We start from the raw sequence: 57,671 nt of genomic DNA, 5'->3' as shown, positions 1-57,671 counted from the left end.
GATGGCGCGCTGGTGTCGCCCGCCTATGTGACGGCGCTGCACAACGGCGTGCTGGTGCAGAACCACGTCGCGCTCACGGGTGAATCGCTGCATGCGGGCCGGCCGGCGTACCGCAAGCACGGCGCGGCGCCGATCAAGCTGCAGGATCATGGCGACGCGGTGAGCTTTCGCAATATCTGGGTGCGTCCGCTATAAATGCGGTGACCGGGCCGCGATCGCACCCAGCGCGGTGCGCACCCGCTCGGCGACCGATCCGCTCAGCACCACGTAGTCGATACCAGCTGCGTCGAGCGTCGACAGATACCACTGATGTTGGCGCGCGCGAAACGCCGCGTCGCGCCGCGTTCCATCCTGTACGAACGGGAAATCGGGCGCGCAGACGAAGGTAAACGCGTAACTGCGCTGCGCCAGTACCTCTACTGCCGGATCGACCCTGCCATAACCGTCCTGGCTGTAGAACACCGTCGTCAGCGCGCTGCCGTCGCACACCAGCCAGCGGCGCGCCTGTTGCGCCAGCGCGGTTTCCAGCGCGACCTGCGTTTCGGCGATGATGCGCATGTCGTCGAAAACGAACCGGCCAGCTCTATCCTCCCAATGCTGGCGCCCGAATTCCGGTACGCGAATCGTATCCAGCGCCGCCGCCAGCGCCTGCACCAGCGTGGTCTTGCCGGTCGATTCGCCACCCAGGATGCAGATGCGGTCGACGAAATCGGCATACACACGTGGATCGAGGAAGCCGCGCCACGCGTGCGGATCGCTGCGCACCCGGGTTCCGGAGACCGGCACCGCCATGCGCGCCCGGTCGACGCAGACGTGCGTCACCGCGGTATCGCGGCCCAAATGCCTCGACTGACAGGCGGCCAAGGCCGCCGCGAAGCCGTCGCCGTACGCTTCGCTGGTGAACACCGCATCGACCACCACGCCGGCCAACTCCCGGCACAGCCACGCAGTGAATTCGCGGTGTACAGCGTCGGATGCGTCGTTGGGCGGCACCTCCATCAACGGTTCGACGCCACGCCGCGCACATTCGGCGATCAGGCGTGCGTCGTCGATCACCAGGCGCCGCGCCTGCGGGTACAGCTCTGCAAGCCAGCGTTCACGCAGCGGCGGTGCGCAGCCCTCGAACTCCGGTTTGGTATAGCTGATGATGAGCAGCTCGTCGCAGGCGTCGAGCGCCGCCTCGATCAGGACCATATGACCGCGATGCAAGGGGCAGAACTTGCCGACGACGAGTCCCTGGCGGAAGCGTTTCATACGAGCGCCCCGGCCAGGTCCGACGTGTATTGCAGCACCTTGTCGTCGGCGACGATCGCGACGATGTCCAGTGCCCGGCTGTCGAACAGCGGCGCCAGCGCCGCGCGTGCAGCGGGGGCGCACGCCAAGCAATCCTGCGCCAGCCCCAGTACCAGCCTGGCGTCTTCGCTCTGGTGCAGGGTGAAGTGCGAGAGCGGCAGCGGCCGCAAGGCGCGGGTGACGTCGATATTGTTCCACCACTGGCCACGCCCGAAGTAGCGCACCGGACGGCGTCCCGACAGCCCGGCGAGCACCGGACCGGACTCGCCGAATGCAAGGGCGGCATGATCGCCGGTGCGGTAGCGCAGCAGCGGCAGGCAGAAGTTGAAGCCGCCGGTGACCGTGATCTCTCCGCGCTCGCCCGGCGCCACCGGACGCCCGTCGCGATCGAGGATCTCGACGTACAGGCGCGGCTGCAGCAGCAGGTGCCCGCCGGCCGCTTCGTCATGCACCCCGACCGGGCCGACCTCGTTCAGCGAATAGATGTCCAGCACCGGGCAGTCGAAACGCTGTTCGAGCAGCCGGCGCAGGCCGGCATGCAGCGTCATCGACACCGAGATGATGGCGCGCGGGGCAACGGTGCACGGCAGCGCCGCGTATTCGCGCAGCGAGATCGGGTCGCCGGCGACGATCTCAGGGGCCATCGCGTCCAGGTAGCGCGCGCGGTCGTCCGGATGGCGCCAGTCGTTCGGATGCAGGTTGATCTTGGCCAGGCCCACTTCATCCATGGTCGGCAGCACCGAGACGTAGGTAAAGCAGTGCTGCTGGAAGCCGAGCAGCACCACGCCGACCTGGCCCGCGCCATGGGTCTGTACCACGCCCGCCCGCCGCAGCGCGCGCTTGTGGAATGCAGCGTAGCGCGCCGCCACCAGCGGATGCGAGGCGACCACCATCGGATGGCCGGTGGTGCCGGTGGTCAGGAACTGCAGCAGCCGCCCGGCCTCCACGTGGTCGGGCACGAAGCGCGCGATATCGGCCGCGAAGTCGGCGCGCGAGACCGGCGCCAGGTCGTCCAGCCGGCGTGGCGGCGAACCGAGCGCGCGGTAGAACGGCACCGTGGCGAAGGCATCGGCCACGAACGGCATCACCCACCCTGGCAGCTGTCCCGGTGTCCAGCCCACGCCGGCATGCGCGATCTCGTCCTCGAAGGCGCGCGCCAGCGCGATTTCATGCGCCAGCAGCCGGTTGCCGCTGTGGTTGCGGTAGATCGGCGCATGCGGATGGTCGCGCATGAAGTCGAGCATGCGCGCGCCTGCCGCACTCAGAGTCGGAAAACGCGCGCGGTGCAGCGTGTCGTCGCTTGGGCAGGCCGCCATCAGTCGCGCGTCCACTTGTCCGCAGCTTCCTCGGCCGCCTTGCGCGCCAGCGCTTCGCGCACCTCGCGCGCGCGCTTTTCCGCCTCGCGGCTGGCAGCGAGCAGCTTGCGCCGCGCGGCGCCGCTGACTGACGCCAGACGGTCGCCGGCCTGCTCCGGCGTCTCGCCGGCCGGACGGTAGCCGAAGTGGGCGAGCACCACGCGCACCAGTTCCTCGCCCGGGCCGGCGTCGGTGACGAAGCGGTGCGCCGGCGTGCCTTCGGCGAGCGGCGCCGGTACGCTGTCGAACAGTGCGCACAGTTCGGCCTGGCCCAGGCCTTGGGCGATGAACCACTCATCCGCCACCAGCCAGGCGACGATCATTGCCAGCGCCAAGCGGTTGCGCGCCAGTCGTCCGTCGCTGCCCTGCAGCACATCCAGCCACGCCGCCCCGGCCGCGTGGCCGTGCAGCCGCAACACGTCGCCCACCAGCGCCGGCACCGAAACCGTGCCGACGCCGCCAATGCGTGGCTCGTCCAGGCATTCGGCCGGAGTGTCGAGCAGGCGGCGGGTGATTGCTTCCAGTGCGGGGCCGGTCTTGTTCACCGCGTCCCCTTCGCGCCGCCGGGAGCGTAGTGGCGCCGGCTGAAAGCCTGCGCGAAGGCCACCAGCCCGGGCATGTCGGGCACGGCCAGCACATCCCAGCCCTGCTCGTCCCAAGCGCGCCTCAAAGTCGCGGCAATCTGTCCAAGGTAGTCCTGCGCGTCCCCATCCCAGTCCGCCGGCAAGTTAAGCGCCATGGTGCCGCCGGCGGCGCCAGCCGCCAGGGCGCGCGCGGCGACGTCCCAGCCGCTGTTGCCGCGTTCATCCTTGTCGAACATGGTCGTGATGCCGTCGTCCGAGATCATCAGGATATGGGTCGAGCGCGCCCGTGGCCCTGCGGCGTAGGTCTCGCGCAGGCGATGGATCGGGAAGCAGGTGCCGCCACCGATATATCCGGTCAGCACCCGCATCACATCGTCGGCGTCGCGCGTGAAACCGGCGGTCGTCATGATATCGCCCTTGCCGCTCCACAGCGTCACCTGCACCGCCGCGCCGGCACGCAGCGCCGACAGCGCGACGATGGCGCCGGCCAGCGCCAGGTACGAGGTGCTGTGCTGCGGATTCGGCATCGAGCCGGAGCTGTCCACGTACAGGTCGAGGTCGACCGGGAGCGGCGCGCGTTCGTGGCCCTGTTCCTGACTGAAGACGCGGCGCACCAGGGTCAGGCCCGGGATCGGACGCGGGCTGACGGACACGCTGTGCAGCCAGTCGATCTCGTCGAGCGGGTCGCCCAGGCTCCATGGCTCGACGCCCTCGAACTCGGGCTCCGCCGCGCGCGGGTCGGGCCGCGTGGGGAACGGCACCAGGTGCGGCTGGGCGCGCTCGCGGTAGTAGCGCATCGCGATCTGGTGCGGGGTCAGCTTGACGCCGCCCGCTTTCAGGATTTCGCCGTATTCGTAGGGCTCGCGCGCCTGTCCCGCCGCACGATTGCCGGGCGCAGTCGGCGTGCGATCGGCATCCATGGCGCCGGTCACGCGTGGATCGTGCACCGGATGCAATGCGTCGTCCAGTTCGTCGTCTTCGAGTTCCTGCATGCCACTGGGCAGATAGTCCGACGCCGCGTCCTTGGTATCGTGCCACTGGCGCGCCTGCGCCAGGGCATCCTGCCGCTCTTTTTCCTGGTCCGCCACCAGGTAAGGCAACAGCAAGGCGGCAAAGCGCGCGGCGCCGATCATCGGTTCATTGGCGTAGACGCGCACCACCTGCGCGCCGAGCCAGGCGTCGCCGTCGAGTGCATCGTCGCACTGCCCGCCTCCCAGGCTGCCCTGATCGAGCTGCCACAGGTGCTCGTAGGTACGCAGGTAGAGTGTCCATACCCGGCTTGGCCGGGCCTTGCCCTCCTTATCGTCCTTGTCGTCCTTGTCATCGTGGTGCTGCGCCAGCACACGGTAGATCGCGTCCATGCGCAGCTTGCATTGACGCTGCAGGCGGTCGTTGATGCACAAGTCGGTGTACAGGTTGGCCACCATCGGCGCCGCGGCGGCCATCGTGCCCAGCACGCGGCGGATGCGCGCCAGCATGCGCAGGTGGTCGAGCGCACTGCCGGGAGCCTGCACGTGGTGGCCGATTTCATGGGCGAGGATTTCGACCGCATAGTCCTGCAGTCCGCAGGCGCCGATCGCCTGCAGGTCGACCACCACGCGCTGGTCGGCGAAGCGGATCATGGCGAAGCTGCCGGCCAGTCCCGCCTTTTTCGCTTCCCGCGTGGTGCTGCACAGCTCAGGCTCGTGCAGGCGCGTGTAATGGCTCCAGCAATCCAGTGCCGCCGGCCACGCCGCATGCCAACGCTCGCGCAGCGCGTCCACCTCATCATTGCGGGATGCGCGCCCGAACATCATTGGCGCGCCACCAGCACGATGGCATGGGTGTAGGGTGAAGTGATCGCGAGCGTGCTGGCGGTCATGCACAGCGCGAGGCGCTCGGCCGGAATGTCGAGCGTCACGGCTTGCGCTCCGACCATCAGTTGCCCGTCGCGCACCGCGTACGTCCCGGCGCCCGACGCCTCGGCTGCCGTATCGAAATGCCCAGCCTGGGCCGGCAGCAGCATGGCGCCGTGGGCGTCCGCATGCAGCCAGAATTCGGTTTCGCCGGAGCGGACCACGAAACAGGGGTTGTCACCGAGCGTCGCCCGGATCGAGGGCGGCGCGGCGAAGGCGCCGCCGAATCCCGCGAACGCGCCGATCGTGCGCACACTGGCCGCATCGGTATCGCCCGCCGCGCGCCACCACGGATCGCCCATCAAGGCCGCACGCACCTGTTGCCACGGCGTCCCGTCGGTCACACGCATTGCCGCCAGCGCCAGCGTTTCGGGCAGGTCGTCGGCGGCCGCGATCGCACCCAGGCGATAGTGCGCAGCGCCGGCACGCCACGCCAGTACCTGGCCCAGCGAGCGCAAATCTGCGACGCTCGCCACCTGGGATGCGAGCGCGCTCATCTCCTGCGACCAGCGCGCCGTACTCGCACCGGGCAATGCCGCCAGGTGCAGCGCCGCATTGCTCAACAGGCCGAGCACCTGCGCCGGGTCGCGCGCCACCAGCGCCGCGTAGCTTGGTGCAACCTCAGTCCAGGCCTGCGCCAGCGCCTCCGCCCGCACTCCGCCATCGATCGTGCGTTCGCCAACCAGGTCCAGGCCCATGCGCATGGCGGTCGATGCCACTTCGGATGCACGTTCCGGCGCCGCAGCAGCAACGCTGCGCACCACGGGATCGGCGAATTCGGTAAGGAAGCGGCCAAGGGCCTGCTGGTCGAACCCGGGATAGGTCCGCCGCGCCTGCGCCGCCGATGCATTGAATTCAGCACGGCGCGCAGACAGCACGGCGGCAAACGCTTCGCAAACCATGTCAGCGCGACCGCAGCCAGGCTAGGTAATTGGTGTAGCGCTGGTGCAGGTACTTCAGCTTGAGCAGGTCGTCGTACAGGTGGCCGTACAGCTTCTTGCCCTTGACCCGCTCCGCGACCAGCTTCTCGATACGCACGATCCGCGTGCGGGTTTCGCGTTCCGACAGGCCGTCCAACCCGCGCGCGAACTCCGCCGCCATCGCCCCCACCTCGTCGTCGCGCTCCAGATTCAGGCGCACGAATTCGTCGCTGGCCGCATCGAACAGGTGGCGCAGCCAGCTGATACGGTCGGTACGGTAGGCGGCATGTTCCGGCAGCGCAAAGAACGGCGCGTCGAGATCCGGCTGCAGCTTGTCGCGCAGGACGAACGGCAATATCTGGCGCACGTCGTCGAGTTCGACCTCGCCGTTGCCGCGGAACCAGGCCAGCGCCTTGGCGAACACCAGCAGCGTCGACAGGTTGCGCACCGAGAGCCCGTTGACGCTCTGGCAGCCCAGGTCCTTGAGCCGGTCGCGCCCGGTGTCGGCGGCGGTGACCTGGTTCCAGGCCACGCCCGACAGGCGCGCCGTATCCTTGTTCAGGTACTCGAACTGGCCGCCGGCGAGTTCGCACAGCTCGAACTGGCTGGCGAAGAATTCGACGCGCCGGCGCACCTGCTCGGGCACCGCGACCGCGCGAATGGCCGCGCCCATGCGGTCGACTTCTTCCTCGGTAAAGATCAGTTCCTGCGGCACGAGTTCTTCCGGACGGACGCCTTCTTCGATGCGCAGCAGCAGGTCGCCCAGGAAGCGCGAATTGAACGGCAAGGCCTGCACGATGACGTCGATGCGGTCGCGCAGGGCCTCGATCACCTGGTAGGTGCCGCCGCCCTGCTCGTCATTCGCGGTCAGGTACCAGGCTGACTCCGGGCACTCGAATACCTGGTCCAGCACCTCGGCATAGTTGTCGCCCATGACCGTCAGCAGCGCGCTCTGGGTGCGGGTCGGGATGCGGTTGTATTCGTCGATGATCTTGACCCGCATCGACAGCCAGGCGCGCCAGGCGATGCGGATCCCGTCCATGCTCTGGGCGCTGACCAGGTCGGCTGGCAGCGGATTGCCGAGCAGGTCGGCCACCGTCATCTGCGGGTGCCCGTGCTGCATGGCGCGCCGCACGTCGCGCACCGCGGCGCCGGACAACACGCCCATCAGGATCGCGCTGGCGGTCTTGCCGCGTCCCGGGCCGCCGATGAACAGGCACTTGCGGCGCGTGGCAAAGGTCAGCAGCGGCAGCAGGATGAAGCTCGAATAGCTCTGCGCCGACGGCAGCGTGAGCTGGCGCCTGGTGTCGCCCACCTGGTAGGTGCGCGGAGCACCGTCGTTGTATTCGATGTCGTAGTGCGGGCTGATGATCGCCTTGTTGACGATCCAAAAATACGCCTGGCGCAGCTTTTCGTCGAGGCCCGCGTCGACCGCGCCGGGTGCGGCGCCGTCCGGGAACGGGCCGTTGTACAGGTCGGCCACATCGAATTCGCGCGCGCTGTTGGCCGTATGCGGATTGGTCGGGGCGCGTGAAACCTTCTGGAAGAAGTCGAATTTCATGGGTGTCCAGGGCATGAGCGGGCAAGCGATACTCTACCGCCAAGCCACCGCACAGTAAATAGTGGCGGGTGACGGCTGGTGTCAGGTCGCCGGATCAGCAGGTCGACGCCATGCGTACTGCATCAAGTTGTTCGATAGAGACGGTTTTCTTCTTAAATCGAGGAATTATCATAAAATCTGCGCCACCCATATTGTTGAGCAACTAGCTCCATAGTACAACCGGTCAGTCACCTTCACGGCAGCGACGGCATGAACGCAAAAGCGGCAAGAAAATATCTGTTCGCAGCCCTGGTCTGCGCCGGCGCGGTGGCTGCCTATCGCACCTTCGGCTGGAGCGGCATGGAGCCGGTCAACAGCCTCGGGCTGGATTTGTCCAGTCCCGATGCGCTGGTCCTGAGCCACAGCATTTCCTCATTGCCGCGCGACCTCTTGAGCATCCCGCTCGCGCGCGACGTGCTGCGCGAAGACATCGTGTTCTATTACGAGCAGAACGAAGACCGCCTGGGCCTGAAAGGCGCGTTGCGCCGCATCGCCTACGAGCACGAGCTGACCTGGGGCGACGAACTGATTCGCATGGTCCTCGACCAGCCGGCCGAGATGGCGCTGTGGCGCGACGGCGACGGCACGCTCAAACACTTCGCGATCGCGGTCACACGCACGCGCCTGGCGCGCCTGCTCGAAGAGAGCGCCAAGGTTGCGCTCAAGGACACGCAGATGCGCCTGGCCGGCGAACTGCGGTTCGGCTCCAGCACGGCGCCGGTATATGCGCTCGACTACGTCCACGGCCGCACGCTGCTGTTCGTGGCGCATGGCGAGCGCATGGTGATCCTGTCGCATCCGGGCATGCTGTACGGCGGCGACAAGGACGACCGCCTGGACAAGCGCGCACGCGACGTGGTGGTCAAACTGCTGGCACCGGACGCACGCGCCAACGGCGTGCTGCGCGAGGGATTCCAGCTCGGCGCCGGCATTCCTGCCGGGCATAGCGTCGCGATTAAGGCCGACTTCCTGTCGTTCGGCTACCAGCCGTTCTTCGGCGCGCTGCAGGCATTGCGCTTCGATTTCAGCCGCAACGGATGGCAATCGCAGGTGCTGCTCGACGGCGCTGCGCTGAAGCAAGGCGGCTACGACAGCCGGCCCTTGTGGGACACGCTGCCGTATGGCGCCAGCGCCTGTTTCAGCGTGCCGGCAGACTGGGCCGCGATGCAGCCGGTGCTCGAGCGCCTGGGCGCCGACGCCGCGGTGGACACGCTGGCGTCGCAGTTCGCCGGCCCGGCCGCCGCCTGCTGGTATGGCGCTTCGCACCTGTACACGCCGGTGTTCGTGGCGCGCCGCGCGCCGGCCAATCCCAACGCCGCCGGCAACCGCGACGCCGCGCTGGCCGGCCTGTTTAACGCGATGGTCGGCCCGAGCGACAGCGCAGATGAAACGGCCGCCGGCAAACGCTGGCAGCGCGCCCGCTCCACGCCCGCCGGCGCGCTGACGCCGACGCTCGCCACCAGCGGAGACGCCGTGGTGTTCTCGGCCGATCCGGCACTGGTCGACAGCGTGCTGGCGGTACACCAGAAGCGGGCAGCTGCCGCGTCGGACCGGCTGCCGGCGCCGGCGCGCACGATCGGCATCGTCAATCCGGCCGCGCTGGCGCAGCTGATGCGCAAGGAAGCGTCCGACGTACTGCCATCGGGCAGCGAGCCGGTGCTGCGCGCCGCTTTCGACACTCATATGGCGCCGCGCCTCGACGCATTGGCGCGCTATCCGGCCTACCGCATGGTGCTCGGTCCCCTGCCCGCCTCCGGCAAGGCCTGGACCCGGCTCGAGTGGCAAGCGATCCGATGAGCGCGCGGCGCGACTGCGTGCGCCTGCTCGGCGCACTGGCCTGCGCCTGTGCGCTGGCACCGGCATCGGCCTTGACGCGGATTCCCGATACGCAGACGCGCCTGTCGCCGGCCCAGGGCCGCGCCTTCCGCGCCTGGATGGTGCGCATCGTGCGCGTGCAGGTCGAGCGCGGTCCGTCGCCGCGCTGGCAGCACCGCGACTGCGCCGGGCTGGTGCGCTTCGCGGTCACCGAAGCATTGACCCCGCACGACGCGCGCTGGCTGCGTGCCAACGGCATCGCCACCAACCGCCAGCTGCCGCCGGAACTCGACCTGACGCCGGAACAGGCCAGGCTGCGCAACCGCTGGCTGCAGACCGGCGGCACGGTCGGCCACTTCGTCACCGCGCTGGCGCTGGTGCAGCACAACAGCCGGCAGGTCGGCCGCGACGTCAACGCCGCCCAGCCGGGCGACCTGCTGTTCTACGACCACGGCGACGCCCAGCACCTGATGGTGTGGATGGGCGCGCACATCGCTTACCACACCGGAACCGTCACGCCGGCCGACAACGGCCTGCGCAGCGTCGGCGTCCGGCAACTCATGAACTGGAAGGACACACGGTGGCATCCCTCGGCCGACAACCCGAACTTCGCCGGAGTTTACCGGCTTGCTTTCCTGGCCTAGCGCAGCTGCTGTGCGCCGTGCTGCTGTTCGCCCTGGCGCTGCCAGGTGGCGCCGACACGCGCGAGCGGCCGCCCAGCAACTACCAGCCATTCAAGGGCGCGCCGTTCTTTCTGCTGTCGGATGCCAGCTACGGCAGCGCCGATATGGCGAAGGTGCGCCTGGAAGTGCCCGAGCGCGACGCCGCGCGGGCCAGCCTGGAACAGTATTCGGGCGCCGACATCGTGGTCTACCGGGTACCGCAGCCGCTCGAATTCCTCAAGAAGCAGCGCAACCTGCACCGCATCGAGGTGACCGGCAACTACCGCGGCGAAGGCCTGGCCAATACCCTCCGCCACTTGTGGGACACCTGGTGGAAGGAGTCGCGCCTGGTGTGGCGCAAGCTGTTCTCGGCGCCAGCGCGGCGCGCCGTGACCGAGGCGCAGCCGGGCCTGGCCACCAATGACGCGATCCATCGGCCCACCGTCTACGCCAACCATCCGCAGTACAAGCCGCTGCAGGGCTTCGAGATGGTCGACAGCTTCCGCTATCCGATCTGGCATGCCAGGTCGATTGAACCGCCGCCGGGCGTCAAGCTGGAAGGCTCGAGCAGCGAATTCATCGAGTCCGGCGGAGGCGGCAACCTGATGATCCCGATCGGCAAGCGCAAACCCGGGCTGTACCTGATCGAAGCGATGATCGGCGAGCACCGCGCCACCACGCTGGTGTTCGTGTCGGACACGGTGGCGGTGACCAAGATCTCGTCGGGCCAGCTGCTGGCCTGGACCGCGCGGCGCGACAACGGCGCCGCGGTACCGGGAACGCTGGTCGCCTGGAGCGACGGCGCCGGCATTCTGCAATCCGGCCGCACCGGCAGCGATGGTGTCGCCGTGCTCGAACGCGCCAGCCCGGAACACACCTATGTGCTGGGCGAAGACGCGAGCGGCGGCGTGTTCGTGTCCGAAAATTTTTATTACGACAGCGAGATCTACAACACCAAGATCTATGCCGTCACCGATCGCCCGCTGTACCGCCCCGGCGATGAGGTCAACATCAAGATTCTGGCGCGCCATTTCGTGTCCGCGCGGGTCTCGCAACCGGCGCTGGCCGGGCCGGTCGGGCTGACCCTGATCGACCCGAACGGCACGCCGGTGCTGACGCAAGCGCTGCAGCTGTCGTCCGAGACCGGCGCCGAGACGCGCCTGCGCCTGCCCGAGGCGGCCAGCGCCGGCGGCTACGAACTGCGCCTGCGCTACCAGGACGACACCTATGGCGCGGCGTTTCGCGTCGCCGAGTACATCAAGCCGCACTTCGAGATCGACGTGCGCCCTGCCCGCGCCGACTTCAAGACCGGCGACGTCGTCACCGGCAGCATCGCGCTGCGCTACCCGGACGGCAAGCCGGTCAAGCGCGCCCAGGTCTCGCTCAGCCTGCGCAGCCAGAAGAACACCATGGTCGAGGGCGAGCTGCGCTACAGCGGCATGTTCCCGATCGAGCTCAAGACCCAGGAGCTGCGCAGCGACGACCAGGGCAATGTGCACTTCACGCTGCCGGCGGCGAGCGACCCGTCGCGCTACATCCTCACCGTGCTGGCCACCGACGGCGCGGCCTACCGTGTCAAGACCACACGCGAGCTGCTGGTGGAACGCGCTGTGACCAGCTTCCAGCTCAAGGCCAAGCGCAACTTCTCCGAACCAGGCCAGCGCGTGCGCTTCGACCTGGCGGCCCAGGGTCCGGTCACGCAGCGGCCGGAGCGCTGGGAGCTGATGCGCCTGGAAACCCAGACCAAGACCTCCGGGGCATTCGATCCGGCGGCCACCCACTGGGAGCTGGACTTCCCCGGTGCCGGCTCGTATCAACTGAGCCTGCGCGACGCGCGCGGCAACCTGCTGGCGGCTGCCAGCCACTGGGTGGCGGGCGACGGCGTGCAGGCGGCGCCGGGCAGCATCGAGATCGTGCTCGACCGCGCGCGCTACGCGCCCGGCGAGATCGCCGAAGCGCTGGTGACCTTCTCGGAGCCGGTGGAGCAGGCATTGCTGACCCTCGAACGCGACAAGGTCGAGCAGCATGGCCTGGCCGCCGGCGACGCGCCCTGGTACCAGGCGCGCCGCATCGCGCCGCGCCAGTGGCGCGTGCGCATGCCGGTGCGCGCCGAGCACGGGCCGAACATGACGTTCTCGGTGGCCTACGTGCGCAAGGGCGAATTCGTGTTCGAGAACGCCGGCATCGAAGTCGTCACACCGCGTATCGCGCTGCAGTTCAGCAGCGACAAGCCGGTGTACCAGCCGGGCGAGACGGTGACGCTCGACGTGCTGGCGCAACTGGAGGGTAAACCAGTGGAGACCCAGCTGACGCTGGGCGTGGTCGACGAGATGATCTACGTGCTGCAGCCCGAGATCGCGCCCGACATCGGCGACTTCTTCCATCACCTGCGCCGCAACAACGTGCGCACCACCGCCAGCCTGGCCTTCATCAGCTATGACATGGCGCAGGGGCGCGGCGGCGAAGCGCCGGCGCGCCACAACTACAACGAGCGCGGCGTCAAGGTGCTGGAACGCCCGCGCCGCGCCGAGATCGATACCGCGTTCTGGGCGCCGACGCTCAGGACCGACGCCAGCGGCCGCGCGCGCGTGACGTTCGTGATGCCCGACGCTCTCACCCGCTGGCGCATCACCGGGCGCGCCATGGACGCCCAGGGTCGCGTCGGCCAGCGCACCGCCTACGTGCGCTCGGACAAGGCCTTTTATACCAAGTGGACCGCGCCCGACTGGATGCGCGCCGGCGACGCACCGCGCGCCTCGATCGCGGTGTTCAACCAGACCGGAAGCGAACAGCCACTGGAGGTCACGCTGGCGGCAGGCGCGCAGCGCAGCAAGAAAACGCTGCAGGCGCGGCCCGGGGTCAACTATGCCGAATTCGCGTTGTCGGCCGGCGCCGCTCCGCTGCGGCTCGAAATCCGCCACAAAGGCCAACTGGTCGATGCCCTCGACGCTCCGATGCAGACCTTGCCGGTCGCCTGGAGCGGCCTGCGGACGCAGACGGTGGCACTGAATGGTCTCGACACGGCGCTGGCGCTGCCGCCCGACGCGCGCAACATCAGGCTGACATTCACCTCCGGCGCCGCCAGTCATTTCGCCCGCATTGCGGATGACCTGATCGCCTATCCCTATGGTTGCGTGGAGCAGACCGCGAGCCGCCTGATTCCGCTGACGATGGCGCTGCAGGGCGTCGGCGCCGCCCCCGGCGTGCGCGATCGGCTGCTGGCCACGCTGCAGTCGCAGCGCCTGCGCCTGGTGTCGATGGCCGGACCGCAGGCGGTGTTCGGATGGTGGGGCAACGGCAGCCGCAACGATCCGCTGATGACGGCCTACGCCTATTACGCCGACTGGCTGGCGGCGCGCACGCTCGGCATTGAGCTGCCGCCCGAGCACTGGAACAATGTGACGCGGGTGTACCAGGAACACGGCCTGGGTGCGCCCGTACTCGAACGCGCGCTGGTGCTGTGGCTGGCGCGCGAGATGGACCTGCCGACCCGCACGCTGGCCGCCGGCCTGGTAGAAAACTACGCCGGCGCCAAGCTGGCGGCGCTACCCAAGCGCGCCGCGCACGATTCGCTGGTGCTGGGCGCCACGCCGGATTCCGGCACGGATGCGATGGGACTCGGCCTGCTGGCGGTGGTCGCCGCCGACAACAGCGTCGAACTGCCGCCCTCGCTGCAGGAGCAGGTCGACGCCGCCTGGAAAGCGCTGCAGGGAATGCGCGCTCCTGCCGCGCGCGCCTTGCTGATGCTGGGCGGCCAGCAGCCGGCCGGCGGCGCCGACGCGCTGCTGCAGGACGCCAGCGCCGACCTGCCGACGATCGACCGAGCGTTGACCCTGATCTGGGTCCAGAAAAAACTCGGCGGCGCGCCGGCGGCGCAGCGGCCCGACCTGGCACCGGCCGGCGCCTGGCGGGGGGATGATGGCCGTTCCGGCATGCCGGTCTGGCACTGGACCGACCCGAAGGCGCTGCCGGCACGCCTCCAACTGACGCAGGCCGCGCCTGCCGGTACGGTCGCCATGCTGCAGTTCGACAGCCGGGCGCCGCAAACCGGCGACCTGCCGGTGCAGGTGCAGCGCCGCATCCTGCGCCTGAAAGCCTCCGGCAGCGGCTACAGCCTGCAGCCATTGAAAGGCAATGAAGCGCTGCGCACCGATGAACTCTACCTGGACGAGGTCACCTTGAAGCCGGCAGCCGGCACGCGTGCTCGTTTCGGTCTGGTCGAAGTGGCGCTGCCGCCGGGCGCCTCGGTCGAAGCCACCACCTGGGGCATCGACCTGAAACACGACGGCAAGAGCACCCCGCTCGAACGCGCGCGCCACGTGGAACGGCGCGACGGCTACGCGGTGCCGGTCGATGTGCTGGAAGGCGAGATCAAGGTGCGCCACCTGCTGCGCTTCGCCCAGAAGGGCCGCTACCGGGTGCCGCCGGCGCGCTTCCATCGCATGTATCAGCCTGACCGGATCGCCACCGAGCAACCGCAGCGGGCCATCGCCACGCTGCAGGTGGAATGATGCGCCTCGCGCTCCTGTTTGCTGCGCTGCTGGCCGGCACCAATCATGGCGGCGCGGCGACCCTCGATGTCGCCTGGCTGGACGGCGGCAACGTACGCAGCGTCCAGCTGCAGCAGGAGACTGTGGCCGGCGGACCGGCCGTGCGCGCCGACACGCAGGTTCCGCTGGGCAGCCTGTGGAAGCTGTTCGTCTACGTGTACGCATCCGATACCGGCGTCGCCATGCCGGATTACCACTGCACCGGCCGGGTGCCGGACGAAGCGTACTGCTGCGACCCGGGCCAGCGCATCGACGCCGACGCCGCCCTGGCGCAATCGTGCGGTCTGCTGTTCCAGCCGGCGCGCCTGATGCTGGCGCGCGGCGCATGGCAAGCGTACTGGCGCCGCCTGCTTGGTGGCGAGTTGCACGGCGAGCTGGCATGGCTGTCCGCACCCGAGCGGCTGGTGCCCGGCCAGCAGGTGCGGCTGGGCACTCTGCTGCGCGTGCTGGGCAGGATACCGCCGGCCAGCCGCGAACATGCTGAAGCCGCCCTGCTGCGCACCGTGCTCGATACACGCGGCGCCGGCAGCGTGCGCTGGTTCGGCAACCGGTTGCGAGTGAAAACCTTCACTTGGCACCGCGCCGATCGTCCGCAGCAGCGCCTGGGCGGCGCAGCCGGCTGGCTGGCCGACGGCACGCCGGTCTGGTTCGGCGGCGACGATTCGAGCAGCGGCATTTTCAAACGCTGGGCGCCGCAGCTGGCCGCCAGCCTGCCGCCGGCGCGCGGCGCTGGCAGTGATCCCGATGCCGGTTGCGTGGTGGTGGATTTCTTCACCCGCTATCCGATCGCGCGCGTCGACGGGCCGGATGGCCCCGCCCGTAGCGGCACGCTGCGAGGCCGTCATGTGGTGCGCTTCGAGAACGGCCAGCGCCTGGCCTTCTTCGGCAGCGGCGACATGACGCTGCTGCGCGACGCCGGCGGACGGCTGCGTATTCAGGGCCGCTTCGGCGTGAATGAATACGTGGCGCGGGTGCTGGACCGCGAGGCCGATGCCACCCAGCAGGAGGCAGCCAGGGCGCTGGCGATCGCGGCGCGCACCTACCTCCAGCAGAATGCGCGGCCGGTAGCAGCCTGCCAGCAGATCGCCGACAGCAGCGCCACCCAGCGTGTCAGCCCGAATCCGGCATCGAGCGCCGCGCTGGCGGTGGCACGCTGGACCGATGCGCTGGTGATCGAAGGCGCGCAGGTGCGCTACCACCGCGACCAGCCGGGCCCCGACGTGCTGGCCTGGACCGAGGCACGCGCACAGGCGCGCAGCGGCCTGGTGTTCGACGCCATCCTGGCCCACGCCTACCCGCGCGGCAGCTTGACCATTCTCGGCGCAGGCGGCCAGCGCTGCAGCCGCCTGCACGACAACGAAGCCTGGCTGGCGCGCATGCTGCCGCGCTGGGAGCGCGTCCTGCTGCGCGAACCGGGCTACGAACGGCCGGCGCAACTGCCCAGCGTGTGCGCGCTCGGCAGCGGCGCGCCCTACTCGGAACAATCGCGCGGGCGAGTGTTCATGCGGCCGCTGGCGACGCGCGAAGACCGCATCACGCTGGCCCACGAATACATCCATATCGCCCTGCGGCGCCATCCGCGTGGTCAGGACGAAGCCTACGTCGAGAGCCTGGCGCGCCGGATTGCCGACCAGGGCGCGGGGAGTCTGTGATGCGGCGCGCGTCCATCATTACATCGATGCTCCTGCTCTGCGCGGCGTCGGCATACGCACAGGATGCGACGCTCGACACGCCGGTCGGCGGCTGGAAGCGCGCTGGGCTGGTGGACAAATCCGACGAGCTGGCGGTGAACTATCCGTATTCGCTGGTCGACCGCGGCGCGCAGAAATCGCGCACCATGATTCGCGGCCGGCTCAAGAGCGCCAGCACGCAGCGCCCGTTCCACACCTTGGTCGTCAACGGCAATCCGACGCCGCTGTACACCGACGACGAGGGCCGCTTCGCGCGCGCCTACAGTTTCGGCAGCGGTTCGAACAGTGTCGAAGTGCGCACGCCCGACGGCAAGGCGGCGCGCCGGGTGCAGTTCTACGAGGCCGACCGCACGCGCCCGCAGCCGACCCTGCGCGTGATCGCGGCATGGGACGACAACCAGGCCGAGATCGACCTGCACATCGTGACGCCCGACGGCGGCCACGCGTTCTGGCAGCAGCCGTTCCTGGCCAATGGCGGCGGGCTCGATGCCGACAGCGTCGATGGACCCGGTCCCGAGATGTTCACGATGACCTCGCAGCTGCGCGGCACCTACCAGGTATGGATCAACTATTGGGGGAATTTTGGCAACGACGGCTACCACTTCGACGAATCGACGCGCCAGCGCCCGGTCATTACGAGCCGCATCACCCTGGTCTTCAACGAGAACACGCCGCGCGAGCGGCGCGAAGACCTGGTGGTGCCGCTGCGTAGCATCGGCCAGCTCACGCTGGTCAAATCGTTCGTGTACTGATGCCATGAAATTCGCAGCGCTACCTCTCTGGATTGCCGCCTGCGCACTGGCCGGCACCGCACAGGCGCAAGTCAGGATCGACGCGCCAAAAGGCGGCTGGCGCTCGTCCGCGGGCGAACAGGCGACGTACACCCAGCCGGTCGATTACCCCGCCTCGTCGGTCAGCCTGCCGCCGGGCCAGAGCGAAGGCGCGCAGATCCGCGGCCGCATCGCGGGCGCACCGAAGGGCCGCCCGGCGACGCTGATCGTCAACGGCGCGGCGATGCCGCTCGAGCTGCAGGAGGATGGATCGTTCGGCCGCCCCTATGGCTTCGGCAGCGGCGCCAACAACGTCGAGGTGCGCTCGCCTGACGGCCGGTCTGTCGCCCGCAGCCAGTTCTACGACAGCTACAAGGGCAAGACCCAGGCCAGGCTGCGGCTGGTGCTGTCATGGGACACCCCGGGCACCGACCTCGATCTGCACGTCATTGGACCGGACGGCGCGCACGCCTGGTATGGCGACCGCGTGATGCCCAACGGTGGCGCCCTCGACGTCGACGTCACCACCGGCTATGGTCCGGAGATTTTCTCCAGCGCCGCCCCGGCGCCCGGGAACTATCACGTGTACGTCAACTATTTCGGCAGCGGAGAAGACCAGTCGATCCTCACGGTGGCGCAGGTCACCATCATCGCGCATGAAAATACGTCACGCGAAAAGAAGCAGACTTTCCGGGTGCCGATGCGCGCGGCCGGCGAGCTTACGCTGATCAAGAGTTTCGTGTTCCGCTGACGCTGGACGCTTGCCGGCATCGCGCTATTCCGGCCGGAGTCCGTAGCGTCACATCGCCAGGGCGTCTCGATCGCTTCATGTTGGTTAGTTGCTTTTCGCGCATGCCGCGCTGGTGGGCGGCAGTGCACCAGCACCGTTGGCCCACCTGACTGGGCGCTGCGCGCCATCCGTTCAGCGCGATTCGACGCTGGCTACCGCCCCGCGCCGGCCGTTGCGGTCGAACGCCGCAACGCGGATGGTGCCGCGCTCCAGGATCGGCCCACTCACCTGCCGGCTGGCCGCAGTCGGCTCGCTGCCGTCGGATGTATAGCGCAGCATCATCCCCGGCAGCACGTGGTTGGCCAGCACCTTGCCGTCGTCGATCACCAGCCCTGGCGGCGCGATGCGGTAGGCGACCTTCGAGCCGTCCAGGTCGAGGCGCGGCAGCACGCGCTGGCCCAGGGCGTTGACGAAGCCCGACCACGCCGTGCGGTGCAGCGCCGCGGACTTGGCGCTGTCCTCCGCGGTGGCCCAGACCGGATCCGCGGCCCAGGCGCGTTCGGCCAGCGCCACCAGGCGCGGCATCACCAGGTAGTCCAGGCGCGCCGGGTCGCGCGCGGTTTCCGCGAACAGGTTGGCCTGGATGCCGCGTACGCGGCGCTTGCCGTAGTCGGTGATGCGGTCCTTGCCGACGCGCGCCGCCGGCGGATCGTCGCGCATCAGGTCGAACGGGACGAAGTCGTACACCGTGTCCAGGCCGACGTAGGCGCCCCAGTTGACGCCGTGCTCCTCGGGATTGGCGTTGCGCGCCATGTCGAAGTACATGCGGGTGACCGGCGTCAGCACGATGTCGTAGCCGCCGTTGGCCAGGCGGTAGGCCAGGTCTTCGGCGCCGACCGTGTTGTTCCAGACGTAGGCGGTGAAGCCGCTGCGGGTGAAGCGCGGGTTCGGAATCAGCTTCGACGCGCCGTCGAGCGTGGTCTTGCGCGCCGCCAGCTCTTCCCAGCCGGCGGTGGCCAGGCCGTGCTTGCGCACGATGGCGTCGACCCGTTCGTAGAAATAATCCCACAGGTCGGCGCTGGTTTCCAGGCCGTGCTTGCGCATCATCGCATGGCTGGCGGGCGACTTTTCCCAGGCGCCGTTGGCCAGTTCGTCGCCGCCCATGTGGATGGTCTTCAAAGGCACGCCCGCTTCGCGGTGCAGCGCGGCGATCTCTTTCACCACGTGGTCGATGAAGGTGTAGCTCGATTCCAGGCCCGGGTTGATCACGTTGTCGTTGAACAGCTGGGCCGACACGTACACCGACTTGTCGTCGAAGTCGTTCAGCAGGTAGCGTGCGGCGTCGCGGCTGCCGGCTGCTTTCAGGCGGTGGTAGCGCGACTCCATCGCCTGCACCGCGGCGCGCGCATGGCCCGGCATCTCGATTTCGGGGATCACCTCGATGTGGCGCGCCTGCGCGTAGCGCACGATGTCCATGTAGTCGGCGCGCGTGTAGTGGCCGGTGCCGCTGGCGTCCTTCGGGTCGGGACCGGAACCGTAGGCCGGATCGAGGCGCACGCCCGGTTTGGCGCTATGGCCGCGCACGGCGCCGACCGTGGTCAATTCCGGCAGGCCGGCGATCTCGAGGCGCCAGCCTTCGTCGTCGGTGAGGTGGAAGTGGAACTTGTTCAGCTTGAAGCGCGCCATCAGGTCGAGCCACTTGAACACGGTTTCCTTGGTGTGGAAGTTGCGCGCCACGTCGAGCATGAAGCCGCGGTAACCGAAGCGCGGCGCGTCGACGATCGTCAGCTCGGGCAGGTCGAGCGTCGTCGCGCCCGGCAGCGGCAGCAGGTCGCGCAGCGTCTGCAGGCCGTGGGCCACGCCGGCGGCGCTGTTGCCGACGATGTCGATGCCGCCGGCGGCACTGATCGCCAGGCGGTAGGCTTCAGGCGAGGTTTGCCCTTCGACCTTGCCGACAGAAAGGCGCAGCGCCGGGCCGCCGCTGGCGGCCAGCGTGGCCGGGAACAGCGAGCGCGCCAGCGCCGTTTCATTGGCCAGCGCCGACGATGCCGTGATGGCCGGACGTCCGCTCAGCGCCAGTCGCCCGGCGCCGGGCGTCAGCTGCAATGGCGTCGGCAGCACCGGCGGCAGGCTGGCTGCCGGCAGCAGGTCGGCGCGCGCGTTGCGCCAGTAGGTGTCCTCGGCCGTCACCGCCGAATGCCGGCTGCCGACCTTGCGCTGGGCCGGTTCGGTCAGCGTCGTAACCGTGTACGGCAGCGCCACCGCGACGTCCGGCGCGGCGTCGTACACCAGGTAGGGACCGGTCGGGGAACGCGACGGCATGAACACCGAGTCGACATGGCGGTAGGCGAATTCCACCGTCTGGCCGGGCGCCAGGCCCTTGAAATCGGGACCGGGACGCAGGCGGAACAGGCCGCCCGCAACCTGCTCCAGCACCAGGCCGGCCGACTGGGCGCCGTTCGGCATGCGGTCGATGCCGGTGAAGTACAGCGTCCAGCCGCTAGCAGGCAATGCCTGCGTGTCGCCATTGGTCAGCACGAAGCGCGCCGGGCTGCCGCCCTGCGGCAGTTGCTCGGTCGCCGGCTTGCGTTGCATTTCCCAGCGCAGCTGCAGGCGCGCCGCGTTGGCGACGCCCGACACTGAAGCGGCTTGCGCGGTCTGTTGCGCCAGTGCGGCCGGCGCTGCCGATGCCGCCGATGCCGCCGATGCTGCCATCATCAGCGCTGCCAGCAAGGTCGACGCCATCGCGGCGCCACCGGTCATCATTTTCTTGCCCAAATCATTCTCCCTTATCTACTCTCGCGATCCCGGCTGCCGCGTCATGCGTGCAGCGCTCGAACCTTACTTGGCCGGCCTGGCGCGTGCGAACAGGCGCTCGATCTCTTCCAGCGACTTGCCCTTGGTTTCGGGCAGGAAGAAGGTCGCCGTGATGAAGTACACCGCAGTGCAGCCGGCCCAGAACAGGAACATCATGTGGAAGCCGAAGTTGCCCACGATCGGCAGGAAGGCGCCGGCGATCAGGGTGCCGGTGCCCTGATTGATCAGCAGCGCCACGCCCATGCCCACCGAGCGAATGCGGGTCGGCATCAGTTCGGACAGCGCCAGCCACACGCACACGCCCGGGCCGACCGAATAGGCGGCGATGAAGGCGGCGATGCACAGCGCCGCCAGCAGGCCGCTGTCCTTGTCGGGAATCGGTCCCACGCTGGCGCGCACGATCTCGAGCGGCGCCGGGTTGGCAAGCTCGCCGGCGCTGATGGCGATGCGCTGCGCCAGGTACACCTTGCGCGCCGCGTCGAGCGTCTCGCGCGCCTGCGGCGCCAGGGTGGCGATCATCTGCTGCGCGGCCTCGGCGCCGGCGGCATCGGCCCGCCCGCTCCAGGACGCACGCGCGGCGTCGAGCAGCGCGCGCTGGTCTTCAGGCAGCGTCTTGACCAGCGCCTGTTCGCGCGCCAGCACCGCCTGCGCTTCCGGTGTCGGGGTGTAGGCCTCGGCCACCTGCTGCTTGTCGCCGTACTGGTACAGCACCGTCAGCTGCATCGGCCCGTCAACATTGGCACCGAAGCGCGCGTCGAGCAGATTCAGGTCGAGCGCGTTGTCGCGCACCAGCGCCGCCACCTCGGTGCGCACGTCGACGCGCTGCGACTCGAAGCGGTGGAACAGCAGCGCCAGCAGGCACAGCGACACCATGATGCCGGCGGTGCCGATCTTCAGCAGGAACACCCTTCCCTTGCGCTCGACCAGCATGATCGCGAACACCGTCATCACCATGTTCAGGATCTTGATCGCGGTGCCGTAGCCGGCCGCGTTCACCGGATCGAGGCCGGCGTGCTGCAGGATGGTCGACATGAACTGCAGGATCGAATTGATGCCGGTGGCCTGGTTGCAGCCCAGGATCACGCAGGCCAGCACGAACGGCACCACGTAGCGGCGCTCGGTCAGCATCTCGCCCAGCGCGGCGGCGCGTCCGAGCTTGGGACGCGCGCGTTCCTCGGCCAGTGAAGCGCCGATTTCGGCGACTTCCGCCTCGCACTGCGCGGCCGGGCGCAGGCGCGCCAGCACGCCGGCGGCGTCCTGGGCGCGGCCGCGCCGCATCAGCCAGCGCGGCGACTCGGTCACGAACAGGCAGCCGAGCAGGAACAGCGCGCCCGGATACAGCACCGCCAGGAACATGCTGCGCCAGGCCTGGTCGGCGGCGCGCGTGACGGCGGCGAGGTCGCTGCCGGCGGCCTGGATCGCCAGCTCGGCGTTGCTCAGGTAGTGGTGGCCGATGAAGGCGGCGATCACGATGCCGGCGGTGAGCGCGAACTGGAACAGTGCCAGCCCGCGTCCGCGCTGGCTGGCCGGCAGGCATTCGGCCAGGTACAGCGGCACCACCACCGCGATCACGCCGCCGCTCAGGCCCTGCAGCAGGCGCCCCAGCATCAGCGGCACGAACGATTGCGACAGGTAGATCACGGTGACGCTGCCGACGAACAGCAAGGCGCTGATCACCATCATCGGACGCCGTCCGAGCCAGTCGGCCAGCATGCCGGCCATCACCGAGCCCAGGATCGAACCGGCCAGCACCGCCGCCACCACCAGCGACAGCTGGCCTTCGGTCAGGCTGGTGGCCCGGTGCAGATACGGCAAGGCGGGATCGATGATGCCGATGTCGATCCCGTACAGGAGGCCGCCCAGGCCGCAGATCGCGGTCAGGAACAGCAGGTGCATGCGTTGCTTGTGATGTGTCGTCATTGCTTGCCTTGAAAGCGCTGATCGGACCGCGGGCCTGCAGACCGGCGGCGGATGGGTCGGCGGGTAATTTAACAGATGTGTTACCGGCCTGGTTGCCGAAAAATTACTAAACAGTTATGTACGGCCACTAAACAGCAGCGCAGCGAAATTCATGGCCGCACAACGGCGTGCGAGCGCTGCAAAAATCCGATATGGATGCGCGTTATCGGTCGTTCAGTTTCGTGGCGAACGCGGTTAAGGTAAGTTTTTATCCCGTGAATCCGACCGCCATGACCGACACCCTCACGCCCAGCCGCCCGCAGGCATCCTGTCGCAGCCCGGCCAGCGCACCCGTTCTGCCCATCTATCTCGACTACGCCGCCACCACGCCGGTCGACCCGCGCGTGGCGCAGGCAATGCTGGAGTTCATGACCGAGAAGTTCGGCAATCCGGCCAGCACCTCGCACGCCTTTGGCCAGGACGCGGCCTTCGCCGTGGCGCGGGCGCGCAAGCAGGTCGCGACCCTGATCGGCGCCGCCGCCGGTGACATCGTCTGGACCTCGGGCGCCACCGAATCGAACAACCTGGCGCTGAAAGGCGTGGCCCACGCCAACCGCGCGCGTGGCCGCCACCTGGTCACGATGACGACCGAGCACAAGGCGGTGCTGGACACCATGCGCCGGCTGGAGCGCGAAGGCTTCGAGGTGACCTATCTGGCGCCGCAAGCCAATGGCCTGCTCGACCCGGCCGCGTTCGAAGCCGCGCTGCGGCCGGATACCATCCTGGCTTCGGTCATGATGGTCAATAACGAGATCGGCGTGATCCAGCCGATCCAGGCATTGGGCGCGATCTGCCGCGCACGCGGTGTGCTGCTGCACGTCGATGCGGCGCAGGCGGCCGGCAAGCTTGCGATCGACGTGCAAGGGCTGCAGGTCGACCTGATGTCGCTCAGCGCGCACAAGCTGTATGGCCCCAAGGGGATCGGCGCGCTCTACGTGCGCGGCGACCGTGAGATCGCGCTGGAAGCGCAGATGGATGGCGGCGGGCACGAAAAAGGACTGCGCTCCGGCACGCTGGCCAGTCACCAGATCGTCGGCATGGGCGAAGCCTGCGAGCTGGCGCGCCTCGACCTTGTGCAGGAAACGGCGCGCATCAAGCTATTGCAGCAGCGCCTGCGCGCCGGCCTGGCCGCCCTGCCCGGGGTGCGCTTCAACGGCGACCTGGAGCAGCGCATCGCCCACAACCTGAATGTCAGCTTCGCGCACCCCGCCGCGGATGCGCTGGCCGACCGCCTGCCCGACATCGCGGTGTCGGCCGGCTCGGCCTGCAATTCCGCCAGCAGCGCGCCGTCGTACGTGCTGCGCGCGCTCGGACTGAGCGACGCGCTGGCGCGCAGTGCGCTGAGGATCACGCTCGGCCGCTACACGTCCGCTGCCGACATCGACTACCTGCTGCAGCAGCTGCGCCTGGCCCTGACATAGCGCCGTCAGGCGGTCGATTGCGGCTGGAAGGCTTGCGCGAACGAGTCCAGGTATTGCCGGATGGGCGGCATCTCCAGCGCATACATCCTGGCCAGCAGCGCCCTGCCTTCGTCGATCCGGCCCAGAACCTGGTAGGCGCGCAGCAGGTTCAGGCCGGTCATCGGATCGTGCGTGCGCTCGTCATAGGCGGGAGCGACCAGCTCCACGATCAACGCAACCTGTCCCGCGTTACCGAGGGCGCCCGAGATCATCATCAGGGCGCGGCGGTCGAAAGTACCCATGGCCAGCACCTCGGCGTACAGCGCCCGCGCGGCGTCGACGTCCTCCTGCCCTAGACAATGCTGCGCCAGCCACAATTGCGCGCGCCAGCTCCCGGGCAGCGCGGCCACGGTGCGCAGCGCCTCGACATACGCCTCTTCGCCATGCCGTTCGCGCTGGATGGTGGCCCACCACATCATGCCGTTCTCCTGGTTCGGATCGGCCTGCACGGCGCGCCACAGGGTCTGGTCGGCCAGCGCCGCGTCGCCGCGTGCGTCGAACACCTTGGCCAGGTTGGTCAGCAGCGTGCCGGTTTCGCCCACCTTCGCCATCCCGGCGCGCAGCGTCGCTTCGGCCAGGTCGAGCTGCCCGTTGTTCATCTGGACGATGCCGAGTGTGACGTGGCTGCGCTCGGGCATGTGGTCGATCTCGTGCAGGCGCGCCGCGGCCGGGGCCACGTCGGCGGCCAGTCCGTCGTTGACGCCGCTGATGATCAGGTTGTAGAGGGCGTCGGCGTTGTCCCACTCGCTCTCCAGCTGCGGCAGGAAGACCTTGTCGCGCCAGTCGGCGAGCGTGATCTGCAGCTCGTGGCCCTCGGCGTCGTAGACGGTGACCAGCTGTTCGTCAGGCGGGGGCGCCGTCCCGGCACCCTCCATAGGAGCATCGGGCTCACGCTCGGACTGTTTGCCGCGCAGGGCAGCGAAAAGACGTTTCAACATGGACGATAGTAACCATGATTCAAAAACAGCATTGAACCATAGTTCGCTCTGCCGCACGCGGGCGGCACAACGATTTTTCGCCGCCGCTCGCGTCAGCCCGCGTCCTGGCCGTGCGGCGCGGCGCGGACTGCCTTGCGGTGGCGCCACCAGCGCAGGCAGCGCCGCAGCGCCCAGACCGCGAACGCGATCATGAACAGCCATGGCAACAGGTAAGGCAACGCCGTGATGGCATAGGCGATCCCTTCGGCCAGGTTACCGCCGAAGCTGCGCAGCGCGCGCCCGATCGGGGTCCAGAACGGCCGGTGCGCCTCCGTGTCGATCGCCACGTTCAGGATTTCGGTCTCGACCCGCTGCGCCAGTTCGGCGCGCTTGCCGGCCGCCGCTTCCAGGGTGGCCTGGACCTCGGCCAGTTCGTGGTTCACCTTGATCAGCGCATCGATGTCGCTGCCGGCGCGCCCACGCATGTCCTCGAGCCGGGCGCGGTAGTCTTCCAGCATGGCCAACTGGCGCGCGCTGTCCGCGATCGGTCCCGACAAGTCCTCGGCGCTGGTGGACTGGTGCGCCAGCTCGGCCTGGGTGCCGAAGGCCGCGATCAGCTTCGGGATCACCTGCGGCCGGGCGCGGAATTTCAGCGCCGCCTCCGCCCTGGGTTCGCTGTCGATGCGCGATTCGAGCAAGGTGCAGGCGGCGGGGCCGGCTTCGCGGCAGGCGGCCAGGCCGGCGGCGTGAATCGCCGGCAGCCGGTCGGGCGCGGCATCGAAGCGGACGCTGTGTTCGTAGGCCATCTGCCGGGCCGCGCCCGCGCCCTCTCGCATGACGGCGTGCTCTCCCGAGGCCGCGCCTTGCTGGGGTTTGGAACAGCCGGTGAGGATGACAAGCACGGCAAGGACGATGCTGGCCCAGGCCATGGCTGGCCAGCGACGGCGGTCGGTACGGTCGACAAACATCGGCATGGTGGCTCGCATTGGCATGGCTGGCGGCTCATGGTCTGGGTTGGCGATCGGGATGGGTGCAGCGCGGCGGGCCGCATCCCGAATGCATCGTCTTTCAGTTTGCCGCCGCTGGATACGAACAATATCACTTTCTGCGCCGCGCATCATCGGCCGCTACCGCTCTGCCGCGCCGGGGCCGGCCGGCATGCACCGGCCGCGCCTTTACGGGATACGGCGCGCGTGGCGGAAGCGCGCGTATCGGCTGACCAGGTCGTTGATCAGCTGCTCGCGCGTGTAGCCGCTGACATCGAGCTGCGGCTCGCCCTCGGAACTGTAGGCCATGGCGCGGTAGTGGCGCCGTTCCGGATCCGGCGCCCCGCTCTCGGCCCAGGCGAAGCTCGGCGCGCGGAAGCTGCGCGCACGCACGGTGTAGCGGAACACCCCGCGGTCGCCATGCGGCACGTCGAGGTCGACCCGTTCGGCGCCCTGCACCACCTGCGGCACCAGGCCATTCTCCTGCATCTGCGCCGCCACCGCGTCCAGCGTGGAGCGCGCGACGTCGTCCAGGAACGCCGTGATCTCGGGCTTGTCGTAGAAGTTGGTGATGTTGGTCAGACGCTGCTGCCAGCTCGGGCCGGCCACGTCGGGCGGGGTATCGGCCAGCGACAGGTTCATGGCCTCGCCCTTCGACTCCTGGCGCAGGGCGCGCAGCAGCCCATAGCAGATGAACAGCATGATCACTGCGAACGGCAGCGCGCTGGCCAGCGCCGCCGCCTGCAGCGCCTCCAGGCCGCCGGCCAGCAGCAGTACCGCCGCCACCGCACCCGCGCAGATCGACCAGAACACGCGCTGCCATACCGGCGGATTGGGCGCGGCGCCGGACGTGATCATGTCGATCACCAGCGCGCCCGAATCGGCCGAGGTGACGAAGAAGGCGATCACCAGGAGTGTCGCCACGCCGGAGGCGATGGCCGGGAACGGCAAGTGTTCCAGCACTTCGAACAGCGCCACCGGCATATTGTCGGTCACGGTCTGCAGGATCGGGGCGGCGCCGCTCAGGTCGAGCGCGATGGCGGTGTTGCCGAACACCGTCATCCACAGGAAGGTGAACGCCACCGGCACCAGCAGCACGCCGAGGATGAATTCGCGGATGGTGCGCCCGCGCGAGATACGCGCGATGAACATGCCGACGAACGGCGACCACGAGATCCACCAGCCCCAGTAGAACAGCGTCCACTTGCCGAGCCAGTCGTTCGGTTCGTAGGCATACATGCTGAAGGTGCGCTGCACCACCGCACCCAGGTAGGCGCCGATGTTCTGCACGAACGCCTGCAGCAGGAACACGGTCGAACCGGCGATCAGCACGAAGGCCAGCAGCGCCACCGCCAGCACGATGTTCAGCTCGGACAGGATCTTGACACCCTTGTCCAGGCCACTCGCGGCGGACAGCGTCGCCATACCCGCGATGACCACGATCAGCATCACCTGCACTGGCGCGTTCACCGGCAGGCCGAACAGATAATTGAAACCGGCATTGACCTGCAACACGCCGAAGCCGAGCGAGGTGGCGATGCCGAACATGGTGCCGAGCACCGCGAAGATGTCGATCGCGTGGCCGATCGGCCCGTGGATGCGCTTGCCGATCAGGGGAAACAGGCTGGAACGCAGCGTCAGCGGCAGGCCGCGCCGGAACGCGAAATACGCCAGCGCCAGCCCGACCACGATATAGATCGCCCATGCGTGCAGGCCCCAATGGAAGAACGTTAGCACCATCGCTTCGCGCGCGGACTCGATCGTGCCGCCCTGGCCTACCGGCGGATTGGCGTAGTGCTGGACCGGCTCGGCCACACCGAAGAACACCAGGCCGATGCCCATGCCGGCGCTGAACAGCATGGCGAACCAGGACAGGTAGCTGTATTCGGGTTCGCTGTCGTCGGGGCCGAGCCTGACGTCGCCATAGCGGCTGAGCATCAGGAACAGCACGAAGATCAAAAAGGCGGCGACGGCGACGATGTAGAACCAGCCGAAGTTGCGCACGATGTCGGCCTGGACCCGGTCGAACACGCCCCCGGCCGTGTCGGGCGCCACGGCGCCGAACACGGCGAAGGCCAGGATCAGCGCGGCCGAAATATAAAACACGGGCGGGTTGACCTGCATGCGCAGGCGGCGCGCGGGCTTGTTGTTATTGTTGTCGTGGTGCGGCGCGGGCGCGGTCATCGTGCGGGTTTCCTTCCATGGTTCGGATCGAAGGCGCAGCAATGAAGCGAAGTTGCCGGCTGCGCCATGCCGGAACGAGTCTACCATCCGATACCTGCGCGCCGGGACACGATTGGATGCGCAGCGCCTGTCGGGCGGCACGGCCGCTTCTGGTCACCCGCGCATGACAACCATGTGTATGGCGGCCCATTTCACGTCGCGGCCCTGCCGGACACCGGCACCACAGCCTGCGCACCGTCCACCTGCAACAGGGCCCTGGTCCAACGTCAGGCTGAATCTGCGCTACCTGCTCCGCCCAGGCTCCTCGATCGCCAACCGTTATAATCGTCGCTTTTCGCCGGAAATAATGAGCCGGCGGAGCCGCGGCCAAGCAGCCCTTCATGACATGAACCGACCAACCAGACCATCGCGCCGGCGCCGTTCCTTGCTGGCCGCCGCAGGCGCAGGCGCCGCTCTGCTGCCATGGCGCGGCGCCGTCGCCGACGACCGCGCCGGGCCGCATACGCATACCTTCAGCGCGGCTGCGGCCGACGTGCTGACGGTGGTCGGTCCCTGGGAAATGACGGGGCTCGACCCGTCGCGCTCGGGCTATATGTTCGCGCGCATGGAAGTGGCCGAGACCCTGCTCGAAGTCGACGACCGCGGGCGCCTGCGCATCGGCCTGGCCTCGCGCTGGCAGGTCTCGGGCGACGGCCTGGAATGGCGCTTCACCCTGCGCGGCAACCGCCGCTACCATGACGGCACCGAAGTCACGCCCGAAAGCGTGCTGGCCTGCCTGCGCCGCGCCCACGCCCGTCCCGGCGTGCTGGGAATGGCCGGCATCCGGACCATCGCGCTCGACGGCGGCGCCATCGTCGTCACGCTGGAGCAGCCGTTCGCCCCGCTGCCCTACCTGCTGACCCATTATTCGAACCAGATCCTGGCGCCGTCCTCGTTCGATGCGCAAGGCAACGTGGTGCGCATCGTCGGCAGCGGGCCGTTCCGGATCGCCGCGATGGCGCTGCCGCAGCAGTTCGACGTCGAGCGCTTCGAGGCCTACGGCGGCCTGCCGATCCCGGGCCGGGTACGGCGCGCGCGCTACATCAGCGTGGCGCGCGCCGAGACCCGCACCCTGCTGGTGCAGAGCGGCCAGGCCGACCTCGCGTTCTCGCTCGACCCGCCCAGCATCCGCGCGCTGCAGCGCGATCCGAAAGCGGTGCTGCTGACGCAGATGCTGCCGCGCACCACCTTCATCAAACTCAATAGCGGCCACCCGCTGCTGGCCGACGTGCGCCTGCGGCGCGCGATTGCCCTGTGCGTCGAGCGCAACGGCATCGCGCGCGCCCTGCTGCGCGACCCCGACCTCGGCGCGACCCAGCTGTTCCCGCCCTCGATGGGCGGCTGGCACGACCCGGCGCTGGCGCCGCTGCGCACCGACCCGGCGGCCGCACGCGCCCTGCTCGAGCAGGCCGGCTGGATGCCCGGCCCTGACGGCATCCGGCGCCGCGGCAAGCAGCGCCTGGCGCTGTCGCTGACCACCTTTGTCGACCGTCCCGAACTGCCCCTGATCGCCACCGCGCTGCAGGAAGAGATGCGCCAGATCGGCATCGCGGTGCGGGTGGTGATCGGCAATTCGAGCGACATCCCTGCCGGGCACCGCAGCGGCTCGCTGGAGATGGGACTGGTGGCGCGCAACTTCGGCAACCTGCCCGATCCGGTGGCGACGCTGCTGCAGGATTTCGGCGCGGGTGGCGGGGACTGGGGCGCGATGGGCTGGCGCAATGCCGAAGTGCCGGCCACGCTTGCGCGCCTGGCGTCCGGCACGGCGGCCTCGAACGGCGGCGCCCAGGCTGCGCGCGCGCGGGTGGCCGCGCTCCTGCAGTCCGAGCTGCCGGTAATCCCGGTGGTCTGGTACCGCCAGGTGTGCGCCACCAGCCGCCGCATCGACGGCGCCAGCATCGATCCCTTTGAACGCAGCTACCGGATTTCGCACCTCGTATGGAATTGAGAATGGCATCAAGGACGGCCCCGGCGCCGGCCTGGCGCGGCGTCACACGCGCGCTGGCGCAGCGCCTGCTGCAGGCGCTGCTGGTGGCGCTCCTGGTCGGCACGCTGTGCTTCTTCATGACGCGCATGCTGCCGGGCGACATGGCCTACCGCATCGCGGCCGGCCGCTACGGCTACGACATGGTCACCAGCGCCGCCGCCGACGCAGTGCGCCTGGAACTGGGCCTGGACCGCCCCTGGCTGGCGGCGCTGGCCGACTGGTGGGGGCGCCTGCTGCAATTCGACCTGGGGGTGTCGCAGGTCACCGCGACGCCGGTCATGCTCGAGATCGAGCGCCAGCTGGGTCCGACGCTGCGCCTGTCGCTGCTGGCGATGCTGTTTTCACTGCTGGTCGGCCCCACGCTGGGCGTGCTGGCCGGTCTCAATCCCGGCGGCTTGCTCGACCGCGCCACGCTGGCAGTGTCGGTGGTGCTGCGCGCGCTGCCGTCGTTCCTGCTCGGGCTGGTGCTGGTGCTGCTGTTTTCGGTCAAGCTCGGCGTGCTGCCGGCCGCCGGGCATCACGACCACGGCAGCATCGTGCTGCCGGCGCTGACGCTGGCGCTGGGCATGGCCGCGGTGTCGTGCCGGGTGGCGCGCGACGCCATGGTGCAGGTGCGCGGCTCGGCCTATTTCGCTTTCGCCCTGACCAAGGGCCTGTCGATGCGCCAGGCGCTGCTGCGCCACGGCCTGCGTAACGTCGCCGCGCCGGTGGTTGCCTACCTGGGCGTGCAGCTGGTGTACCTGGTCGAGGGCGTGGTGCTGGTCGAGACCATCTTCGCCTGGCCCGGCATCGGCCACGCGCTGGTGCATGCCATCTTCGGGCGCGACGTGCCGATGATCCAGGGCACCGCGCTGGTGCTGGGGCTGATGTTCGTGCTGTTCAACGCGCTGGTCGATACCGCCTGCGCCTTCATCGATCCGCGCCGCTCGGCGCACCACGCCTCATGAACCGCATGCATTCGCAGCCGCCCGATATTTCCGCGATGTCCGGCATCATCGTCCCGGAAGCGCCGGCGCGCCGCTTCACGCGCGTGCAGATCGCCGGCATCGCGCTGCTGGCCGCCAGCGGCCTGTTCGCTCTGCTCGGCCCCTGGCTGGTCGGAATCGACCCGGCGCGCCAGCAGCTCGATCGCTATCTGGAGCTGCCCAGCCTCGCGCATCCGCTCGGCTTCGACCAGCTGGGCCGCGACATGCTGGCGCGCCTGGCGCACGGCGCGCGCCTGTCGCTGTCGCTGGCTGCCGTGAGCGTGCTGTCGGCCGCCATCCCCGGCACCGTGCTCGGCCTGCTGGCGGCGTGGCGCGGCGGCTGGCCGGAACGCGTGCTGGCGGCATTCGCCGACGCCGTGCTGGCGCTGCCGGGATTGCTGCTGGTGCTGCTCCTCACCGCATTCACGCCGGGCGGCTTCTGGCCGCTGTACGTCGGCATCTCGCTGGCCTTGTGGGTCGAATACTTCCGCGTGGTGCGCGCCGCCGCGCGCATCCTGCTGGCCAGTCCGCACGTGGAAGCGGCGCGCCTGCTCGGCTTCGGCCCGCTGTACATCGTGCGCCGCCACCTGATGCCCGACCTGCTGCCGCGCCTGTTCACCCTGATGCGCTTCGGCTTCGCCGGCGCCGTGCTGGCGATGTCCGCGCTCGGCTTCGTCGGGGTCGGCCTGCAGCCGCCGACGCCGGAACTGGGCGTGATGATGATCGAACTGCTGCCGTATTACGGCGAGGCGCCGTGGCTGATCGGGGCACCCGTGCTGCTGCTGTTCCTGACCTTGCTCGGCCTGCTGTTGCTGGCGCCCGAAAAGGAGGCCGCATGAACGTGCGTACCGATACTCCCGCGCTGGCGGTCGAGAAGCTGGCCGTGCTGCACGGCGAGCGCGCGCTGGTGCGCGAGGTCTCGTTGACGATTCCCGCCTGCGGCGTGCTGACCCTTCTGGGCGAGAGCGGCTCGGGCAAGTCGCTGCTGGCGCAAGCGATCATGGGCAACCTGCCGCCGCCGCTGCGCTGCGAAGGCCGGGTGGCGATCGGCGGCGACCAGACGCCGGCGTTTGAACAGCGCAGCCGCCATGGCTTGTGGGGCCGGCGCCTGGCGCTGCTGCCGCAGGAACCGTGGCTGGCGCTGGACCCGACCATGCGCGTGCGCGAGCAGGTGGCCGAGACCTATGCCCTGGTCGGACGCAGTTCCGAGCGTGCGGCCGGATCGGGTTCCTGGCGCGGCGCGCGCGCGCTGGCCGAGCGCGCCCTGGCCTCGCTCGGCCTGGGCGATGCGGCGCACAAGTACCCACTCATGCTCTCCGGCGGCATGGCACAGCGCGTCGCTTTCCTGGCCACCCACGCGGCCGGCGCGCCGCTGATGATCATCGACGAGCCGACCAAGGGACTGGACGCCGACCGCCGCGGCGAAGTGCTCGATCTGCTGCGTGCGGCGCAAGGCCAGGGCATGAGCCTGCTGTGCATCACCCACGACATCTGGCTGGCGCGCGCACTGGGCGGCCAGCTGGCGGTGATGCTGGACGGCGCCCTGATCGAACAGGGCGAGGCCGCGCAGGTACTGGCGGCGCCGCGCCACGACTACACGCGCCGGCTGCTGGCGGCCGACCCCGGCAACTGGCCGGCCTGGCACGACAGCATGCCGGCGCCGCGAGGCGGCGCCATCGTGCAGATCGACGGCGTGGCCAAATCGTTCGGGCGCCAGGTGCTGTTCTCGGATGTCGACGCCCAGGTCGCCGGCGGCGAGATCGTCGCCGTCAGCGGACCGAGCGGTTCGGGCAAGACCACCTTCGGCAACATCGTGCTGGGTCTGACGCGGCCCGACCGCGGCCGCGTGCAGCGCGCATCCGGCCTTGCGCCGGCCGCGTTCCAGAAGATCCAGCAGGATCCGGGCGCCGCTTTCGCCCCGCGCATCCGCCTGCGCCAGTCGCTGCAAGACCTGGTGCAGCTGCACCGGCTCGATTGGACGCAGCTGGAGGCCACGCTCGAACGCATGCGGCTGGCGCCGGCTCTGCTCGACCGGCTGCCGCATCAGGTCTCGGGCGGCGAGCTGCAGCGCATCGCGCTGGCGCGCGTGCTCCTGATGAAGCCGGCCCTGATCTTCGCCGACGAACCGACCTCGCGCCTGGACCCGGTCACGCAGCAGGACGTGTTCGCGCTGCTGCGTGAGCAGGTAAGCGAGCAGGTGAGCGAGCAGGTGAGTGACGCCCGCTGCGCGCTGCTGCTGGTCACGCACGACGCCGAGATCGTGCGCAGCGTGGCGCAGCGCCGGATCACGCTGGGTGCAGGCGATCGGGATCGGGAAGCTGAAAACGCCTGATCATCCGCCGCCGGCGGACGGCCGCGCTCAGGACAGGAAGCCGCTGAACGCGCGCAAGGCCATGATGGCGCCGCCCGCGATCAGCTTCGCGCAGAACAGCGCGACAACCACCATCAGGACCAGTTGAATGACGCGGAACACCCCTTCATGACCGCGCCAGTACTGGCCGAGGTGCGTGGGGCGATGGAAGAATGCCGAGAGGTTCGGTGAGGCCAGTCGAAGTTTCATGATTGTCTCCGCTAATAGGCTTTTTTGTAGGTTCAGCATACTCCTCGACGTCGCCACCTGCAAATACACGATTGCACAAGCGTGCGCTACGCGAGACAAGCCCTTCGGCGGGCTCACCGGACGGCGCCGTGGCACCGGCAACCATGTCGCAAACTGTGTCATGATTCCGACGCCGTGACATGAAAATCTTGCCGTAGATCCACTATTACGGCACAGTGTCAGCTCGTTGGCGCCACCCCGGCGCCATGCAGGAGCTTCCCTTGGCCACACTCATCCCTTCGATCGGCGCCTGCGCCTCGCGCATGACGCCCGGCGAGCGCCGTTTCGCGGCCCGCCTCGAAGACAAGCTGGAGGACGATTACCTGTGCTGGTACGACGTCTCGATCGGCGAGCGCACCCAGCACCCGGACTTCGTCGTGTTCAACCCGAACCGGGGCTTGCTGGTCCTCGAAGTCAAGGACTGGCGGCTCGACACCATCGCCGGGATCGACAAGCAGCATGTGTCGATCGTGACCGCCGACGGCGCCAAGCAGGTCCTGAATCCGCTCGAGCAGGCGCGCCAGTACATGTTCACGGTCACCAACAAGCTGCAACGCGACGCGCTGCTGGTCTGGCCCAGCGGCTCATTGAAGGGCAAGCCCTTCTTCCCTTATGGGCATGGGGTGGTGCTGACCAACATCAGCCGCAAGCAGTTCGACGCCACCAACATGGGCGAGGTGCTGCCGGCGCATCTGGTGATCTGCCAGGACGAGATGACCGAGAGCGCCGATGCCGAAGCCTTCCAGCAGCGGCTGTGGGAAATGTTCCCCATCAAGTTCACGCGCAAGCTGTCGCTGCCGCAGATCGATCGCATCCGCTGGCACATGTTCCCCGAGGTGCGCATTCCGGCCCAGCCCGACCTGTTCGACGCCGACGGCCAGCAGGCGGTCGAGATCCCCGACATCCTGCGCGTCATGGATCTGCAGCAGGAACAGCTGGCGCGCAGCCTGGGCGAAGGACATCGCGTGATCCATGGCGTGGCCGGCTCGGGCAAGACGCTGATCCTCGGCTACCGCGCCGAGCACCTGGCCAGGGCCTGCCGGCGTCCGATCCTGGTCCTGTGCTACAACAAGACGCTGGCAACCAAGCTGGCCAGCGTGATGGAAGCGAAGGGCTTGCAGGACAAGGTCAACGTGGCCACCTTCCACGGCTGGTGCGTGCGCCAGCTCGATGCCTACCACGCCGGCAAGCCGGCCAGCGGGGGCGACCCCAATGCGTTCTTCGAAGCCTGCGTGGAACGCGTGATCCACGGCGTCGACCAGCAACTGATCCCCGCCGCCCAGTACGACGCCGTGCTGATCGACGAGGGGCACGATTTCAAGCCCGAATGGTTCAAGCTGGTGGTGCAGATGATCCACCCGGACTCGAACTCGCTGCTGGTGCTGTACGACGATGCCCAGTCGATCTATGGCGGGCAGAAGAAGTCGCGCTTTTCGTTTTCCAGCGTCGGCATTCAGGCCAAGGGCCGCACCACGATCCTGAAGCTGAACTATCGCAACACCAGGGAAATCCTGGCGGTCGCGCGCGCCTTCGCCGACGACCTGCTGGCGCCCGCCGACGCCGAAGAAGACCAGGCGCCGACCGTGCTGCCGATGAGCGCCGGACGCCACGGTCCGAAACCCCTGCTGGTCAACTTGCCGAGCCTGCAGGACGAGGCTGAATTTCTGGCGCAGCGGCTTGGCGAAGCCAACAAACTGGGCATGCCGTGGAACGACATGGCCCTGCTCTACCGGCGCTACGGCATCGGCCAGAAACTGGCCGAGGTGCTGACCCGCAAGGGTATCCCGTTCCAGTGGCAGCAGGGCAAGCGCAACGCCTATGCGCCGCTGCACGACAGCGTCAAGCTGATCACCATGCACAGCAGCAAAGGGCTGGAGTTTCCCTTTGTCGGCATCCCCGGCGTCGGCGTGCCGCCCAGGGACGGCGAAGACCTCCAGGACGAGGCGCGCCTGCTGTACGTCGCCATGACCCGCGCCACCGGAGAACTGGTGATGACCCACAGCGACGCGTCGCCGCTGTCGGAAAAGATGGCCAGGGCGATGACGGTGCTGGAGGCGATCTGACGTCCTGCCCGGTGCTGCCCCGAAAACAGGCCGCCGCCCCCTTCGGAAGCGGCCGTTTCGCTCGCGGTGCGACAACCCCGCGCAGCGGCGCACGGCCAGGTCATCCGTCGACTGACATTACCTGCCGGCGAAACGGCACGCCGCGGCGCTGCGCTCCCTGAAGACCGGATACGTGAACAGCGAGCGCTCGAAGTAATCCGACCGCTCCAGCCACCAGCGCAGGCGTGCCTGCGGATCGGCGGCCAGCGCCCGGTCGGCTGCGAGCGCTTGCGCGAAGCGCTCGCGCAGCGCGGGGTCGTTCTGCATCATCCGGTCGGCGAGCGGTGCCAGCAGGTGGCGCGGCAAGCGCGATTCCGGCGGCAGGGCCTGGTCGAAGTAGCCCTGCGCCAGGAACGAGTCGTCGCTCTCCGGCGCCAGCAGCGCCGCCGCGAGCGCGCGCCCGGCCTGGTCCGATGAGATCCGCACCGCCCCTGCCGGCAGCGCCACCGGTTGCACGGACACGCGCGGATTCGCCCGCTCCTTGCCCGAGGCGAATCCGACCGTTTCCAGCGGCAGCGTGCAGGCTTCGGCCAGCGTCTCCATCTGCACGCCGTGCGCGCGCAGGGTCGCGATCATGTCGGTCTGCTCGGGCCGTATCCACCAGGCCCGCGGAAAGTCGATTTCCCTGGTCGGGCGCACCCCGTACACCGGCAGGCCGATCGCGACCGGCTCGCCGGTCCAGCGCAGTTCGCTCGTACCCGACGCCTTCGAGTCGTAGCGGTCGTAGCGGTAGCCCTTGAAGTCGCGCGTGGCCAGCGGTTCCGGGTCGCGCTCCCAGCCGACCAACAAGCGCGCCGGGCGCGCTGCCCGGTCTTCGGCCTTGGCCCGGGCGATGCGCTCGCGCTCGCGCGCCACGGTCCGGATCGACTGCTCCAGCAGCACGTAGGTGCCCAGCACCCGGCGCTTGTACGGCTTCATCGTGTGGTTCTCGACCAGCACCGTCGGAATGCCGGCGAAGTCGCCGTAGCCGGTCGAATAGCGCGGCCCTTCGGCGCTGATGCGCAATCCTTTGGCCGGCTGGTCCTGGTCGATCCAGCTCGGGTACACGCCCGGCACGTGGCCCTGCGCGGTCAGCGCGGCATCGACGTCGGCGCTGTAGTCGTTCATCAGCCAGCCGGCAGTGGCGCGCGACCGGGCGTAACTGCCCCAGCCGGCGAAGGTATAGGTGATGTCGTACTGGTAGTCGGTGCCGTCGCTCACGTGCACGTCGATGTACAGGGCCGGATCGAAGCGCCGCAGCAGCGCCACTACGGCCGCGATCTCGGGCGACTGCAGACGGGCATAGTCGCGGTTCAGGTCCAGGCCCTGGGCATTGGTGCGCGCGCCCTTGACGCGCAGTCCGCGCATGTTCGGCCGGCCGAACGGGCTGGCGTTTTCGTGCGCATCGACGTTCAGGATCGGAATGAAGACGATGTCGACCAGGTCGAGCAGATCGTCGCGGCCGCGAAACGCGATGTCGCGCAGCAGCATCAGGCCGGCGTCCTTGCCGTCGATCTCGCCCGCATGGATGCCGGCCTGGATCATCACCACCGGCTTGCCGGCGCCCGGCTTTTTCGCCAGCGCATACACCAGTTCGCGTCCCTGGTAGCTCTTGCCGAAGCCGTGCAGCGAGATCAGGCTGGACTGCGCATCCATCGCGCGCAGGAAAGCGAGGGTGCCGGCGGCATCCGGCGAATCCTGGAAATCCGACTTCTCGATCGGGGTGGCCCAGCGCTCACCCGCAGGGACGACCAGTTTTTCGCTGGCGCCGTTCCAGGGCTGCGCCGGCGGCAACAGATCAGGTAAAGGCAGCCCGGACGCAGGGGCGGGAGCGGCCGCGCAGGTGGCGGGTGGAATCGACAGGAGGGCGATGGCAAGCAGCGATGCAAACTTCGACAAGATAAGTCCTTTACACATGAGTCAATGATAATGATAATGCATTATCGACATTGCTGCCGGACCTCCCCTGCCCGTCGGCGATGACCGCGCGCCTTCCCTTTCATTTTATTAATGCAATCCTCTTGCATTAAACTTCGGCACACCCTATTATTGCAACCCTTTTGCAATAGCAGACCGCCGGCGTCCCGCCATGGCGACGCCCTTCCAAGGACTTCAATGATCCGGATCGACCACCTGACGGAGCGCTACGGTGAGCGCACGGTCGTGAACGACCTCAACCTGCATGTCGACGCCGGCCAGGTCTATGCGCTGCGGGCCCGAACGGCGCCCGCAAATCCACCACTGCCGGCTGCCTGCCGGGCTTCGTCAAACCCGATGCCGGCCAGATCACGCTGGCCGGCTCGTCGCTGCGGCCGTCCGGGGCCAGTGCATTCGCCGTGGCGGCACTGGCGGCCCTGGCCCGTGAACGCCGGCGCCAACGCGGCTGAACCACGCACTCCGATGCATCACACACTTCTTACTAAACCCCTGAAACCTGGAGAGACCATCTTGCAATCCGTTCGCCGTTCCACCTCGCCCGCGCCGATCCTGGGCGCGATTCCCCGCGCCGTCCTGCTCACCTGCGCGCTGTCCGGCCATGCGCTGGCCCAGGACGCGACGCCGCAGCGCGACGACGACGCCCAGGTGGTCGAAGTCAAGGGCCAGCGCAGCGGTGAGGAGCGCATCGCTCCCGGCACCGGCGCGCGCTCGCTGCCGGGCAGCGTCACCACGGTCACTTCGGAAGACATCGCCACCCTGAATGTGGGGCGCGACATCTCGAACGTGTTCCGGCGCGTGCCAGGCGTGGTCGCCAACAATATCGACCAGGGCGACACCGGCAACGGCTTTCGCATGCGCGGCTTCGCCACCCAGGGCACGCACGGCGCCGACACGGCCATCTATATCGACGGCGTGCCGCAGAACATTCCGTCCAGCCAGGGCGGCGCCGGCCACGGCCCGGCCTTCCTGGAATGGATGACGGGCGAGATGATCGACTCGGTCGACATCATCAAGGGACCGGTATCCGCACTGTACGGCGACCAGAACCGCGCCGGGTCGGTGGCGATCACGACCCGCGAAGGCGGCGCCGCCACGCCATCGAGCGCCGCGGTGACGCTGGAGAGTTATGGCGGCCGCCGCGGGACGCTGGTGCTGTCGGGTGAGCATGGCGCCGTGCGTTCGCTGCTGATCGCCGACCGCTACAGCATCGACGGTTTCCGCGCCCGCAGCGGCACCGATCGCAGCAACCTGTTCTGGAAGCTGTCGACCAATATCGGCGACGGCGTCTACAGCCTGCGCGCCACCTATTACAAGTCGAAGTATGCGGGCGCCGGCTACCTATCGCTGCCGGCACTGGAAGCCGGCCTCGATCCGCACTCGGTGATGTACGATCTGCCCGGCTTCGGCGACGCCCACCGCCGCACGCTGGTATTCAACCGCCGTCCGGCATCCGGCCAAGCCGGCTGGTTCGCCACCGCCTACGTCGAGGACTTCGAGCGCAGCCGCGCGATCCAGAACAGCACCGTGCTGCACACCTTCGGCTACGACGACCGCAGCATCAGCGGCGCGCGCGCCGGCAATACCTGGACCTTCGACGACGCCGCCGTGCTGACCGTCGGGGTGGAGACGCGGCGCGACAAGGGCGACGCCTTCCGCCAGCAAAACCGCAACTGGCAGCCGACCGCCAACTACGTCAACAACCAGGACCTCGACCTGCTGACCTACGGCGTGTTCGTGCAGGGCCAGTACCGCGTGCTGCCGACGCTCAAGCTGCACGGCGGCGCGCGCTACGACCGCTTCGACTACGACCTGGTCAACCGCAAGCTGCCGGCCGCCTCGGCCGACTACAAGGGTTCGGTGGTGACGCCCAAATACGGCGCGATCTGGAACCTGCAGCCTGACGTCGAGCTGTACGCCAACGTGGCCCAGGGCTTCCGCTCGCCGGCCGCGGAACAGATCAGCACCAGCGGCAGCCTCGGGCCGCTCGGCGCAGCCGGCGGGCGCGTCAATGCCGACATCGATCCGAGCCGCGTGCGTTCGCATGACCTCGGCTTCAATGCGCGGCCGCTCGAAGGGCTGAAGGTATCGGGCGCCGTGTACTACATCCAGAACGAGGACGAGATCATCAACACCGCGCCCGACGTGTTCGTGGCCTCGGGCCAGACCACGCGCAAGGGCTTCGAACTGGATGTGAACTACCAGCTGAGCAGCGCATTCAGCGCCTATGTCAGCTACGGCCGCATCCTTCGTGCCCGCCTCGATAACCCCGCGCCGGGCACGGGCGCGCAGCTGTCGGTGCCGCATCACACCTGGAAGGCCGGCCTGCAGCACCGCCGCGCAGCCGGTCCCGGCACGCTGACTCTCAATGGCGACGTGTACGTCACCGCGGGCAACCCGTACTACATGGGCACCCCGCTGTACGAGCGCGACATGCCGACCTACGTGCGCTACGACCTGAAGGCCAGCTACGACATCGGCAAGGTCCAGGCCTCGCTGTTCGCGACCCTGCATCCGCACAAGTTCGCGAGCGATATCGCCTACGGCACCGCCGCCGGCCTGGTGGTATCGACCGTGCCGCAGGCGTCGGGCGGCGCGTCGCTGCGCTACTTCTTCTGATCAGGACCGCGGCCACGGCTAGAAGCCATAATGCAGGCTGAGCGTGGCCGTGCGTGCGGCGCCGGGATTGACCCACACCTGGCTGTACGAACTGACGTAATACGTCTTGTCGAACAGGTTGTCGATGTTCAGCGCGATGCGCAGCCGCGGGTGCGGCGCCCAGGACGAGATCAGGCGCGCGACGGTGTAGGACGGCAGGATGAAGCCGCTCGAGGCGGCCACGTCGCCGTAGCGTTCGCCCACGTAGTTGAGCCCGCCGCCTAGCGTGGCCACGCCACTGCCGAGCGCGAACCGGCGGGTGAGGATCAGGTTCGCATTGTGCTTCGGCACGTTCGGGAAATGGCTGCCGGTGACGATGGTGTTGTCGCCCTTGGTCACCGTGGCGTCGGTATACGCATACGCCGCCGACAAGCGCAGGTCGCGCATGATCTCGCCCGACACGTCCAGCTCCAGGCCCTTGCTGCCCACCTCGCCGGCCGAGATCGAATAATCGGTATTCACGGGATTGGTGGTCAGCACATTGGTCTTGCTGATCTTGTACAGCGCCAGCGTGCTGTTCAACTTGCCGCCGGCGCTGTCGTACTTCGCGCCCACCTCGTAAGAGCGGCTGCTCTCGGCCGGAAACGCGGTATTTTCCAGGCTGATACCGCTGTTCGGCCGGAAGCCGCGCGCGGCGTTGACGTACAGCGACAGCGTGTCGCTGCTCTGGTACACCAGGCCGATGCGTGGGCTGGTCTCCGACAGCGACTGGGTATTCGACAAGGCGGTGCGCACGTTGTCGACGGTCTGCGTATAGCTGTCGCGACGCACGCCGAGCAGCGCCTTCCAGCGCGCCGACAGGTCGATCCGGTCCTGCAGGTACAGGCCGCGCGCGCGCTGCGCTTCGCGCGTCGACGTCGACAGGGCGAGCGGATCGGCCTGGCCGCCATACACGGGATCGAAGATATCGATCAGGTAGCCATTGGTGGCGCTCGGGTTGCGGCGCAACAGCACGCGCGCATCCTTGAAACGGTAAGCGTCGGCCCCGGCCAGCACGTGGTGCAGCAGCGCGCCGGTGCGCAGCTTGCCGACCAGTTCGAGACGGCCGGAGGCGTCGATCGCCGACCAGTCGCGGTAACGGTGCTGGCGGCGGGCCGTGCGGCCGTCGGCCAGGATGTTGTTGACCTCGCTCGAAAAACCGCTCAGGGAACTGTCGCGGTAGGACAGTCCGGTCTGCAGCGACCAGTCCGGGCTGAACTCATGGCGCAGGAACAGCTGCTGGCCGAACGATTTGACGGTGATATCGCCGTCGCCCGGCTCGCCCAGGAAGTTCGAGCGCGGCACCACGCCGAGTACGCCATTGACCGCAGGGATGCCGCGGTCGAACGGCGTCTTCTGTTCGGACGCTTCGATCTCGTAGGACAGCGTGGTGGCGTCGCCGATCAGCCAGATGAACGAGGGCGAGATCATGGTGCGCTCGCTGGTGATCACGTCGCGGAAGCTGTCGCCCTTCTGGTAGGCCGCATTCAGGCGATAGGCGACGTTCTCGCTCAGCGGCCCGGTCAGGTCGAGCGCGCCGCGATAAGTGTGGTAGCTGCCGACCGACAGCTCGGCCGCATGTTCCGGCGTGAAGCGCGGCTTGCGGGTGACGATATTCACCGTGCCGCCCGGCTCGCCGCGGCCATACAGGGCCGCCGCCGGCCCCTTGAGCACCTCGATGCTGTCGGTGTTGGCATTGTCGCGCATGCCGTTGTAGCCGCGGCTGGCATTGAAGCCGTTGACCAGGTAGTCGGCGCCGAAATTGGGGTCGCCGGTGAAGCCGCGCATCGCGTAGCTGTCCCACAAGCCACCCAGATTGCTCTGGCGCGAGATGCCGCTGGCCAGGTCGAGCGCGCCCGCCAGCGTGTGCACGCCGGTGTCGGCCAGCAGGTCGGAAGTGAGCACCCTTACGCTCTGCGGCAAATCCATCAGCAGCGCGTCGGTCTTGGTGGCGCCGGTCGCCGACAGGCTGCGGTAATTCTGGCGCTGGCCGGTCACCCGCACTGTGGGTTCCGGCTGGACGGCCTGCGGCCGCCCGGCAGCGGCGTCAGCGCCGGCGGCGCCGGAGGCAGCCGGATCGGACTCCTGGGCCTGGACGGCGGCCGTATGGGACACGGTGGCGAGCAGTACGGCAAGCGTGAGGCGGCGCGCGTAGGGCGTGGTCGATGTCACTGTTGTTAGATGTAAAAGGATGGATCGAACCGGCGCCCTGACGGGCCCGGTGACGCGCAAAGGTGATCAAGACATTAATGATAAGTGACTATCATTAAAAGGAAAAGCTTAATTGCCGCCGCGCCCGGCCGGCGAAGGCTGCGCTGCCGGCCGGGCAAACGGCATCGACGTCTCCGAACGCCGACGGCAACGTCAGAAACGGGTCCTGACGCCCAGCACCAGATTCCGTCCAGGGAGCGGCGCCACATCCTTCAGTACCGAAGTCGACAGACGGATATCGTCGTTCAGCAGGTTCTTGGCCAGCGCGAACCAGGTCAGGTCATGGCCATCCACGCGCTGGGTGTAGGCCAGGCTCGCGTCGAGCTGGTTGTAGGCCGGCGTGGGGTCGTTCTCGTTGGCGGCGAGGCGGTCCTGACCGCGCGCATGCACCAGCGACAGGCCGCCGCGCCAAGCACCTTCGCGGTAGCCGACGCTGGCGCCGACGCGGTCGGCCGGCTGCAGCGGCAGGTTGCCACCGCCATCGAGCTTGCCGCGCGAGGTGTCGCCGAACAGGCGTCCGGACCAGCCGGCACCGAGCGCGTTCCAGGTCAGCTCAGCCTCGGCGCCGCGGATATGGGCGTCGAGCTGCTCGAAGGTGCGCGGCCGCAGTTCGTCGCCCGGATTGCCTTCCTCGTCCACCAGGTCGGTGCCAATATGCCCGAAGATGTAGTTGTCGATGTTATTGCGGAACAGGTTGGCCTTCCAGCGCAGCAGGCCGGCGTTCTTCTGCAGCGTCAATTCGACGTTGCGCGAGGTCTCCTTGGCGAAGTCCGGATTGCCGATGTCGAAGGTGGCGGTGGCGTCGTGCGGCCCGCCCGAATACAGCTCTTCGATGGCGGGCGCGCGCTGCGCGTACGAGACCGTTGCGCCGACGCTGTAGCCCGGCATGAACGGCCAGGCCGCGCCGAACGATCCCGAGCCGAGGTCGAAGGTGCGTTCGCGGTTGCCGACGGGCTGGCGCTTGACGTTCTCGATGCGCAGCCCGCCGCTCAGGCGCAAGGGGCCGGCATCGCCCTCTTCGACCAGGAACAGCGCCGCCGTCTTCGAATGCGTCACCGGCACCGTGTCCGGTCCGCCTTCCGCGCTCAGCGCCGAGAAATGGGTGTTCTCGGTCTGGGCGCCGAAGGTGCCGCGCATGCCGGCGAGCGGCTTGTGGGTCAGTTCGAGCCGGGTTTCCAGCGAACGGTTATCGAACACGACTTCCGGGCCGTCCTCGCCCAGTTCGGCGTGCTGGTAGTCGGTGTAGCCGGCCTTGAAGCGCAGCGACTCGATGCCGGCGAGCGGCTGGCGCAGCAGGCTGTCGAAGTCGTAGCGGTCCTGCTTCTGGTCGATGCGCGAACCCTCTTCGCTCGGGATGCCGTACAGGTTGTCCAGGTGCGAGGCCGACAGGCCGGCATAGCCCCAGCTGTCGACCCACGAAGCGCCGGCGCCGACGTTCTTTTCGCGCGTGTCCGAATGCGGCAGTCGGCGCATGCCCGAGTCGGCATCGCCCAGCACGCGCCGGTCGGGGATCCGGTAATCGTCCGTATCGCGCCAGTTGCCGTCCACGTGCAACGCGATGTTGCCGCTGGCGCCGTCAGCGGTGCCGGACACACTCTTGCCGTTGTCGACCGTGCTGTAGCGCGTCTCGAGCTGGCCGGTGGGCTGCGCTTCGAGCGTGGTCGGGATGCGCTCGTTGACGATGTTGACCAGGCCGCCGATCGCGCCGGAGCCATACAGCAGGGCGGCCGGGCCACGCAGGATTTCGATCTGGCGCGCCACCGCGCCTTCGGACGACACCGCGTGGTCGTTCGACAGGCCGGAGACGTCGGACACCGCCATGCCGTTTTCCAGCATCTTGACGCGCGAGCCTTCCAGGCCGCGGATGACGGGACGCGAAGCGCCGGCGCCGAAGGCCGAGGCAGACACGCCCAGTTCCTGCGACAGCGTGGCGCCGATCGAGTTGCCGACCTTGTCGCGCAATTCGTCGCCGGCCAGCACCTTGGCCGGAGTGAGGATCTGGTCGTTCTCGCCGTTGCGGAACGGCGAGGCGGTCACGACCACCTGCTGCACGTCGGCGTCGTTGGATTGAGCCTGCGCCGGCAGGTTCCAGGCGAGCAGGATGGCGCTGGCGAGCAGCGTACGTGGGATATTCATGGGTAACACCTCGAGCAAAAATGAAAGCGAGCCGCGCTGCCGCGGACGATGCCGGGCAGTGCAAGGGAAACAATGGCTGAATCAGTTTGCTCGAGGGGGAGCGCGCGGCTGGAACGGGCGGACCGGCTGCGGACGCACGCCTTCGCCGCAGCGCGCGGCGACCATCGCCGCCACGCTGTGCGGCGCCAGGAAGGCGTGATCCGGCAGCGGCAGCGCGACGTCCAGCTGGGCGTCGGCCGCGCATTCGGCGCAGAACTCGTGCAATGCCGGCGTGTCCGGGTCGCCCTGCAGGTCTTGCCGCTGCTGTCCATGCGCTCCGCCATCCACGGTGGCAGCCTGCCTGCGCAGCTGGTCGACGTGCGACAGCCCGTGCGCGAGCGCGAGCTGCTGCGAAACCAGCAGCATCAGCGACAGCAGGAAGTGAACGATGGAACGGGACATGCGCATGGTGGACGACGTGAAGCGCCTATTCTACGCGATGCAAGTGTTTTGCAACAGCGGCGCTTCTTTTTGCAGGCATGTGCCGACGGTTGCCACGCTCCGACGCCGCCCCGGGCCTCATGCTAGAATCTGGCCGACAAGGATCTTACCCATGCAACTGACAGCGCAGCAGCAGGCTGAAACTCTCATCCGCGACACCGGCGCCCGCCTGACCCGCCCGCGTACCCGCGTGCTGGAATTCCTGCTCGGACAAGCCGGCCCCCTGACCCACCACGAAATCCACGAGCAGCTTCCAGGCGAGGCGATCGATACCGTCACGCTGTACCGCGTGCTCGAATGGCTGACCGCGAACAGCATCGTGCACCGCATCGCCGGCGCCGACGGTGTCTGGCGCTTCAGCGCCAGTCCCGGACAGCACGACCACGATCACGCCCACTTCCAGTGCACCCGCTGCGATTCGGTCACCTGCTTCAACGATATGCCGCTGCCGCGCCGGCCCAAGATGCCGGACGGGTTCACCAGCGAAGAAGTCGATCTCCTGATCAAGGGCACCTGCCCGCATTGCGCGGGCAAGTAAGACCGCATTCGCCGGCGGCGCCCGGCGCTGCCGTCAGAACCCATCAGAACCCGTAGCGCGCGCCGAACGCGATGCTGCGGCCACGCAGCGGCGACTGGTTCTTCACGAACGAAGTGTGCGAAAACGCGAGTTCGTTCGTCAGGTTGGTGCCGCGCGCATACAACTCCAGCGACTGGCGCGCGCCCATGGCGAAGCGGTAGGCCACGGTTGCGTTGAGCATGTTGTATCCCGCGGTTTCGGTTTCGTAGGAGGCGATGCGGCTCTGGCCGAAGGTGCGCGCCAGTTCGAGGTCGGCCGACAGCGGTCCCCAGCTTTGTTCGTAGCGCGCTCCCAGGCGCCCGCGCGGAACCCGCGGCAGATGCTCGTCGCCGTGCTTCATGCGTGCATGCACATGGTCGCCGAACACCGTGATGCGCGAGGCCGGCGTCAGGCGGTAGCTGGCCTGGCCGTCGATGCCGGCGAAGCGCACATCGGCTGCCGTATAGGCCAGGAAGTTGTGGGCGACGCCGGTTTCCCGTTCCGTTTCGATCAGCTGCGCGAAAATATAGTCGCCGATGTCCTGGTAAAACACGCCGACCTCGTATTCAAACGGGCCGCCGGTCTTGCGCAGGGTGAGGTCGATCGCATCGGTGGATTCGAGCACGTCACCGGCTTCGCGCTTGCCCTCCTTGAACACCGCATTGTCCACGGCGATCCCGAGCTCGTAGCTGTTGGTCGCCAGGTTGTTACCGCGGGCGTACAGCTCGCGCACATTCGGCGCGCGCTCGGTGTGGCTCAGCGACAGCCCGATCGAGTAACCCTGCCCCAGGTTCCAGATGCCGCCCAGCGACGCCGAGAACGGATTGTGTTTGGTGCCGGGGTTCTTCGCCAGAAAGCTGTCGACCTGCTCGGACTCGAGGAACTGCCGCCATCCGCTGCCGTACCACTCGGTGAACAAGGCTTCGTATTCCGGCGTCATGGTGGCGCGGAATGCCGGCGCCGGCACCCGTATCTCGCGCCAGTCCTTGCGCAGCGCGAACTCGACGTCCAGCGCACCGAAGGAGCGGCGTTCGCTCAGGAACACGCCGATATTCTTGGTCAGGTGGTAGTAGGGCGGCACCAGTCCATATGCGTTGTCCGGAAACGGCACGTGCAGGTCTTCGACGTTGATGCCGCTAAAGGTGCCGTCGGTGTACTGCGCGCCCAGCGTGCCGGTAAAGCCCAGCAGCGGGCGGTGGGTCAGCTCGATGCGTCCGTCGGACACCTTGTTGGTATAGCGCGTGAACAGCATGGCGCCATCGACCTCGTCGTGCGCATAGTCGGTGTGCGACAGGCGCAGGCGCGCATGCGAAAAGCCCGGCAGCAGGTCGCGGTAGTCGGCGCGCACGTCGACCCGGTCGCTGCGCAGCTTGATGTAGGCGGTATGGCTGTCGGGCGAGCCGAACGGATCGTCATAGCCGCCGTGCGCGGCGCAGTGCAGGTCGAGGTCGTGCGTGTGGCAGACGCCGTTCAGGTGGCTGTGGCCCGGCAGTCCGTAGTCGCTTTTCATGCGCGTGAAGGCGGCGCCGATGTAGCCCTTCGGCGTGATCCAGGAAGCGCCGACCGCGTAGCTGGTGTTCTCGGCGAAGGAATCGGCGAGCGCGTCAGCGCCATAGGCGTGCGGCACCTCGTAGTTGCCGGCGTGCCGTCGCACGCCCTCGGCGTGGATCGCGAACTGGCCGGCGCCGGCGGTGACGCGGCCGACGGCGGTCTTTTCGTTGTCGCCGCTGCCGTAGCGCAGTTCGGTGGCCCCGCTCACGCCGCCTTCCGGCAGCCGCGTCGGCACCTTGCTGTCGATCAGGTTGACTGCGCCGTTGACGGCGTTGCCGCCATAACGGATCGCGGCCGGCCCGCGGATGATCTCGATCGCGTCGAGCAGCAGCGGATCGGTGGCGATCGCATGGTCCGGCGACACCGAGGAGACGTCGAACAGGGCCGCGCCGTCGCTCAGGACCTCGATGCGCGGCAGGGTCTGGCCGCGGATGACCGGGCGCGAGGCGCCGCCGCCGAAGTTATCCAGGTGAACGCCCGGCAGTCCGGCCAACGTCTCTCCCAGTCCGCCCTGGCGGCGGTGTACCAATTCGGCGCCGATCAGGGTCTGCGTGGGGGTGATGGCGGGTTGCGTCTCGTCGCCCTTGCTGGCGGTGACGGTGACGGTGTTGTCGATCTCGTTCGCTCCCCGCTGCGGATCGGGGTCCAGGGTCTGGGCGCACAAGATGGTCGGCATCATTGCAAGGACAACGGCGGCTTCGCTCAGTCCGGGTCTTTTGTTCATGGTCGTTCTCTCGTTATCGATCGGCGAGCGCAGATCGCTTTATGGTAATGAGAAGCCATTATCACTAAAGACTGTATTGATGACAAGAGATTTGTTATGCGCTTGTTATTGAACAAGTGATGGCGCCTGACTGGTCCGTGACGGTCCCGGCCGATGAACAATAAAAAAACCGCCGATCATGCGGATCATGATCGACGGCTTCGACTAACCAGGCACGAAGCCTGTGAGTCAACGTGGTTTCATCCTGCCTCAGGCTGCCAGCGCGCCCAGATCGACGATGCGGTAGCTGGCCTGGGCCGCATTGTCGCCGGTGGCGATGAACTCCCAGCCCGCGCCGGCGCCGCCCATGCGGTAGATCCGGCCGCTACCGGGCGGTACCAGCAGGTGCACGCGCGAGACGACGTAGCCGACGTGGGCGTCCCCGCTGCGCACCACCATCACGTCGCCACCCGCGGCATCTCCAGCCCCGGCGCGCAGGTCGCGCAGCCGGATCGGTCGGCCTTCCCATGCCATGGCGCCGTCGCCGTCGGTTGCGACCTCGCGCAGGCTGACGATGCGCTCCACCGTCTCGATCGGCGCCGCATACATGCCGTCGCCTTCGAACACGATGTAGGCGGCGCTGTTGGCCACCTGCCGGCTGGCGCGTGCGGCGTCGCTGCGGTTGCGCTGCTCCGCGCCGCCATCGCGGCTGAGCTCCGCTTCGGGAAAGCGCGCGAACAGGCACGCCTCGTCGAGCAGGCGCAGCGGCGTGCCGTCCGGGTCGAACAGCGCCGACAGCAGCCCGTCCGGCTGCGCCAGCCCGGTCGTATCGAACGACTGCAGGCTCAGCGCCGCATGCACCGGCAGCCCGAGCGCTAGCCCGGCGCGCTCGACCACCGCCAGCAGCTTCGGAGCGGTGCCATCCACCGCCGGCTCGAGACCGAGTGCGGCGTGCGTCAGCACCGGCAGATGACGCCCGCGCCAGATGCAGTAAGCGGAACCGGCTCCCAGCACGTCCAGCGGCGGCAGCGGCAGCACTTCGCTCAGGACATCGGCGGCCAGCGCCACCCGCGCCGCGCCGGCCTGCAGTACCGCGTACGAACGCAGGGCCGACGGCGGTTTTTCCGGCATGGCACTCGGCGCAGCGGGAGCTACATCCTGGTGCCATGCGGCAGAAAGGTGCGCCAGGCGGTCGACGTCGAGCAGGCTCAGGATGCGGTCGCTGTCGCTATCGCTGTCGTTGCCGCTCAGGCGCACCGCGCACTGAAAGACTTCTTCTTCATGGTCGTCGTGGTGCAGGCACGTGACGTCGTCTGCCGCAACCTCGGCCAGCGCGCCGACACGATCGACTTTCAGCCCGATCGTGCGCCCGGCGGCATGCAGGATCAGCACGTGCGCCGTCGCCGGCCTGCCCGCTTCTTGAGGCGGGGTACCGACATAGACCCAGCGCGCCAGATCGATCACCGGCACCAGCCGGCCCGCGTGTTCGACCACGCCGGCCAGCGCGCCCTGGCGGCGCGGCAGCAGCGCCGGCGCCGAGGGAAACGGGATCGCCTGCACCACGCTGTCCGCGGGTACGCCAACCCAGACTGCACCGATACAGGCCTGCGCCAGCTGCAGGAGCTTGTCGCCGGACATGAATCAGCGCTCCGTGGCGATCTGTTCCAGCTCGCTCAGCAAGGTCGACGCATTGCGCGTGGCACTGGCCTGGGCGCTGGTCGAGGCATGGATGCTGCCGATCGATTCGCTGGTGCGTTCGGCCGACTCGACGATGCGTCCGAACGCATCCTCGACTTCGCCCGACAGGCGCGCGCCCTCGCCGACCCGGACCACGGTCTCGTTGATCAGCTTGGCGATCTCGCGCGCCGCCAGCGCCGATTTCTCGGCCAGCTTGCGCACCTCGTTGGCGACCACCGAGAAGCCTTTGCCATGCTCGCCCGCACGCGCCGCCTCGATCGCGGCGTTGAACGCCAGCAGATGGGTCTGGCCGGCGATGTCGCTGATGGTGTCGATGATGTCGCGCACGTCGCCGGATGCCTGTTCGATCGCCTGGATCGACTGGCGCGAACGTTCGAGCAGCTTGCTTCCCTCCACCGCATCGCGCTGGGTGCGCGTAGCCAGGCCGCTCGAGTGCTGCGAACCGTCGGCGATCTGCGCGATCGACTGCGACAGCTCGCTCAGCACACCGGAGATGGCGCTCACCTTGGCGCTGATCAGCTCTTCGCGGTGCACCTGTTCGGTCACGTCCATCGCGAACTTGACTACCTTGTACGGCTTGCCGTTGACGTCGAGGATCGGGTTGTAGGTGGCCACGATCCAGATGTCGGCGTCGTGCTTGCCGCGCCGCTGGAAGCGTCCCGACTGGAACTGGCCCTGCGCCAGGTTGGCCCAGAAGTGGCGGTAAGCCGCGCTTTTCACCAGCGCCGGATCGCAGAACATGCTGTGATGCGCCCCTTCCACTTCGTCGGCCGTATAGCCCATGGTGCGCAGGAAGTTGTCGTTGGTGCTCAGGACATTGCCGCGCATGTCGAATTCGATCACGGCCTGGGAGCGCCCGATCGATTCCAGCTTGCCCTTGATCTCGGTATCGCGCCGCTTTTGCAGCGTGATGTCGGTGGCGAACTTGACGATCTTGACTGGCTTGCCGTCGGCGTCGAAGATCGGATTGTACGAGGCCAGCAGCCAGACTTCATTGCCGGCGCGGGTGACGCGGCGGTATTCACCGGCGTTGAATTCGCCGCGCCCGAGGCGGTCCCAGAACGCCAGGTACTCGGGCGAACCGGCCAGTACCGGGTCGCAGAATAGGCGGTGATGCTGGCCCCGGATCTCGTCCAGGCTGTAGCCCATGGCATCGAGGAAGTTGGCATTCGCGCTGAGCACCCTGCCCTGCAGGTCGAACTCGATCACGGCCTGGACCCGGTCGATCGCCTGGCTCTTGCCTTCATAGTCGGCGTTGCGCAGCGTCTGGGCGGTGATGTCGGTGGCGTATTTGATGACCTTGCACGGCTTGCCGTCGGCGCCGAACACCGGGTTGTACGAAGCGCTGATCCAGACGTCGCGCCCGGACTTGTGGCGGCGCTTGAACTGGCCGGCGTGCACTTCGCCATTGCCAAGGTGCGCCCAGAACAGTGCGTACTCGGGCGAGGCCGCATAGGCCGGGTCGCAGAACAGGCGGTGGTGCTGGCCGCGCAGTTCGTCCAGCGAATAGCCGAGCGTTTCCAGGAACCGGTCGTTGGCGTCGAGGATGCGGCCGTCGAGGCCGAATTCGATCACGGCCTGGACCCGGTCGATGGCATCGATCTTGGCGGCGTTCTCGGCCTGCTGCAGTCGCGACTGGGTGATGTCGGTGGCGAACTTGATCACCTTCATTGGCCGGCCCTCGCCATCGAACACCGGGTTGTAGGCAGCCTGCAGCCAGACCGGCTTGCCATCACGCCCCAGGCGCATGTATTCACCCTGGCCCGGGTGGCCGCTGCGCAGGGTTTCCCAGAACACCTCGTAGGCCTGCGAGGCGACGTAATCCGGCGCGCAGAACAGGCGGTGATGACGGCCCACGATCTCGCTCAGCGTGTAGCCCATCGCATCCAGGAATTTCTGATTCGCGTGCAGGACATTGCCTTTCATGTCGAATTCGACCACGGCCTGGGTGCGCTGGATGGCGTCGAGGGCAGCGTGGGCCATGTCGAGCCGGCTGTCGAGGGAAGCGAGGGTGGTGGTGGGCGTCATTATTGTCGTGCTGTTGTCCGGTGAGCGGCGGCGCAGTGCAAATCCCGCGCCGCCTGGTTAAATTTCCAAGAGGCAACGAGGGTACCAGTTCAATATGATTTGTTCCGGCGAATTCGATTGGAAGAAACAATTGATTTCAGTTCAGACACGGTTCGTTGTCATTTGGCAACGAGAGGCCTGAAGATATGGGCACTCTGGGCGCGCGGCCTTGAGCGACATTCCCGCATTGGTGCGCCGCCAACCGGGCTGATCGGCCCAACGCCTTCTGACAGCCGGCCGAGATTGGGCTGGGTCAGCCGATCCAGACCTGCTATCCTTTGCGCCTTTCGCATTCCGGCCCATCGCATGCAGCGTCCCCGATACTTGCCCGACAATTTCACGCTAAGCCTGCTGGCCACGGTCGCACTGGCCAGCCTGCTTCCCTGCTCCGGTGTCTGGGGCGACATCTTCGGCGTGCTGACCAAGGTTGCAGTAGGCGCGATGTTCTTCCTGCACGGCGTCAGGCTGTCCGGAGACGCGGTGCGCCAGGGTGCCCTGCACTGGCGACTGCACGCCTGCGTGCTGGCCACCACCTTCGTCCTCTATCCGCTGCTGGGTCTGGCACTGGGGCCGATTGCCGGACTCGTCACGACGCCCGAGCTGTACCTGGGCATCCTGTTCCTGTGCGCGCTGCCGTCCACGATCCAGTCGTCGATCGCATTGACTTCTCTGGCACGCGGCAACGTGCCGGCAGCAGTGTGCAGTGCGTCGGCCTCGACGATGATCGGCATCTTCGTGACGCCGCTGATCGCCGGCATGCTGATGGCAACCCATGGATCGCCGGCCGCCGCGCTGTCGTCGATCGGCCCGGTGGTGGCGCAGCTGCTGCTGCCCTTCATTGCCGGCCAGGTCGCGCGGCGCTGGATCGGTGCCTGGGTCGGGCGTCACAAACCGATGCTGAGCCATATCGACCGCGGCACCGTCCTGCTGGTGGTCTATACCGCGTTCAGCGCCTCGGTGATCCAGGGACTGTGGCAGCGCTTGCCTTTGCCGGCGCTGGCCGGCCTGGTGGCGCTGATCGCGCTGTTGCTGGCGCTTGCGATCGTGCTGGCCCGGCTGGGCGCGCGCTGGCTCGGCCTGGGCACCACGGACGAGGTGACGATCGTGTTCTGCGGCGCGCAGAAAAGCCTGGCCAGCGGGGTGCCGATGGCCCAGGTGCTGTTCGCGGCCGACCTGGTCGGCGCGGTGGTGCTGCCGGTGATGCTGTATCACCCGATGCAGCTGATGGTATGCGCGGCGATTGCGCAGCGCTATGCGAGGTGCGATGGCGGCGCGGCCAAGGCAGTGGTGCCGAAACGGGTATAAGCGCGGGGCGATCGGCTCAGGTTGATGCGCTGGCGGCGCGACGAAAAATCTATGGTCCCCCTCCTTTTTGCAAACTGATTTTGTATGATGTAGTTGGCTTGCTCAAATGTGGATCATCATCCACACGCTCTCGAAATCGACCTTGAAATAGCCATCGGTGTCCGCGTCCGGATATTCGGCAATGACAGCGAGCTCATCGACAGGCACGGCATCGGCTTCGTGGGACTGTCGGAATACTGGGCATACGTCGATGGAGAGGTGCTTGCTGCTGTTTCTTGCAGATCTCATACCTCAGCGACAGCCGCTCAAATAAGTTGCTCTTACAGGAAAATGATGCCCGTTCCGCTCGCAGCGCGACCGCTTCTTTCGTTAGAAAATATCAGACAACCACTGCCGCGCGAATCGCACAGATATCGGTGGCGTCTGCGGAATCATCTTGGCGCCCGTATTGAGTGCGGCAGCCGAGCTCCGATATATCGCATCCCAATTGCCCCGTGCTCCGTCCAGCAGTTGCTGCGGGCTAGGCACCGTCCGGCCGCATACCTGTGATCGATCTGCCGGCGGCAACCCAACACTTCGATAAAGCTCGTCAAGTTCTTGTACGCTGTCGCATGCGTCACGGATGTCGAGGATCACGCTGCCTACCGCGACGGTTGCGCTGAGTACAGGTAACGCGTGTCCAGGCAGCGCTCCCAGGTGCCGGGCGACGCCTCTTCCTGCCCTGGCGACCACCGCCTTGCCGAGCTGAAAAACGCGATCCCTATGCTTGGCAAGGGCCGCCTGACTGCCACGCAGCTGCTTGTCGAGATTTGTGCGTTGCGCGGCAAGGCCGTCGCGCTCCTGCTTGAGCGAATGGACGTCACGAAGCAGCACTGCGTTGCGAGCGGCCTGCACCGCAATTGCCCGCTTGACCGCCCGCTCCTCCAGCGCGGCTGGGCTGTTCTCGGCAAGAGCTTTTGCACTTGAGCCCATTCCGATCCCATCGAGGGCCGGGACCGCCACGCTCGTCACTGCGTCGTACATATGTTGCCGAAACTTGTGATCGAGGAGCGTGAAGATATTTGTTGCGCACAGCGACAGCGTCAGTGCCAGCCACATGCACCTGCCGATCCACGGCGACCGTGTTTTCGTTGGCCGGAGTTCGCGGACGCGGATCGATTCAAGAGGGAGGCTCGTCATATGGGAGGCAAGGTGCACGCTTAATGCTACGCATAAAAAAGGTGATCAATAGTACAACAGGGCTGGCGCCCCACCTTATTTTTCATCCCCCACCTGAGCCGCCACCGCCGCTCGCGCCACCACCACCGTGCCCTGCGCCGCTCTGTCCGGCACCGCTTGCCTGTCCGCCCGGCGCGGTCTGCAGCCCCGCAGGAGGCAAGGAGCCCGCCGAGCCGCCAGCGCTTGCGCCCTGAGCCTGGCTGACCAGGCCAGCCGGCATGCCGCTGCTAGTTCCCGCACCGCCCGCGCCACTGTCCGGCGACACCCCGGCGTCGCTTCCGGCGCCCCCTGGAGCCGGGCTAGCGCCGCCGCTGCTCGTCACCGGCCCGCTGCCGGCCGCATAGCCTGTGGCGAGATCGGCATGGGTTGGAATGGTCTGCCCCTTGGGCTCATCGTCAAGCGGGTCGGAGCAGCCTGCCAGCATCGTGGCGAACATAATGAAAGATGCAGCGAGAGGTTCGGCTATACGAAATGTCATGAATTGCCCTTTGTGTGCGGTGCCGGCAGCGGCACCACCCGCCACCCGCCTCCGAGCGCTTTCTGCAGCGCGATCCAGTCGACAGTGACCTGCGCCCTGGCGTTGACGGCCAGCGTTTCGGCATCGGCCAGGTCGCGTTCGGCCGTGAGCACGTCGAGCAGCCCGACCAGTCCGGCACGATATTGTTCGTCGAGCACGGCGCGTGCCTTGCGGCGCCGCTCGACCGTGCGCTCGGCCAGGTCGCGCCGGAGGCTGTTGCGCCCCAACGCCGCCAGCCCTTCCTCCACCTCGCGAAACGCGGTCAGCACGGTGCGGCGGTAACGCGCCGCGGCCTCGTCGACCCGCCCGCGCTGCAACTCGATCTCGCCGCGGCGCCGGCCGCCGTCGAAGATCGGCGCCGTCAGATTGGCGGTGAGCCGGAAGAACCTGCTCGACCAGTCGAACAGACTGCCGACCGTATCGGCCTGGGTGCCCGCGGCGCCGCTCAGCGACAGCTTGGGATACAGGTCGCGCACCGCGCCGGCTTCCGCATGGGTGGCGGCCGCGAGCTGGCGCTCCGCCATCCGCAGGTCGGGACGACGCAGCAGCAATTCGGCCGGGATGCCGGCAGCGACCTGCGCTTGCGCGACCGGAATCGGGCGTAGCGGCGCCAGCGTGGCCGCGAGTGCGGACGGCTCGCGTCCGGCCAGCGTTGCCAGCCGCTGGCGCGCCTGCAGCTCGAGCAGCTCCAGCTGTGGCACCGACGTCTCGACCGCCAGCACCTGTGCGTCGGTGCGCGCGGTGTCCGCTTCGGTGACGAGGCCGGCACGTTCCTGCTCGCGCGCCAGTGCCTGCGTGCGGCGCGCGATGGCGAGCGTCGAGCGGGTCAGGTCGAGCCGCGCCTGCACCTCGCGCACGACCAGATAGTCACGGGCGACTTCGGCGGCGATGCTGGTGCGCACGTCCTCCACCCCGAACCCCGCCGCCTCGACCTCGGCATCCGAGGCGCGCACCCTGGCGCGCGTGGCGCCGAACAAGTCGGCTTCCCAGGCCACGTCGAAATTCATCTGAAAGAAGTTGATCGCCGCGCCGCCGGCGCCCATCTGGCTCGCGTCGAAGCCGCCGCCCTGCTGGGCGCCGCCTTCCTGTCCGCCAGTCTGTCCGCCGCCCTGCCCGCCGGCGCCCGCCTGCCCTTGCCCCTGCTGGCCACCGCCCTGGCCGAAGCCCATGTCGATATTCTCGCTGAAGCTCTGGCGCTGGGCCAGCCCGGCCGCACTGACGTTCGGCAGGCCGTCGGCGCGGACGATCCGGCGCTGGGCACGCGCCTGACGCAGCCGCGCGGCGGCGATGTCGAGATCGGGGTTGTGGGCGAGCGTGTCCGCGACGAGCCTGTCGAGCGTCGGGTCGCCGAGCTGGGTCCACCATGTCTCGAGGCGGCCAGCTTCTACCGCGCTTGACAACGGCGCGTTGACGAAGCCTTTGTCGAGCACCGGCTGCGGCGGCGGCCCGGCGTAACGCGGACCGGTCGCGCAGCCTGTGAGGCTTGCCGCCAGTGCCGCCAGCACCGCGCAGCTAGCGAAGATATCGTGTTTCATCCCTGGTCCTCCGGTCCGGGTTTGCCCTTCAGGAACAAGAGCAGCGGCAGGCAGCACAGCGCGATCACCGCCAGCGTGAAGAACACGGACTGGAACGACAGCACCGAGGCCTGCGAATTGACCACCTGATCGAACGCTTCGAGCGAGCCGTACCCCTCCAGCGCCTGCCGGTATTCGTCGCGATACGGCGAGGCGTACGGCACCAGATCCTCGCGGAACGACTGGCGGCCGCGTTCGAGCAGCGTGATGCCCACCGCGGTCCCGACCGAGCCGCCGAGGTTCACCGCCATCGCACTGAAGGCGCCGACCTGCTCGCGGAGAATGCCCGGCACGCCGATGAAGGAGTGGCTCTGCAGCGGCGAATAGATGACCGCGATCCCGATCGACTGCGCCATGCTGATCAAGGCCACCTGCCAGAACACCATATCGGGGTAGACTTTCGAAGTCAGGTACATGCCGATGGTCACCGCCACGAAGCCGGTGCCCACGAGTGTGCGCGTCGCCACCTTGCCGGTCAGCTGTCCGACGAACATCAGGAGCACGAAAACCGACAGGCCGCCGAGCCCGTTGACCATCCCGGCCAGCGTGGCCGTGTAGCCGAATTCCTGTTGCAGCAGCAGCGGGAAAATCGTCGGCGCACCGAACAGGATCGTACCGGTCACGAACAGCAGCACCGTGGCGATGGCGGGATTACGGTTGTTGAACAGGCGGAAATTGAGTACCGGATCGCGCGCCAGGAGCTCCCACAGCGGCAGCAGCGCCAGCATGATGCAGCCGGCGACCGTCGCCCATAGGATCGGCGAGGAGCCGAACCAGTCCTCCGTCTGCCCCTTGTCCAGGACAAAGGAAACCAGCGCCAGGCCGCCCGCTGCCAGCAGGAAGCCGAACCAGTCGAGCCGAAGACCCTTGGCGCGGCGCTTGCGCGTTTCTTCCCGCACCGCCGGCGGATCCTGGAGTAGTGCCATGCAGGCGCTGACTGCGGCGATGCCGACCGGGACGTTCAGCAGGAAAATCCAGTTCCAGCTGTAGTTTTCGGTCACCCAGCCGCCGTAGATCGGGCCGAAGGTCGGTCCGACCACGACCGCCATGCCGTAGATCGCAAAGCCGAGGCCACGCTTCTCGGGCGGGAGCGAGTCGGCGATCAGCGAACTTTCGCTCGCCGCGTTGCCCGCCGCCGCCGCTCCCTGCAGGATGCGGAAGGCAATCAGGCTCTCCATGCTCCATGCGATCGAACAGAGAAACGAGGCGAGCGTGAACATGGCC

Annotated in this window: 38 protein-coding genes (1 of these 38 running past the window's edge); 16 read left to right on the top strand and 22 right to left on the bottom strand. The window is 68.0% G+C overall.

The genetic code is table 11. From position 1 onward, the window contains the following. On the top strand, positions 1-195 hold the 3' end of the coding sequence (locus RTQ83_RS05055; protein WP_312511693.1) for a DUF1080 domain-containing protein. 561 nt of this gene lie to the left of the window's left edge; the window shows 195 of its 756 coding nt (coding positions 562-756); the start codon falls outside the window, past its left edge; its stop codon occupies positions 193-195. Here RTQ83_RS05055 and RTQ83_RS05050 read toward each other — a convergent pair. From RTQ83_RS05050 to RTQ83_RS05025, 6 genes are read right to left on the bottom strand one after another with little or no spacing between them, the layout of a single operon-like run. Further along, complete coding sequence (locus RTQ83_RS05050) at positions 190-1,254, bottom strand: AAA family ATPase (RefSeq protein ID WP_312511691.1); 1,065 nt, start codon at positions 1,252-1,254, stop codon at positions 190-192. The two genes, RTQ83_RS05055 and RTQ83_RS05050, sit on opposite strands and share 6 nt — an antisense overlap. Next, on the bottom strand, positions 1,251-2,624 hold the full coding sequence (locus RTQ83_RS05045) for a capsule biosynthesis protein CapK (protein ID WP_312511690.1): 1,374 nt from the start codon (positions 2,622-2,624) through the stop codon (positions 1,251-1,253). The genes RTQ83_RS05050 and RTQ83_RS05045 overlap by 4 nt, the downstream gene beginning before the upstream one ends. Beyond that, on the bottom strand, positions 2,609-3,193 hold the full coding sequence (locus RTQ83_RS05040; protein WP_312511688.1) for a hypothetical protein: 585 nt from the start codon (positions 3,191-3,193) through the stop codon (positions 2,609-2,611). The genes RTQ83_RS05045 and RTQ83_RS05040 overlap by 16 nt, the downstream gene beginning before the upstream one ends. Then, positions 3,190-5,028 carry a VWA domain-containing protein gene (locus RTQ83_RS05035; protein WP_312511686.1) on the bottom strand — a complete coding sequence of 613 codons (1,839 nt, stop codon included), beginning with the start codon at positions 5,026-5,028 and terminating at the stop codon, positions 3,190-3,192. Before RTQ83_RS05035 ends, RTQ83_RS05040 begins: the two co-directional genes overlap by 4 nt. Beyond that, positions 5,025-6,029 (bottom strand): hypothetical protein, encoded by a 1,005-nt coding sequence (locus RTQ83_RS05030; RefSeq protein WP_312511684.1) that lies wholly within the window; start codon positions 6,027-6,029, stop codon positions 5,025-5,027. Before RTQ83_RS05030 ends, RTQ83_RS05035 begins: the two co-directional genes overlap by 4 nt. 1 nt (position 6,030) lies before the next feature. Beyond that, positions 6,031-7,608 carry an AAA family ATPase gene (locus tag RTQ83_RS05025; RefSeq protein WP_312511681.1) on the bottom strand — a complete coding sequence of 526 codons (1,578 nt, stop codon included), beginning with the start codon at positions 7,606-7,608 and terminating at the stop codon, positions 6,031-6,033. A gap of 249 nt (positions 7,609-7,857) precedes the next feature. On the opposite strand from RTQ83_RS05025, the gene RTQ83_RS05020 reads away from it, so the two are divergent. From RTQ83_RS05020 to RTQ83_RS04995, 6 genes are read left to right on the top strand one after another with little or no spacing between them, the layout of a single operon-like run. Beyond that, complete coding sequence (locus tag RTQ83_RS05020; protein WP_312511678.1) at positions 7,858-9,444, top strand: DUF2138 family protein; 1,587 nt, start codon at positions 7,858-7,860, stop codon at positions 9,442-9,444. Continuing rightward, positions 9,411-10,106 carry a DUF1175 family protein gene (locus RTQ83_RS05015; RefSeq protein ID WP_409456082.1) on the top strand — a complete coding sequence of 232 codons (696 nt, stop codon included), beginning with the start codon at positions 9,411-9,413 and terminating at the stop codon, positions 10,104-10,106. The genes RTQ83_RS05020 and RTQ83_RS05015 overlap by 34 nt, the downstream gene beginning before the upstream one ends. Before the next feature lie 17 nt (positions 10,107-10,123). Next, positions 10,124-14,635 carry an alpha-2-macroglobulin gene (locus tag RTQ83_RS05010; protein WP_312511675.1) on the top strand — a complete coding sequence of 1,504 codons (4,512 nt, stop codon included), beginning with the start codon at positions 10,124-10,126 and terminating at the stop codon, positions 14,633-14,635. Beyond that, a complete protein-coding gene (locus RTQ83_RS05005) occupies positions 14,632-16,326 on the top strand; it encodes a DUF2300 domain-containing protein (RefSeq protein WP_312511673.1) in 1,695 nt (564 codons plus the stop codon). The genes RTQ83_RS05010 and RTQ83_RS05005 overlap by 4 nt, the downstream gene beginning before the upstream one ends. Next, entirely contained in the window at positions 16,326-17,117 is a 792-nt protein-coding gene (locus RTQ83_RS05000) for a DUF2135 domain-containing protein (RefSeq protein ID WP_312511671.1), read from the top strand. The genes RTQ83_RS05005 and RTQ83_RS05000 overlap by 1 nt, the downstream gene beginning before the upstream one ends. 4 nt (positions 17,118-17,121) lie before the next feature. Next, the gene (locus RTQ83_RS04995) at positions 17,122-17,886 is read left to right on the top strand and encodes a DUF2135 domain-containing protein (RefSeq protein WP_312511669.1); all 765 of its coding nucleotides are present in this window, start codon (positions 17,122-17,124) and stop codon (positions 17,884-17,886) included. 171 nt (positions 17,887-18,057) lie between these two features. Here the strand turns inward: RTQ83_RS04995 and RTQ83_RS04990 are convergent, their stop codons facing one another. Together RTQ83_RS04990 and RTQ83_RS04985 are read right to left on the bottom strand one after the other, a co-directional pair. Beyond that, positions 18,058-20,643 carry a family 20 glycosylhydrolase gene (locus RTQ83_RS04990; RefSeq protein ID WP_312511667.1) on the bottom strand — a complete coding sequence of 862 codons (2,586 nt, stop codon included), beginning with the start codon at positions 20,641-20,643 and terminating at the stop codon, positions 18,058-18,060. Positions 20,644-20,706: 63 nt separating this feature from the next. Then, the gene (locus RTQ83_RS04985) at positions 20,707-22,602 is read right to left on the bottom strand and encodes an MFS transporter (protein ID WP_312511665.1); all 1,896 of its coding nucleotides are present in this window, start codon (positions 22,600-22,602) and stop codon (positions 20,707-20,709) included. Between the two features lie 269 nt (positions 22,603-22,871). Between RTQ83_RS04985 and RTQ83_RS04980 the strand changes: the two genes are divergently transcribed. Next, on the top strand, positions 22,872-24,062 hold the full coding sequence (locus tag RTQ83_RS04980; RefSeq protein ID WP_312511663.1) for an aminotransferase class V-fold PLP-dependent enzyme: 1,191 nt from the start codon (positions 22,872-22,874) through the stop codon (positions 24,060-24,062). Positions 24,063-24,067: 5 nt separating this feature from the next. Here the strand turns inward: RTQ83_RS04980 and RTQ83_RS04975 are convergent, their stop codons facing one another. The 3 genes from RTQ83_RS04975 to RTQ83_RS04965 form a co-directional block, all read right to left on the bottom strand. Continuing rightward, on the bottom strand, positions 24,068-25,039 hold the full coding sequence (locus tag RTQ83_RS04975; RefSeq protein WP_312511662.1) for a hypothetical protein: 972 nt from the start codon (positions 25,037-25,039) through the stop codon (positions 24,068-24,070). Positions 25,040-25,131: 92 nt separating this feature from the next. Beyond that, positions 25,132-25,992 (bottom strand): DUF4349 domain-containing protein, encoded by an 861-nt coding sequence (locus RTQ83_RS04970; RefSeq protein WP_312511660.1) that lies wholly within the window; start codon positions 25,990-25,992, stop codon positions 25,132-25,134. A 201-nt stretch (positions 25,993-26,193) separates the two neighbouring features. Further along, complete coding sequence (locus RTQ83_RS04965; RefSeq protein ID WP_312511658.1) at positions 26,194-28,188, bottom strand: BCCT family transporter; 1,995 nt, start codon at positions 28,186-28,188, stop codon at positions 26,194-26,196. 385 nt (positions 28,189-28,573) lie between these two features. Between RTQ83_RS04965 and RTQ83_RS04960 the strand changes: the two genes are divergently transcribed. From RTQ83_RS04960 to RTQ83_RS04945, 4 genes are read left to right on the top strand one after another with little or no spacing between them, the layout of a single operon-like run. Next, positions 28,574-30,175 (top strand): ABC transporter substrate-binding protein, encoded by a 1,602-nt coding sequence (locus tag RTQ83_RS04960; protein ID WP_312511657.1) that lies wholly within the window; start codon positions 28,574-28,576, stop codon positions 30,173-30,175. Positions 30,176-30,177: 2 nt separating this feature from the next. Continuing rightward, positions 30,178-31,161: an ABC transporter permease gene (locus RTQ83_RS04955; RefSeq protein WP_312511655.1), complete on the top strand. Its 984-nt coding sequence runs from the start codon at positions 30,178-30,180 to the stop codon at positions 31,159-31,161. 35 nt (positions 31,162-31,196) lie between these two features. Then, positions 31,197-32,018: an ABC transporter permease gene (locus tag RTQ83_RS04950; RefSeq protein ID WP_312511926.1), complete on the top strand. Its 822-nt coding sequence runs from the start codon at positions 31,197-31,199 to the stop codon at positions 32,016-32,018. Beyond that, positions 32,015-33,511: an ABC transporter ATP-binding protein gene (locus RTQ83_RS04945; protein ID WP_312511652.1), complete on the top strand. Its 1,497-nt coding sequence runs from the start codon at positions 32,015-32,017 to the stop codon at positions 33,509-33,511. The genes RTQ83_RS04950 and RTQ83_RS04945 overlap by 4 nt, the downstream gene beginning before the upstream one ends. Before the next feature lie 27 nt (positions 33,512-33,538). Here the strand turns inward: RTQ83_RS04945 and RTQ83_RS04940 are convergent, their stop codons facing one another. Further along, entirely contained in the window at positions 33,539-33,739 is a 201-nt protein-coding gene (locus RTQ83_RS04940; protein ID WP_312511650.1) for a hypothetical protein, read from the bottom strand. Positions 33,740-33,999: 260 nt separating this feature from the next. Between RTQ83_RS04940 and RTQ83_RS04935 the strand changes: the two genes are divergently transcribed. Continuing rightward, the gene (locus RTQ83_RS04935) at positions 34,000-35,841 is read left to right on the top strand and encodes a DEAD/DEAH box helicase (RefSeq protein WP_312511648.1); all 1,842 of its coding nucleotides are present in this window, start codon (positions 34,000-34,002) and stop codon (positions 35,839-35,841) included. A 117-nt stretch (positions 35,842-35,958) separates the two neighbouring features. Here RTQ83_RS04935 and RTQ83_RS04930 read toward each other — a convergent pair whose 3' ends face one another. After that, positions 35,959-37,758 carry a M14 family metallopeptidase gene (locus tag RTQ83_RS04930; RefSeq protein WP_312511646.1) on the bottom strand — a complete coding sequence of 600 codons (1,800 nt, stop codon included), beginning with the start codon at positions 37,756-37,758 and terminating at the stop codon, positions 35,959-35,961. Positions 37,759-38,307: 549 nt separating this feature from the next. Between RTQ83_RS04930 and RTQ83_RS04925 the strand changes: the two genes are divergently transcribed. After that, positions 38,308-40,413 (top strand): TonB-dependent receptor, encoded by a 2,106-nt coding sequence (locus RTQ83_RS04925; RefSeq protein WP_312511644.1) that lies wholly within the window; start codon positions 38,308-38,310, stop codon positions 40,411-40,413. 18 nt (positions 40,414-40,431) lie between these two features. On the opposite strand, the gene RTQ83_RS04920 is transcribed toward RTQ83_RS04925, so the two are convergent. The 3 genes from RTQ83_RS04920 to RTQ83_RS04910 all read right to left on the bottom strand — a co-directional run bounded on the left by RTQ83_RS04920 (position 40,432) and on the right by RTQ83_RS04910 (position 45,219). After that, complete coding sequence (locus RTQ83_RS04920; protein ID WP_312511642.1) at positions 40,432-42,603, bottom strand: TonB-dependent siderophore receptor; 2,172 nt, start codon at positions 42,601-42,603, stop codon at positions 40,432-40,434. 192 nt (positions 42,604-42,795) lie between these two features. Continuing rightward, entirely contained in the window at positions 42,796-44,778 is a 1,983-nt protein-coding gene (locus RTQ83_RS04915; protein WP_312511640.1) for a TonB-dependent receptor domain-containing protein, read from the bottom strand. A gap of 81 nt (positions 44,779-44,859) precedes the next feature. Continuing rightward, positions 44,860-45,219 (bottom strand): DUF2946 family protein, encoded by a 360-nt coding sequence (locus tag RTQ83_RS04910; RefSeq protein WP_312511637.1) that lies wholly within the window; start codon positions 45,217-45,219, stop codon positions 44,860-44,862. Positions 45,220-45,370: 151 nt separating this feature from the next. Between RTQ83_RS04910 and RTQ83_RS04905 the strand changes: the two genes are divergently transcribed. Beyond that, positions 45,371-45,796 carry a Fur family transcriptional regulator gene (locus RTQ83_RS04905; protein ID WP_312511634.1) on the top strand — a complete coding sequence of 142 codons (426 nt, stop codon included), beginning with the start codon at positions 45,371-45,373 and terminating at the stop codon, positions 45,794-45,796. Positions 45,797-45,839: 43 nt separating this feature from the next. Here RTQ83_RS04905 and RTQ83_RS04900 read toward each other — a convergent pair whose 3' ends face one another. From RTQ83_RS04900 to RTQ83_RS04890, 3 genes are all read right to left on the bottom strand, one after another. After that, the gene (locus RTQ83_RS04900) at positions 45,840-48,089 is read right to left on the bottom strand and encodes a TonB-dependent receptor domain-containing protein (protein WP_312511632.1); all 2,250 of its coding nucleotides are present in this window, start codon (positions 48,087-48,089) and stop codon (positions 45,840-45,842) included. Positions 48,090-48,338: 249 nt separating this feature from the next. Continuing rightward, a complete protein-coding gene (locus RTQ83_RS04895; RefSeq protein WP_312511629.1) occupies positions 48,339-49,706 on the bottom strand; it encodes a chemotaxis protein CheW in 1,368 nt (455 codons plus the stop codon). 3 nt (positions 49,707-49,709) lie between these two features. Then, positions 49,710-51,794 carry a PAS domain-containing methyl-accepting chemotaxis protein gene (locus RTQ83_RS04890; protein WP_312511627.1) on the bottom strand — a complete coding sequence of 695 codons (2,085 nt, stop codon included), beginning with the start codon at positions 51,792-51,794 and terminating at the stop codon, positions 49,710-49,712. Between the two features lie 345 nt (positions 51,795-52,139). Here RTQ83_RS04890 and RTQ83_RS04885 point away from each other — a divergent pair, with 345 nt between their 5' ends. Continuing rightward, positions 52,140-53,138, top strand: coding sequence for a bile acid:sodium symporter family protein (locus RTQ83_RS04885; protein ID WP_312511625.1), 999 nt, complete (start codon positions 52,140-52,142; stop codon positions 53,136-53,138). Positions 53,139-53,507: 369 nt separating this feature from the next. Here the strand turns inward: RTQ83_RS04885 and RTQ83_RS04880 are convergent, their stop codons facing one another. The 3 genes from RTQ83_RS04880 to RTQ83_RS04870 form a co-directional block, all read right to left on the bottom strand. Continuing rightward, a complete protein-coding gene (locus RTQ83_RS04880) occupies positions 53,508-54,236 on the bottom strand; it encodes a hypothetical protein (protein ID WP_312511622.1) in 729 nt (242 codons plus the stop codon). A 594-nt stretch (positions 54,237-54,830) separates the two neighbouring features. Then, positions 54,831-56,408 (bottom strand): efflux transporter outer membrane subunit, encoded by a 1,578-nt coding sequence (locus RTQ83_RS04875; RefSeq protein ID WP_312511621.1) that lies wholly within the window; start codon positions 56,406-56,408, stop codon positions 54,831-54,833. Beyond that, positions 56,405-57,671: DHA2 family efflux MFS transporter permease subunit (locus RTQ83_RS04870; protein WP_312511619.1), on the bottom strand; the 1,267-nt coding region annotated here is incomplete at its 5' end. The genes RTQ83_RS04870 and RTQ83_RS04875, both read right to left, overlap by 4 nt.

The organism is Massilia sp. (assembly GCF_031995545.1).
GTDB lineage: Bacteria > Pseudomonadota > Gammaproteobacteria > Burkholderiales > Burkholderiaceae_D > Telluria.
This window is presented reverse-complemented; position numbering and strand designations above follow the sequence as displayed.

Excerpts from the sequence above, each read along its gene's own strand:
- RTQ83_RS05050 (WP_312511691.1), bottom strand. The coding sequence starts at position 1,254 with ATGAAACGCTTCCGCCAGGGACTCGTCGTCGGCAAGTTCTGCCCCTTG.
- RTQ83_RS05035 (WP_312511686.1), bottom strand. The coding sequence starts at position 5,028 with ATGATGTTCGGGCGCGCATCCCGCAATGATGAGGTGGACGCGCTGCGC.
- RTQ83_RS05030 (WP_312511684.1), bottom strand. The coding sequence starts at position 6,029 with ATGGTTTGCGAAGCGTTTGCCGCCGTGCTGTCTGCGCGCCGTGCTGAA.
- RTQ83_RS05025 (WP_312511681.1), bottom strand. The coding sequence starts at position 7,608 with ATGAAATTCGACTTCTTCCAGAAGGTTTCACGCGCCCCGACCAATCCG.
- RTQ83_RS05020 (WP_312511678.1), top strand. The coding sequence starts at position 7,858 with ATGAACGCAAAAGCGGCAAGAAAATATCTGTTCGCAGCCCTGGTCTGC.
- RTQ83_RS05005 (WP_312511673.1), top strand. The coding sequence starts at position 14,632 with ATGATGCGCCTCGCGCTCCTGTTTGCTGCGCTGCTGGCCGGCACCAAT.
- RTQ83_RS05000 (WP_312511671.1), top strand. The coding sequence starts at position 16,326 with ATGCGGCGCGCGTCCATCATTACATCGATGCTCCTGCTCTGCGCGGCG.
- RTQ83_RS04995 (WP_312511669.1), top strand. The coding sequence starts at position 17,122 with ATGAAATTCGCAGCGCTACCTCTCTGGATTGCCGCCTGCGCACTGGCC.
- RTQ83_RS04985 (WP_312511665.1), bottom strand. The coding sequence starts at position 22,602 with ATGACGACACATCACAAGCAACGCATGCACCTGCTGTTCCTGACCGCG.
- RTQ83_RS04980 (WP_312511663.1), top strand. The coding sequence starts at position 22,872 with ATGACCGACACCCTCACGCCCAGCCGCCCGCAGGCATCCTGTCGCAGC.
- RTQ83_RS04975 (WP_312511662.1), bottom strand. The coding sequence starts at position 25,039 with ATGTTGAAACGTCTTTTCGCTGCCCTGCGCGGCAAACAGTCCGAGCGT.
- RTQ83_RS04970 (WP_312511660.1), bottom strand. The coding sequence starts at position 25,992 with ATGCCGATGTTTGTCGACCGTACCGACCGCCGTCGCTGGCCAGCCATG.
- RTQ83_RS04965 (WP_312511658.1), bottom strand. The coding sequence starts at position 28,188 with ATGACCGCGCCCGCGCCGCACCACGACAACAATAACAACAAGCCCGCG.
- RTQ83_RS04960 (WP_312511657.1), top strand. The coding sequence starts at position 28,574 with ATGAACCGACCAACCAGACCATCGCGCCGGCGCCGTTCCTTGCTGGCC.
- RTQ83_RS04955 (WP_312511655.1), top strand. The coding sequence starts at position 30,178 with ATGGCATCAAGGACGGCCCCGGCGCCGGCCTGGCGCGGCGTCACACGC.
- RTQ83_RS04950 (WP_312511926.1), top strand. The coding sequence starts at position 31,197 with ATGTCCGGCATCATCGTCCCGGAAGCGCCGGCGCGCCGCTTCACGCGC.
- RTQ83_RS04945 (WP_312511652.1), top strand. The coding sequence starts at position 32,015 with ATGAACGTGCGTACCGATACTCCCGCGCTGGCGGTCGAGAAGCTGGCC.
- RTQ83_RS04940 (WP_312511650.1), bottom strand. The coding sequence starts at position 33,739 with ATGAAACTTCGACTGGCCTCACCGAACCTCTCGGCATTCTTCCATCGC.
- RTQ83_RS04915 (WP_312511640.1), bottom strand. The coding sequence starts at position 44,778 with ATGAATATCCCACGTACGCTGCTCGCCAGCGCCATCCTGCTCGCCTGG.
- RTQ83_RS04910 (WP_312511637.1), bottom strand. The coding sequence starts at position 45,219 with ATGTCCCGTTCCATCGTTCACTTCCTGCTGTCGCTGATGCTGCTGGTT.
- RTQ83_RS04905 (WP_312511634.1), top strand. The coding sequence starts at position 45,371 with ATGCAACTGACAGCGCAGCAGCAGGCTGAAACTCTCATCCGCGACACC.
- RTQ83_RS04900 (WP_312511632.1), bottom strand. The coding sequence starts at position 48,089 with ATGAACAAAAGACCCGGACTGAGCGAAGCCGCCGTTGTCCTTGCAATG.
- RTQ83_RS04895 (WP_312511629.1), bottom strand. The coding sequence starts at position 49,706 with ATGTCCGGCGACAAGCTCCTGCAGCTGGCGCAGGCCTGTATCGGTGCA.
- RTQ83_RS04890 (WP_312511627.1), bottom strand. The coding sequence starts at position 51,794 with ATGACGCCCACCACCACCCTCGCTTCCCTCGACAGCCGGCTCGACATG.
- RTQ83_RS04885 (WP_312511625.1), top strand. The coding sequence starts at position 52,140 with ATGCAGCGTCCCCGATACTTGCCCGACAATTTCACGCTAAGCCTGCTG.
- RTQ83_RS04880 (WP_312511622.1), bottom strand. The coding sequence starts at position 54,236 with ATGTGGCTGGCACTGACGCTGTCGCTGTGCGCAACAAATATCTTCACG.
- RTQ83_RS04875 (WP_312511621.1), bottom strand. The coding sequence starts at position 56,408 with ATGAAACACGATATCTTCGCTAGCTGCGCGGTGCTGGCGGCACTGGCG.